The 55,494-nt window shown below is 66.2% G+C and carries 56 protein-coding genes and 1 pseudogene (2 of these 57 running past the window's edge); 32 read left to right on the top strand and 25 right to left on the bottom strand.

What is annotated here, in order from left to right:
• On the bottom strand, nt 1-867 hold the 5' portion of the coding sequence (locus ACNQVK_RS36765) for an acyl-CoA dehydrogenase family protein (protein ID WP_418034574.1). Its footprint begins 354 nt before the window's first position; only the first 867 of its 1,221 coding nucleotides appear in the window; its start codon is at nt 865-867; the stop codon falls past the left edge of the window.
• Between the two features lie 55 nt (nt 868-922).
• Between ACNQVK_RS36765 and ACNQVK_RS36760 the strand changes: the two genes are divergently transcribed.
• Nucleotides 923-1,384: a DUF1348 family protein gene (locus ACNQVK_RS36760; protein WP_418033787.1), complete on the top strand. Its 462-nt coding sequence runs from the start codon at nt 923-925 to the stop codon at nt 1,382-1,384.
• Here the strand turns inward: ACNQVK_RS36760 and ACNQVK_RS36755 are convergent.
• Complete coding sequence (locus ACNQVK_RS36755) at nt 1,330-2,574, bottom strand: MFS transporter (RefSeq protein WP_418033785.1); 1,245 nt, start codon at nt 2,572-2,574, stop codon at nt 1,330-1,332. The genes ACNQVK_RS36760 and ACNQVK_RS36755 overlap by 55 nt on opposite strands.
• 46 nt (nt 2,575-2,620) lie before the next feature.
• Nucleotides 2,621-3,502 (bottom strand): LysR family transcriptional regulator, encoded by an 882-nt coding sequence (locus ACNQVK_RS36750; protein WP_418033783.1) that lies wholly within the window; start codon nt 3,500-3,502, stop codon nt 2,621-2,623.
• Between the two features lie 43 nt (nt 3,503-3,545).
• On the opposite strand from ACNQVK_RS36750, the gene ACNQVK_RS36745 reads away from it, so the two are divergent.
• Both ACNQVK_RS36745 and ACNQVK_RS36740 read left to right on the top strand, forming a co-directional pair.
• Nucleotides 3,546-4,196, top strand: coding sequence for a response regulator transcription factor (locus ACNQVK_RS36745; RefSeq protein WP_044514449.1), 651 nt, complete (start codon nt 3,546-3,548; stop codon nt 4,194-4,196).
• 1 nt (nt 4,197) lies between these two features.
• Nucleotides 4,198-5,364 carry a sensor histidine kinase gene (locus ACNQVK_RS36740; protein ID WP_418033781.1) on the top strand — a complete coding sequence of 389 codons (1,167 nt, stop codon included), beginning with the start codon at nt 4,198-4,200 and terminating at the stop codon, nt 5,362-5,364.
• Between the two features lie 6 nt (nt 5,365-5,370).
• Here ACNQVK_RS36740 and ACNQVK_RS36735 read toward each other — a convergent pair.
• Nucleotides 5,371-6,989 (bottom strand): annotated as a pseudogene (locus ACNQVK_RS36735) (LCP family protein).
• 92 nt (nt 6,990-7,081) lie between these two features.
• Here ACNQVK_RS36735 and ACNQVK_RS36730 point away from each other — a divergent pair.
• Nucleotides 7,082-7,996: an alpha/beta fold hydrolase gene (locus tag ACNQVK_RS36730; protein WP_418033779.1), complete on the top strand. Its 915-nt coding sequence runs from the start codon at nt 7,082-7,084 to the stop codon at nt 7,994-7,996.
• On the opposite strand, the gene ACNQVK_RS36725 is transcribed toward ACNQVK_RS36730, so the two are convergent.
• From ACNQVK_RS36725 to ACNQVK_RS36715, 3 genes are all read right to left on the bottom strand, one after another.
• On the bottom strand, nt 7,971-9,110 hold the full coding sequence (locus ACNQVK_RS36725) for an acyl-CoA dehydrogenase family protein (protein WP_418033777.1): 1,140 nt from the start codon (nt 9,108-9,110) through the stop codon (nt 7,971-7,973). The genes ACNQVK_RS36730 and ACNQVK_RS36725 overlap by 26 nt on opposite strands.
• 232 nt (nt 9,111-9,342) lie before the next feature.
• Nucleotides 9,343-9,726: a RidA family protein gene (locus ACNQVK_RS36720; RefSeq protein ID WP_418033775.1), complete on the bottom strand. Its 384-nt coding sequence runs from the start codon at nt 9,724-9,726 to the stop codon at nt 9,343-9,345.
• A 14-nt stretch (nt 9,727-9,740) separates the two neighbouring features.
• Complete coding sequence (locus ACNQVK_RS36715; RefSeq protein ID WP_418033773.1) at nt 9,741-10,571, bottom strand: phytanoyl-CoA dioxygenase family protein; 831 nt, start codon at nt 10,569-10,571, stop codon at nt 9,741-9,743.
• Between the two features lie 85 nt (nt 10,572-10,656).
• On the opposite strand from ACNQVK_RS36715, the gene ACNQVK_RS36710 reads away from it, so the two are divergent.
• Nucleotides 10,657-11,244 carry a TetR/AcrR family transcriptional regulator gene (locus ACNQVK_RS36710; RefSeq protein ID WP_418033771.1) on the top strand — a complete coding sequence of 196 codons (588 nt, stop codon included), beginning with the start codon at nt 10,657-10,659 and terminating at the stop codon, nt 11,242-11,244.
• Nucleotides 11,245-11,313: 69 nt separating this feature from the next.
• Here ACNQVK_RS36710 and pntB read toward each other — a convergent pair whose 3' ends face one another.
• The 4 genes from pntB to ACNQVK_RS36690 all read right to left on the bottom strand — a co-directional run bounded on the left by pntB (nt 11,314) and on the right by ACNQVK_RS36690 (nt 16,211).
• Nucleotides 11,314-12,753: a Re/Si-specific NAD(P)(+) transhydrogenase subunit beta gene (gene pntB, locus ACNQVK_RS36705; protein WP_418033769.1), complete on the bottom strand. Its 1,440-nt coding sequence runs from the start codon at nt 12,751-12,753 to the stop codon at nt 11,314-11,316.
• Between the two features lie 35 nt (nt 12,754-12,788).
• On the bottom strand, nt 12,789-14,315 hold the full coding sequence (locus tag ACNQVK_RS36700; protein ID WP_418033767.1) for a Re/Si-specific NAD(P)(+) transhydrogenase subunit alpha: 1,527 nt from the start codon (nt 14,313-14,315) through the stop codon (nt 12,789-12,791).
• A gap of 220 nt (nt 14,316-14,535) precedes the next feature.
• A complete protein-coding gene (locus ACNQVK_RS36695) occupies nt 14,536-15,552 on the bottom strand; it encodes a magnesium transporter CorA family protein (RefSeq protein WP_418033765.1) in 1,017 nt (338 codons plus the stop codon).
• Nucleotides 15,549-16,211 carry a helix-turn-helix domain-containing protein gene (locus ACNQVK_RS36690; protein WP_418033764.1) on the bottom strand — a complete coding sequence of 221 codons (663 nt, stop codon included), beginning with the start codon at nt 16,209-16,211 and terminating at the stop codon, nt 15,549-15,551. Before ACNQVK_RS36690 ends, ACNQVK_RS36695 begins: the two co-directional genes overlap by 4 nt.
• A gap of 123 nt (nt 16,212-16,334) precedes the next feature.
• On the opposite strand from ACNQVK_RS36690, the gene ACNQVK_RS36685 reads away from it, so the two are divergent.
• Nucleotides 16,335-17,648 (top strand): cytochrome P450, encoded by a 1,314-nt coding sequence (locus tag ACNQVK_RS36685; RefSeq protein WP_418033762.1) that lies wholly within the window; start codon nt 16,335-16,337, stop codon nt 17,646-17,648.
• A 55-nt stretch (nt 17,649-17,703) separates the two neighbouring features.
• Nucleotides 17,704-18,318, top strand: a complete 615-nt coding sequence (locus tag ACNQVK_RS36680; protein WP_418033760.1) for a DUF3159 domain-containing protein — start codon at nt 17,704-17,706, stop codon at nt 18,316-18,318.
• A gap of 13 nt (nt 18,319-18,331) precedes the next feature.
• On the opposite strand, the gene ACNQVK_RS36675 is transcribed toward ACNQVK_RS36680, so the two are convergent.
• The 3 genes from ACNQVK_RS36675 to ACNQVK_RS36665 are packed head-to-tail and all read right to left on the bottom strand — an operon-like array spanning nt 18,332 to nt 21,679.
• Complete coding sequence (locus ACNQVK_RS36675) at nt 18,332-20,101, bottom strand: oleate hydratase (protein ID WP_418033758.1); 1,770 nt, start codon at nt 20,099-20,101, stop codon at nt 18,332-18,334.
• Nucleotides 20,102-20,117: 16 nt separating this feature from the next.
• Entirely contained in the window at nt 20,118-20,975 is an 858-nt protein-coding gene (locus ACNQVK_RS36670) for a 3-hydroxyacyl-CoA dehydrogenase (RefSeq protein WP_418033756.1), read from the bottom strand.
• Entirely contained in the window at nt 20,972-21,679 is a 708-nt protein-coding gene (locus ACNQVK_RS36665) for a TetR/AcrR family transcriptional regulator (RefSeq protein WP_418033754.1), read from the bottom strand. Before ACNQVK_RS36665 ends, ACNQVK_RS36670 begins: the two co-directional genes overlap by 4 nt.
• Nucleotides 21,680-21,867: 188 nt before the next feature.
• On the opposite strand from ACNQVK_RS36665, the gene ACNQVK_RS36660 reads away from it, so the two are divergent.
• Genes ACNQVK_RS36660 through ACNQVK_RS36650 form a run of 3 tightly spaced genes read left to right on the top strand, consistent with a single transcriptional unit; the run spans nt 21,868 to nt 24,543 of the window.
• A complete protein-coding gene (locus tag ACNQVK_RS36660; protein ID WP_418033752.1) occupies nt 21,868-22,737 on the top strand; it encodes an ABC transporter permease in 870 nt (289 codons plus the stop codon).
• The gene (locus ACNQVK_RS36655) at nt 22,734-23,771 is read left to right on the top strand and encodes a glycine betaine ABC transporter substrate-binding protein (protein WP_409551705.1); all 1,038 of its coding nucleotides are present in this window, start codon (nt 22,734-22,736) and stop codon (nt 23,769-23,771) included. The genes ACNQVK_RS36660 and ACNQVK_RS36655 overlap by 4 nt, the downstream gene beginning before the upstream one ends.
• The gene (locus tag ACNQVK_RS36650; RefSeq protein ID WP_418033750.1) at nt 23,755-24,543 is read left to right on the top strand and encodes an ABC transporter ATP-binding protein; all 789 of its coding nucleotides are present in this window, start codon (nt 23,755-23,757) and stop codon (nt 24,541-24,543) included. Before ACNQVK_RS36655 ends, ACNQVK_RS36650 begins: the two co-directional genes overlap by 17 nt.
• A gap of 153 nt (nt 24,544-24,696) precedes the next feature.
• Here the strand turns inward: ACNQVK_RS36650 and ACNQVK_RS36645 are convergent, their stop codons facing one another.
• The 3 genes from ACNQVK_RS36645 to ACNQVK_RS36635 are packed head-to-tail and all read right to left on the bottom strand — an operon-like array spanning nt 24,697 to nt 27,211.
• A complete protein-coding gene (locus ACNQVK_RS36645) occupies nt 24,697-25,677 on the bottom strand; it encodes a zinc-binding alcohol dehydrogenase family protein (protein WP_418033748.1) in 981 nt (326 codons plus the stop codon).
• The gene (locus ACNQVK_RS36640) at nt 25,674-26,351 is read right to left on the bottom strand and encodes a haloacid dehalogenase type II (RefSeq protein WP_418033746.1); all 678 of its coding nucleotides are present in this window, start codon (nt 26,349-26,351) and stop codon (nt 25,674-25,676) included. The genes ACNQVK_RS36645 and ACNQVK_RS36640 overlap by 4 nt, the downstream gene beginning before the upstream one ends.
• Nucleotides 26,351-27,211, bottom strand: a complete 861-nt coding sequence (locus tag ACNQVK_RS36635; protein WP_418033745.1) for an alpha/beta fold hydrolase — start codon at nt 27,209-27,211, stop codon at nt 26,351-26,353. Before ACNQVK_RS36635 ends, ACNQVK_RS36640 begins: the two co-directional genes overlap by 1 nt.
• An 85-nt stretch (nt 27,212-27,296) precedes the next feature.
• Here ACNQVK_RS36635 and ACNQVK_RS36630 point away from each other — a divergent pair, with 85 nt between their 5' ends.
• On the top strand, nt 27,297-27,824 hold the full coding sequence (locus tag ACNQVK_RS36630) for a CGNR zinc finger domain-containing protein (protein ID WP_418033743.1): 528 nt from the start codon (nt 27,297-27,299) through the stop codon (nt 27,822-27,824).
• Here the strand turns inward: ACNQVK_RS36630 and ACNQVK_RS36625 are convergent, their stop codons facing one another.
• Entirely contained in the window at nt 27,825-27,935 is a 111-nt protein-coding gene (locus ACNQVK_RS36625; protein WP_003883225.1) for a hypothetical protein, read from the bottom strand.
• A gap of 126 nt (nt 27,936-28,061) precedes the next feature.
• On the opposite strand from ACNQVK_RS36625, the gene ACNQVK_RS36620 reads away from it, so the two are divergent.
• Nucleotides 28,062-28,739, top strand: a complete 678-nt coding sequence (locus ACNQVK_RS36620; RefSeq protein ID WP_418033741.1) for a TetR/AcrR family transcriptional regulator — start codon at nt 28,062-28,064, stop codon at nt 28,737-28,739.
• 19 nt (nt 28,740-28,758) lie between these two features.
• Entirely contained in the window at nt 28,759-29,532 is a 774-nt protein-coding gene (locus ACNQVK_RS36615) for an SDR family oxidoreductase (RefSeq protein ID WP_418033739.1), read from the top strand.
• Here the strand turns inward: ACNQVK_RS36615 and ACNQVK_RS36610 are convergent.
• Nucleotides 29,525-29,905 carry a DoxX family protein gene (locus tag ACNQVK_RS36610; RefSeq protein WP_418033737.1) on the bottom strand — a complete coding sequence of 127 codons (381 nt, stop codon included), beginning with the start codon at nt 29,903-29,905 and terminating at the stop codon, nt 29,525-29,527. The genes ACNQVK_RS36615 and ACNQVK_RS36610 overlap by 8 nt on opposite strands.
• 99 nt (nt 29,906-30,004) lie before the next feature.
• Here ACNQVK_RS36610 and ACNQVK_RS36605 point away from each other — a divergent pair, with 99 nt between their 5' ends.
• Together ACNQVK_RS36605 and ACNQVK_RS36600 are read left to right on the top strand one after the other, a co-directional pair.
• Nucleotides 30,005-30,889, top strand: a complete 885-nt coding sequence (locus tag ACNQVK_RS36605) for a sigma-70 family RNA polymerase sigma factor (protein ID WP_418033735.1) — start codon at nt 30,005-30,007, stop codon at nt 30,887-30,889.
• Between the two features lie 9 nt (nt 30,890-30,898).
• Nucleotides 30,899-32,617, top strand: coding sequence for an acyl-CoA dehydrogenase (locus ACNQVK_RS36600; protein WP_418033733.1), 1,719 nt, complete (start codon nt 30,899-30,901; stop codon nt 32,615-32,617).
• Between the two features lie 7 nt (nt 32,618-32,624).
• On the opposite strand, the gene ACNQVK_RS36595 is transcribed toward ACNQVK_RS36600, so the two are convergent.
• Complete coding sequence (locus tag ACNQVK_RS36595) at nt 32,625-33,716, bottom strand: alcohol dehydrogenase catalytic domain-containing protein (RefSeq protein ID WP_418033731.1); 1,092 nt, start codon at nt 33,714-33,716, stop codon at nt 32,625-32,627.
• 36 nt (nt 33,717-33,752) lie between these two features.
• On the opposite strand from ACNQVK_RS36595, the gene ACNQVK_RS36590 reads away from it, so the two are divergent.
• Nucleotides 33,753-34,223 carry an acyl-CoA thioesterase gene (locus tag ACNQVK_RS36590; RefSeq protein ID WP_418033729.1) on the top strand — a complete coding sequence of 157 codons (471 nt, stop codon included), beginning with the start codon at nt 33,753-33,755 and terminating at the stop codon, nt 34,221-34,223.
• Entirely contained in the window at nt 34,192-34,632 is a 441-nt protein-coding gene (locus ACNQVK_RS36585) for an SRPBCC family protein (RefSeq protein WP_418033727.1), read from the top strand. Before ACNQVK_RS36590 ends, ACNQVK_RS36585 begins: the two co-directional genes overlap by 32 nt.
• Here ACNQVK_RS36585 and ACNQVK_RS36580 read toward each other — a convergent pair.
• From ACNQVK_RS36580 to ACNQVK_RS36570, 3 genes are all read right to left on the bottom strand, one after another.
• Complete coding sequence (locus ACNQVK_RS36580; RefSeq protein ID WP_044514492.1) at nt 34,629-34,931, bottom strand: hypothetical protein; 303 nt, start codon at nt 34,929-34,931, stop codon at nt 34,629-34,631. The genes ACNQVK_RS36585 and ACNQVK_RS36580 overlap by 4 nt on opposite strands.
• Nucleotides 34,932-34,935: 4 nt before the next feature.
• Nucleotides 34,936-35,085, bottom strand: a complete 150-nt coding sequence (locus tag ACNQVK_RS36575) for a hypothetical protein (protein WP_418033725.1) — start codon at nt 35,083-35,085, stop codon at nt 34,936-34,938.
• Between the two features lie 311 nt (nt 35,086-35,396).
• Nucleotides 35,397-36,089: a GntR family transcriptional regulator gene (locus ACNQVK_RS36570; RefSeq protein WP_418033723.1), complete on the bottom strand. Its 693-nt coding sequence runs from the start codon at nt 36,087-36,089 to the stop codon at nt 35,397-35,399.
• A gap of 126 nt (nt 36,090-36,215) precedes the next feature.
• Between ACNQVK_RS36570 and fadD5 the strand changes: the two genes are divergently transcribed.
• The 14 genes from fadD5 to ACNQVK_RS36500 all read left to right on the top strand — a co-directional run bounded on the left by fadD5 (nt 36,216) and on the right by ACNQVK_RS36500 (nt 51,704).
• A complete protein-coding gene (gene fadD5, locus ACNQVK_RS36565) occupies nt 36,216-37,805 on the top strand; it encodes a fatty-acid--CoA ligase FadD5 (protein WP_418033721.1) in 1,590 nt (529 codons plus the stop codon).
• Between the two features lie 286 nt (nt 37,806-38,091).
• A complete protein-coding gene (locus tag ACNQVK_RS36560; protein ID WP_164481286.1) occupies nt 38,092-38,847 on the top strand; it encodes an MlaE family ABC transporter permease in 756 nt (251 codons plus the stop codon).
• Between the two features lies 1 nt (nt 38,848).
• Entirely contained in the window at nt 38,849-39,718 is an 870-nt protein-coding gene (locus ACNQVK_RS36555) for an MlaE family ABC transporter permease (protein ID WP_418033719.1), read from the top strand.
• A 4-nt stretch (nt 39,719-39,722) separates the two neighbouring features.
• Nucleotides 39,723-40,952: an MCE family protein gene (locus tag ACNQVK_RS36550; RefSeq protein ID WP_418033717.1), complete on the top strand. Its 1,230-nt coding sequence runs from the start codon at nt 39,723-39,725 to the stop codon at nt 40,950-40,952.
• Nucleotides 40,949-41,980, top strand: coding sequence for a virulence factor Mce family protein (locus tag ACNQVK_RS36545; protein ID WP_090429141.1), 1,032 nt, complete (start codon nt 40,949-40,951; stop codon nt 41,978-41,980). Before ACNQVK_RS36550 ends, ACNQVK_RS36545 begins: the two co-directional genes overlap by 4 nt.
• On the top strand, nt 41,977-43,542 hold the full coding sequence (locus ACNQVK_RS36540) for an MCE family protein (RefSeq protein ID WP_418033715.1): 1,566 nt from the start codon (nt 41,977-41,979) through the stop codon (nt 43,540-43,542). Before ACNQVK_RS36545 ends, ACNQVK_RS36540 begins: the two co-directional genes overlap by 4 nt.
• Nucleotides 43,543-43,551: 9 nt before the next feature.
• Nucleotides 43,552-45,195 carry a virulence factor Mce family protein gene (locus tag ACNQVK_RS36535; RefSeq protein WP_418033713.1) on the top strand — a complete coding sequence of 548 codons (1,644 nt, stop codon included), beginning with the start codon at nt 43,552-43,554 and terminating at the stop codon, nt 45,193-45,195.
• A gap of 53 nt (nt 45,196-45,248) precedes the next feature.
• Nucleotides 45,249-46,403, top strand: coding sequence for a virulence factor Mce family protein (locus tag ACNQVK_RS36530; protein WP_418034572.1), 1,155 nt, complete (start codon nt 45,249-45,251; stop codon nt 46,401-46,403).
• 6 nt (nt 46,404-46,409) lie between these two features.
• The gene (locus ACNQVK_RS36525; protein ID WP_418034570.1) at nt 46,410-47,963 is read left to right on the top strand and encodes an MCE family protein; all 1,554 of its coding nucleotides are present in this window, start codon (nt 46,410-46,412) and stop codon (nt 47,961-47,963) included.
• Nucleotides 47,933-48,586 (top strand): hypothetical protein, encoded by a 654-nt coding sequence (locus tag ACNQVK_RS36520; protein ID WP_276129568.1) that lies wholly within the window; start codon nt 47,933-47,935, stop codon nt 48,584-48,586. Before ACNQVK_RS36525 ends, ACNQVK_RS36520 begins: the two co-directional genes overlap by 31 nt.
• Nucleotides 48,583-49,557, top strand: a complete 975-nt coding sequence (locus ACNQVK_RS36515; protein WP_418033711.1) for an RDD family protein — start codon at nt 48,583-48,585, stop codon at nt 49,555-49,557. Before ACNQVK_RS36520 ends, ACNQVK_RS36515 begins: the two co-directional genes overlap by 4 nt.
• Nucleotides 49,554-50,105, top strand: coding sequence for a mammalian cell entry protein (locus tag ACNQVK_RS36510; RefSeq protein ID WP_418033709.1), 552 nt, complete (start codon nt 49,554-49,556; stop codon nt 50,103-50,105). The genes ACNQVK_RS36515 and ACNQVK_RS36510 overlap by 4 nt, the downstream gene beginning before the upstream one ends.
• On the top strand, nt 50,072-50,989 hold the full coding sequence (locus ACNQVK_RS36505) for a mammalian cell entry protein (protein WP_418033708.1): 918 nt from the start codon (nt 50,072-50,074) through the stop codon (nt 50,987-50,989). Before ACNQVK_RS36510 ends, ACNQVK_RS36505 begins: the two co-directional genes overlap by 34 nt.
• 16 nt (nt 50,990-51,005) lie before the next feature.
• The gene (locus ACNQVK_RS36500; RefSeq protein ID WP_418033706.1) at nt 51,006-51,704 is read left to right on the top strand and encodes a YoaK family protein; all 699 of its coding nucleotides are present in this window, start codon (nt 51,006-51,008) and stop codon (nt 51,702-51,704) included.
• On the opposite strand, the gene ACNQVK_RS36495 is transcribed toward ACNQVK_RS36500, so the two are convergent.
• Nucleotides 51,655-52,401, bottom strand: coding sequence for a hypothetical protein (locus ACNQVK_RS36495; protein WP_418033704.1), 747 nt, complete (start codon nt 52,399-52,401; stop codon nt 51,655-51,657). The two genes, ACNQVK_RS36500 and ACNQVK_RS36495, sit on opposite strands and share 50 nt — an antisense overlap.
• A gap of 96 nt (nt 52,402-52,497) precedes the next feature.
• Here ACNQVK_RS36495 and ACNQVK_RS36490 point away from each other — a divergent pair, with 96 nt between their 5' ends.
• Nucleotides 52,498-53,766, top strand: a complete 1,269-nt coding sequence (locus ACNQVK_RS36490) for an HNH endonuclease signature motif containing protein (protein ID WP_418033702.1) — start codon at nt 52,498-52,500, stop codon at nt 53,764-53,766.
• A gap of 21 nt (nt 53,767-53,787) precedes the next feature.
• On the opposite strand, the gene ACNQVK_RS36485 is transcribed toward ACNQVK_RS36490, so the two are convergent.
• Nucleotides 53,788-55,494, bottom strand: the 3' portion of a protein-coding gene (locus ACNQVK_RS36485) for a PQQ-binding-like beta-propeller repeat protein (RefSeq protein WP_418033700.1). It continues 36 nt past the right edge of the window; only the last 1,707 of its 1,743 coding nucleotides appear in the window; its start codon lies beyond the right edge, outside the window — the gene reads right to left on this strand; it ends in the stop codon at nt 53,788-53,790.

Here is a 55,494-nt window from a genome sequence, read left to right as displayed (position 1 = left end):
CTGCTCGGCCAACGGCTTGCCGAACGCGACGCGCTTCTGCACCCGGTCGACCATCAACGCCAGGGCCCGTTCGGCCGCACCGAGCGCGCGCATGCAGTGGTGGATGCGGCCCGGGCCCAGCCGGGCCTGGGCGATCGCGAAACCGCTTCCCTCTTCGTGGAGCAGGTTTTCGGCCGGCACCCGCACGTTGTCGAACACGATCTCGCAGTGCCCGTGCTGGTCCTGCCAGCCGAATACCGGCAGCGAGCGCTGGATGTCCACCCCGGGAGTGTCGACGGGCACCAGGATCATCGACTGCTGCGCGTGGCTGGCAGCGTCCGGATTGGTGCGGCCCATCACGATCAGGATCTTGCAGCGCGGATCGGCCGCCCCGGTGATCCACCACTTGCGGCCGTTGATCACATAGTCCGCACCGTCGCGCAGCATCGTCGTCTCGATGTTGCGGGCATCCGAGGACGCCACGGCGGGCTCGGTCATCGCGAACGCGCTGCGGATCTCACCGGCAAGCAGCGGCTCCAGCCACTGCTTGCGCTGCTGCTCGTCGGCGAACAGATGCAGGGTCTCCATGTTCCCGGTGTCCGGGGCCGCGCAGTTGAGCGCCTCGGGGGCGATCTCCATGCTCCACCCCGACAGCTCGGCCAGCGGCGCGTACTCCAGGTTGCTCAGTCCGGACTCCGAGGGCAGGAACAGATTCCACAGGCCCTGCTCACGCGCCTTGACCTTGAGCTCCTCGACCACCGGCGGCACCGTGTGATCCTTCGGGCCCTTCTCCTCGCGGTAGGCGTGGTACGAGGCTTCCGCCGGCAGCACGTGCTCGGTCATGAAGTCGGTCAACCGGGAGTGGTAATCAGCCGCTTTGGCCGACATCGCGAAGTCCATGCCAGCCACGATAGCCACATGGTTAGACAGGTAGAAAGGTGGCATGACCGACAGTCGCCCGCCTTTCCCGCCCTTCACTCTGGAAACAGCGCTCCAGAAGGTTCAAGCCGCCGAAGATGCCTGGAACACCCGCGACCCGGAGCGGGTCAGCCTGGCCTATACGCCGGACTCACAGTGGCGCAATCGCGACCTGCACATCGTCGGCCGCGAACAGATCGTGGAGTTCCTGACCGCCAAGTGGGAGCGCGAGCTGGATTATGTCTTGCGGAAGGGGCTCTGGTCCTTCAGCGAGGACCGGATAGCTGTGCGGTTCCAGTACGAATGGCATGACGCGCAGGGCCAGTGGTACCGCAGTTACGGAAATGAACTATGGCAGTTCACCCCGGAGGGCTTGATGGCCCGCCGCGAGGCCAGCATCAACGACGTCCTCATCGAGGAGTCGCAGCGGCGCTACTTCGGTCCGCGCCCGGAATCGGAGTACGGCCGCGACATCGAGCTCTGGTAGCTGCCCAGAGTGCAGGCCAGCACGCCTGCCAGCACGGCCAGACCCATCACGGTCCCGGCCACGGCAGGCCAACCGGCGGAGTCGAACGCCAGCCCGCCGACCCAGCCGATCACGCTGGAGCCCGCGTAGTAGAAGAGGTTGTACAGCGAGGACGCCTGTGCCTTGCCGTCGCCGGCGGCTGCGCCGACCCAGCCCGAGGCGATCGCATGCGCGCCGAAGAATCCTGCGGTGGCGATCACCAGTCCGATCAGCACCACGATGACGTTGCCGGCCAGTGTGATCGCGACGCCGGCAACCATCGTGGCGATCGAGCCGAGCAGCACGGTCTTGCGGCCGAACCGGCTGGCCTCGGCGCCGGCCCGGGCCGAGGCCCAGGTACCCGACAGGTAGGCCAGGAACACCAGGCTGACCACGGTCTGGGGCAGGCCGAACGGTGGGGCCATCAGCCGGAACCCGAGGAAGTTGTACATCGCCACGAACCCGCCCATCAGCAGGAATCCCTGGCTGTAGAGCACCAGCTGGCGAGGCGAACGCAGGTTCTCGGCCAGCCGCCGGGCCAGGTCTCGGTTGCGGGCCGGGGTGAAGCCGCGCGCGGGTGGGGCGAGTTTGACGAAGGCGAACGCCGACAGCCCACACAACACCGCGACCACCAGTACGCCGACGCGCCATCCGGCGAACTCGGCGATCGGTCCGGTGACCAGGCGGCCTGCCAGGCCGCCGATCGTGGTGCCGGCGACGTAGGTGCCCGCCGCGCGGGCGGCATGTCCGGCGTCGATCTCCTCGGTGAGGTAGGCGATGGCCACCGCGGGCACTCCGCCCAGCATCAGCCCTTCGAGAAAGCGGCCGGACAGCAGGAGTGCCGCGCTCGGGGCCAATGGTACGACCAGCCCGAGAACCGTTGCCGCAGTGATGGAAATCGTCATGGCCTGGACTCGGCCGATCCGGTCGGCCAGGGCTGACCACGGGATCACGCCCAACGCCAGGCCGACCGTGGCGGCTGAGATCGTCAGCGCGGCATGGGCAGCGCCGGTACCCATGTCGTGGGCGATCAGCGGGAGAACGGCCTGGGGCGAGTACAGCTGCGCGAAGGTGGCGACGCCGGCGCAGAACAATGCGGCCAGCAGGCGTCGGTACTCGCTCGAGCCACGTGAATGCCCCTGCCAGTCAACGGAGGTCAGGGAGGTGGACACTCAGACGACGGTAGGGCGCCGGCAAAGATGTGTCCAATGCATGAGCCTAGTCAATATCATGCACATTGTGCATGACGAACTCGGCCAGGCGCTCCGCGGCGGGCGGCAGCGGGCGGTCCGCGTTCCAGGTCAGGCCGATCTGACGTTTGGCAGAACTCTCCGACAGCGGTATGTACGCTGCTCCCGGCTCGGCCCGTTCGGGCCGCGGCACCGGCACGACCGCGACGCCGAATCCCGCCGCCACCAGCCCTTCCATGGTCGGGATCTCCATGGCCTCGAACACCACCGGCGGTGAGATCCCGGCTTCGGCCCACAATTCGTCGGTGAGCTGGCGCAACCCGAAGTCCGGTGCCAGCGCGACGAACGGTTCGGCACCGGCGTCGGCCAGCCGGATCCGGGACCGTCGGGCGAAGCGATGCTCGCGCGGAACTGCCAGGCACAGCCGCTCCATGTACAGGCCGCGCCAACGGAAACCCTCCGGGCGCGGTGACGTGATCGCCAGGTCGGCCTCGCCGTTGGCCAGGCGTTCGACGATCTGGTGGGCCGCACCCTGGAACAGCTCGAAGCGCACCGACGGGGCCTCGGCGCGGAACCGCCGCAACAGCTCGGGCACGAACCAGCCGGCCTGCGAATGCAGGAACGCCAACCGCACCGTCCCGGTATCGGGATCGCGCAACTCGGCGATTCGCTCGGTGGCTGTATGGATTTCGCCGATGCTGCGGCGGGCGTGCTCCAACAGGATGCGACCGTAGGCGTTCAGCCGAAGCCGTCGGTGGACCCGGTCGAACAGCGGCACCCCCACCTGCTCCTCGATCCGGGCCAGCGCGCGCGACAGGGTGGGCTGGCTGATGCCGAGTTCGGCTGCGGCGTCGGTGACATGCTCGGTCTCGGCAAGCACCACGAACCACTGCAGCTCGTCCAGATGCATACCGCCGACTCTAAACGCGCTGATCACCGACCCGCGCTGTGCCATGCTGAGCCGCATGGCCGAAAAGGTGCGGGTGGTGGTGGGCGATGACCACCCGATGTTCCGCGAAGGCGTGGTGCGCGCCCTGACCTCCAGCGGCGAGATCGACGTGGTGGCCGAAGCCGACAACGGCGCCGACGCACTGGAATTGATCAGGACCCATCAGCCGCAGGTGGCCCTGCTCGACTACCGGATGCCGCAGCTCGACGGGGCACAGGTGGCCGCCGCGGTGAGCCGCGACGAGCTGCCCACCCGGGTGTTGCTCGTTTCTGCGCACGACGAGTCGGCGATCGTCTACACCGCTTTGCAGCAGGGGGCGGCCGGGTTCCTGTCGAAGGAGTCCACCCGCAGTGAGCTGGTGAACGCCGTGCTGTCGTGTGCCAAGGGTCGCGACGTGCTCGACCCGAACCTGGCGGCCGGGCTGGCCGGGGAGATCCGTCGCCGCAACGAACCCGATGTCCCGGTGCTGAGCCCGCGGGAACGCGAGGTGCTCGACCTGATTGCCAAGGGCCGTTCCATCCCGGCAATGGCCAAGGAACTGTTCCTGGCCCCGTCGACGGTGAAGACCCACGTGCAACGGCTGTACGAGAAGCTCGGTGTGAGTGACCGGGGCGCGGCAGTCGCGGAGGCGATGCGCCGCCGGCTGCTGGACTGACATGGCCAGCGGGCGCGTCGTCGAATTCTTCACCACTCAACCGGTCCGGGTCTCGGCACTGCTGCGGCTGCCGCTGATCGGCCTGATCGTGGTCCTGGTCTCGGTGTGGGATGTCGACCACTGGTTGCCGATCCTGTACGCGGTGATCCTGAGCGTGTACACCGCCGTGGCGGTGCTGTGGCTGGTGGTGGTGTTCCGCGGACCCATGCCGGCGTGGGCCGAGTGGGCCTCCACCGCGGTCGATGTGCTGGTGCTGGTCGCGCTGTGCGCGGTGTCGGGCGGTGCCACCGCGGCGCTGTTGCCGGTGTTCTTCCTGTTGCCCATATCCGTTGCCTTCCAGGATCGTCCGTGGCTGACGGCGCTGCTCGGTGGCAGCACCGCACTGGGCTACCTGGCGGTGTGGATCCTGTACTCCGAGCGTGACGACAACGTCGGTCTGCCGGACATCGTCTACATGCACGTGGGTTTCCTGGCCTGGCTGGCGGTCGCGTCGGCCGCGTTGTCCTTCGTGCTGGCGCGGCGTTCGGCGCGGGTGCGAACGCTGATGGAGGTGCGGCGCCAGCTGGTGTCGGAGTCAACGCGGGCCGACGACCTGCGCAATGCCGAACTGGCCGAACATCTTCACGACGGGCCGCTGCAGGTCCTGCTGGCGGCACGCCTGGAACTCGACGAGATCCGCGAACGTATCCCGGACCCGGGGCTGGACCGGATACATGCCGCCCTGCAGGAGACGGCGGTCGGACTGCGCTCCACGGTGACCGCGCTGCATCCGCAGGTGCTGGCGCAGCTGGGGCTGACCCCGGCCATACAGGAACTGTTGCGCCAGTATGAGACTCGGCCGGACATCACGGTGCGCGCGGACCTGGAGGACGTCGGGCACCCCGAAGGTCAGGCCCTGCTGTACCGCGCCGCGCGCGAGCTGCTGGCCAACATCAACAAACACGCGGGCGCGAGCACCGTCTCGGTCGGCCTCTTCCGGGCCGGGGACCGCGTTGTGCTGACCGTGGCCGACGACGGCAAGGGGTTCGATCCGTCGACGGTGGCCCAGTCCGTCGCCGAGGGGCACATCGGGCTGGCCTCGCTGCAGGTCCGCATCGAGGCGATGGGTGGCTCGATGGCGATCAGTTCCGAACCCGGATACGGCACCCAGGTTCGGGTCACGCTGTAGCGGCGGCTATTTCACGCAGGGAATGCCGGAGACCTTCATCTGGCTCAGGTCGGTCGGCGCCGCGGACTTGGTGCCGGACGCGGTGGCGGCCACGGTGGTCACCGGAGTGCTGGCGGTGGTTTCCTCCGTCGTCTCGCTGGCGGAGTCCCAGGTGGAATCCGATCCGTCCGAGGAACTCGTGGCGGACGAGTCGTCCGATCCGGTCAGGTAGTCGTCGCCGGGGAAGTCCGTACCCAGCGTCAGCTGTACGGTCCCGGGGGCCACCTCGGACGACGGCGTGGCGATGACCTTCAGCTCGTCGGCCAGCGACTGGGCGCCGGCCTCCGCGCCGGTCCCATAGTCGATCGTGGTGACGGCGGCCAGAGATTCGGCGTCGCCGATCTCGCCCGGGGTGAATCCGTTTGCGGAGAAGGTGGTTTCGAGCTGCGCAGCCAGTCCGGAGTAGGTGGAGGCGTTCACCACGTCGAGCACCGCGCCGTGGCCCTCGAGGACATGCGCGGGTGCGGCGGGGGCTTCGGTGGTGCCGCCGGGTTCGGCCACCAGGTCCCGCACGATGGCCCGGATGGTGGGGATGTCGACGATGTTGATGTCCTCGCCCATCGAGTTCTGGCCGAACTCTTTGATGGGCAGCGTGTAGAGGGTGGGTGGCGCACCGGTCAGCGCTGAGGCCCGGCTGGCGAAGCTGGCGAGGTCGAATCCGGAATCCAGCGCGACGTTCTGCTTGGTGACGTTGAGCAGGTCACGCAGCATGGTGGGGCTGGAGAGGGCGCCGCTCTTGCCCAGGGCCGACACCAGCGCGGCGATGAAGGCCTGTTGGCGCCGGGTGCGGTCGAGGTCGGTGAAGTTCTCGTCGTTGATGTCGCGGCGCTGACGCACGAACGCCATGGCTTGCGCGGCGTCGATCTGCTGCACGCCCCGGTGGAAATCGGCGCCGGAGTACGGATCCGATGTGTCGGCGTTGAGGCACACCGTGATCGGCGCCACAGCCTTGGCGATCTGGAAAAACGCTCCGAGAGTGACCTCGACGAAATGGTCGATCGGGATTCCGAGGAGGTTGCGCACCGTGGCGATTTGGGCCCGGCACCGGCCTCACGGGCCTGCTGCTCGTTCGTCGAGGAATCTTCGGACGAGGACTCCAGCGACTCCATCTCGCGCTGATAGGCCCAACCATAGGCCTGCTTGACCTTGCCCTTGCACGGGTCGACATCGCAGCCGGCGAGCTCGACGTAGTCGTCACGGGGGATGGAGAACGCGGTCGGCGGGCCGCCGTTGCCGGGCAGGTGCACCACGATCAGCACGTTGGCGTTGTAGCCGCCGACGGTCTCGTCGCCGGCGTGCAGCGCCTCGTAGATGTCCTGGGGCAGCGGGTTGCCGTGCTGGTCCAGCCGGCTGTCCAGCCCCATGATCAGGATGTTCTCGGTGTCCCCGGACGAGACCGGGCCGCCTTCGAGCGCGTTGGACGTGGTGATGCCGTCCAGCGCGCCGTGGTAGGACACCCACGCGGTGCCCGTCCCGGCCAGCACCGTTGCCGCCATCAGGCCGACGGCTGCGCGCCGGGCGGCGCGTACGCCCCGGCGCGGCATGCGGTGCCGGGGGGCGCTGGCGGCGTGGTTGGGTGCGTTCATGGCACCTGCCATTATGGGGCCGTTCGCTGAGGCTTCGTCCACCGGGGAAAATTGCTGGTCAACACCGACGTCCCGGCATTAGCGTGCGCAGCATGAAATTGCGCATCGCCGTGGGCGTGCTCCTGCTGGCCGTGGTGGCGTTGCTGCTGAACGAGCTGGTGGTGACCAAGGAGGAGCGCAAGGCCGAGCCCTTCGCGGGCGGGCACGTGCTGGAACTGGACGGCCCCGATCTCAACGTGCGGGAGTACGGGCCGCCGGGTGACCGCGCCGTGGTGTTGCTGCACGGGTATTCGGCGTCCATCGAGTGGTGGGAGCGGGTGGCGCCGAAACTGGCCCGCGATCAGCGGGTGATCGCGGTCGATCTGGTCGGCCATGGCGGCTCGGAGGCGCCCGGTGACGGTGCTCCGTACCGTGCGGCCGAGCAGGCCAAGGCGGTGCACAACGCACTGGTGCAACTCGGCGTGCGTCATGCGGCACTGATCGGGCATTCGATGGGCGGAGCGGTCTCCGCCGAACTGGCCCGGCAGTATCCGGATCTGGTGGAGCGTGTGGTGGTGTCCGATACCCCGGCCGCCGACGATCTGGTCACCATGCCGCTGCTCGGAAAGATGGTGTGCTGGCCGGTGATCGGCCCGGCTCTGGACCGGTTCCGGACCGTGGATGCCATCACCGAGAGCTCACTGCAGACCGGGTTCGGCGCGGACTACCCGGTGCCGGACTACGCGCACCGCTCGCTGGAGCGCCTCACCTACGCCGGGGTGTGCGACTCCACCGAGGGCCCGCATCCGGTGGTGGAAACGCTTGCCGCACTGCACAAGCCGGTACTGGTGCTATGGGGTGACCAGGATGTACTGACCCCGACGGCCCCCAACGTCGAGCGCTACACCGAGGCCGGGCTGACGCCCGTGGTGATCAAGGGCTCCGGACACTCGCCAATGGTCGAGCAGCCCGACCAGTTCCTCGCAGCGGTGACCGACTTCGTCAGGACCCCAGGCTCCGCGAGATGACCAGGCGCTGAATCTGGTTGGTGCCCTCGAAGATCTGGGTGATCTTGGCTTCGCGCATGTAGCGCTCGACGCGGAAGTCGCGGGTGTAGCCGACACCGCCGAACACCTGCACGGCGTCGGTGGTGACCTTCATGGCGGCGTCGGTGGCGATCAGCTTGGCGACGCTGGCCTGGGTGGAGTAGGGCAACCCGAGGTCGCGGCGCCGTGCGGCATCCAGATAGGTGGCCCGAGCGCTGACCACGGCGGCGGCCATGTCGGCGAGCAGGAACCCGAGGCCCTGATGGTCGGCGATCTTGCGGCCGAAGGTTGTTCGTTCGTTGGCGTACCGGACGGCTTCGTCCAGGGCGGCCTGGGCGATGCCGACCGCGACGGCGGCGATGCCGAGCCGGCCCGAGTCCAGGGCGGAGAAGGCGATCGAAAGTCCTTGTCCCTCTTGTCCGATCAGCCGGTCGGCGGGCAGGTGGGCGTTGTCGTAGAACGCCGAGGTGGTGGGCACCGCGTGCAGGCCCATCTTCTCTTCGGGCTTGCCGAAGCTCAGCCCCTCCAGATCGCCGGGGACCAGGAAGCAGGAAATGCCCTTGGAGCCTTCGCCGGTGCGGGCGAACAGGGTGTAGAAATCCGCCTTCCCGCCGTGGGTGATCCACGCCTTGGAACCGTTGAGTACGTAGGCGTCGCCGTCACGGGTGGCCTTGCAGTTCAGCGCCGCGGCGTCGGATCCGGCCTGCGGCTCGGACAGGCTGTAGGCACCAATCTGCTCGCCCGAGAGTATGCCGGGCAGCCAGCGCTGCTTCTGCTCCTCGCTGCCATAGGCGAGCAGCGGGTGCGACGACAGGCTGTGCACGCTGACCGCGACGCCGACCGCAGCCCACCGCGCGGCGATCTCCTCCAGTACCTGTAGGTAGACCTCGTACGGTTGGCCCCCGCCACCCCACTCCTCGGGCTGGGGCAGGCTCAACAGCCCTGCCGCGCCGAGCTGGGCGAAGACGCCCTCAGGGTAGGTCTCGGCTTTCTCATGCTGGTCGACGATCGGATCGAGCACTTTGTCGGCGATGTCGCGGGTGAGCTCGATGAGCTCGCGGGCCTCATCAGAAGGGAGTAGGCGGTCCACCGACATAGTTGCATCTCCTAGTTTCTGGTTTATAGGACTGTACCGATGCGCCAGATCTAGGAAGCCGGGCGGTATCTGCGAGGTCGGCATTCCGGCGCCCGGTCGGTATGCCCTGGTGTGCCGCACTGTGACGAATGTGCACCCTTTTGCGGGAAATCCGCCAATTGGCAACGGTTTCCTACACGTTCGTCACAGTGCCCCGAACCAGATAGGGTGGCGCGTCCGGGCCGCGGCCGGATCAACGCATCCGCGCGATGATCTGGATCTCGACCAGCGCGCCCGGCACCGCCAGCTCGGTGACGCCGACCGCGGTCCAGGCCGGGTACGGTGCGGCCACGAACTCGTCCTTGACCTCACCGAACACCTGCACATGCTGTTGCAGGCCGACGTGGTAGCTGGTGATGTCGGTGACGTCGGCGAACGTCAGCCCGGCCTCGGCGAGCAGCCCGCGCAGGTTCTCGAAGGCCTGGGTGAACTGCGCCCGCGGCTCCTCGGCCACGCTCATGTCGGGACGGATCCCGATCATCCCCGAACATCGCAGGTGATCGCCGTCGACGACCGCGGGTGCGAAGTGGTGGGTGTCGTACATCGGCTGCATCCATTGCGGCACAACGATTTTCATACCTGGCTCCTGGTTCAGCGCAGCTGCGCGAAGTACTCGGGATGGTAGGGCTCACCCGGCGTCAGCGATGAGTCGTTGAGTGCACTGACGTCGTGGGCGAAATCCGGCTTCGCGTTGGGCACCGGCCGGTAGAACAGCTGATCGCCGAAGAACCGGAACACCAGGGTATGGCGGTTGGGGCAGTCGGGGGTGACCGGGGCGCCGCCGTGCAGCGAACCGGAGTGGAAAACCAGCGCGTCGCCGGGTTCCAGATCCCAGGAGATGACGTCCCACGATGCCGGGTCCTTCGCGCGGTCGGTCTCGATATCGGGCAGCCGGGGCCAGTCCGAACCCGGCCACAACGGCTTCGTGGGGTCGGCCGGATCGGTGAAAGTCGTGCCGTCGTACTGGGTGCCGGCATGGGACCCCCGGACGAACTCCAGCGCGTTGTGCCGCGGCAACTTCTCGAAGCTGACCCAGATGTTGAGCAGGTGCGGCCCGTTGGCCGGCATGTAGGCGGTGTCCTGGTGCCACGGCGAGCGGCCGGCCTTGCCGCCCTTCTTGATGAACAGCTCCTCGCCGAGGAACCACACATGCTCCGAATCCCACAGGGAGGCGACGAAATCCGTGAGCTCGAGTTCTTTGATCAACCCGAGGTACTGCTCGACGTTCTCCGGGTTCCCGTACTCGTTGAAATGCTCGTCGGGGGTGCCCGGGTATACCCGTTTGGCCCCCGGGCTCGGGTGTTCGATCCCATAGTCGAAACCTTCACGCACCCGGGTGAGCTGTTCGGGGCTGAAGAGACCGCGGACGACGATGGCGCCGTCGGCGGCCAGGTCTCGCTTCATCTGGTCGGTTACCTGCATGATCGCTACCTCATAACAGTTGTGATGTACATAACGAGTGTTATGCTGCTCACGTTCGCGGCTCGTGTCAAGACCTGGAGTGAAGATGACCGTCAGCAGCACCACCGCGTCGACCCGGCGGGGCGAGGTCGTCGACGCGGCCGTCCGGGTCATCGCCAGGGACGGTCTGTCCGCCGCCTCCCTGAGATCGATCGCGCGCGAAATCGGTTACACCACAGGCGTCGTCATGCACTACTTCAAGGACAAGCAGGAGCTTCTGGTGGCCGCCGCGGAAGCGGTGTTCAGCCCCTTCGACCCTCTGCTCGCCGACGCCACACCTGACGGGTTCGAGGGTCTGCGCAGGCTCTGCATCATCCCGCTGCCCACCACCGAGGCCAAGGAAGCGCTCTGGCGCATCTACGCCCAGGCACTGGCCAGCGCCGAATCCGAACCGGCCTTCGCCGAAACCGTCCGCAGCCGGTACAGCGCCATCCGCGTGCGGGTGCAGGCCCTGCTGGCCGAGGGGCAGCACGAGGGATACCTGCGGAAGGATTTCGATCCCGCCGCGCAGTGCGACATCCTCTGCGCCATCATCGACGGCCTGGCCCTGCACGCCATCAGCGAACCGGGCAGATTCCCGCCCGGTCGACTGGAGGCGCTGGTCACCCAGGAGCTCGAGAAGCTTCGAAGCTGACCGACAAGACGCGAATGCCCCCTTCTCCCGAAGGAAAAGGGGGCATTCGCGTCTGCTCGGCAGAGGAACCTAGACGTGCGCCGCGGCCGGCAGCGCCGCGAGGATGTCGTTGACGCGGTCACGGGCGTCGCCGAACAGCATCTGGGTGTTCTCCCGGAAGAACAGCGGGTTCTGCACGCCGGCGTAACCCGAGGCCATGGACCGCTTGAACACGATGACGTGGTCGGCGTTCCAGACCGTGAGCACCGGCATGCCGGCGATCGGGCTGCTCGGATCCTCGGACGCGGCCGGGTTCACCGTGTCGTTGGCGCCGATGACGAGCACGACGGAGGTGCCGTCGAAGTCGTCGTTGATCTCGTCCATCTCGAGCACGATGTCGTAGGGCACCTTGGCCTCGGCCAGCAGCACGTTCATGTGGCCGGGCAGACGGCCGGCGACGGGGTGGATGCCGAAGCGGACGTTGACGCCGCGCTCACGCAGCTTGCGGGTCAGGTCGGCGACACCGTACTGAGCCTGGGCCACGGCCATGCCGTAGCCCGGCGTGATGATCACCGAGTCGGCCTGGCTGAGCAGTTCGGCCGCACCCTCGGCGTTGATCTCGCGGTGCTCGCCGTAGTCCTTGTCCTCGGCGGGCCCGGCCTCGATGCCGAAACCACCGGCGATCACGGAGATGAACGACCGGTTCATCGCCTTGCACATGATGTAGGACAGGTAGGCACCGGAGGAGCCGACTAGGGCGCCGGTGATGATCAGCAGATCGTTGCCGAGCAGGAAGCCGGAGGCGGCCGCGGCCCAACCCGAGTAGCTGTTGAGCATCGACACCACGACGGGCATGTCGCCGCCGCCGATCGAGGCCACCAGGTGCCAGCCGAGCAGCAGCGCGAGCACGGTCACCACGATGAGCAGCCACAGGTGCGGCTCGATGACGAACCACACGGTGAGTGCGGCGAACACGATGAGCGCACCGATGTTGAGGAAGTTCTTGCCGGGCAGCATCAGCGGCGCGGACTTGATGCGGGCCGACAGCTTGAGGTTGGCCACGATCGAGCCGGTGAAGGTGACGGCACCGATGAAGACACCGATGAACACCTCGGCCGAGTGGATGCCGAGCATCTTCTCGCCGACCAGCTTCACGGCTTCCTCGCCGCCGAGGTTGTTCTCGACGTGCAGGTAGCCGTTCCAGCCGACCAGTACCGCGGCCAGACCGACGAAGCTGTGCAGCAGCGCGATCAGTTCGGGCATGCCGGTCATCTCGACGACCTTGGCGCGCCACAGGCCGATCGCGGCGCCGACGATCATCGCGCCGATCAGCAGGGCCAGGCCCAGCGGCTCGATCTTGCGCTCGAACGCCAGGGCGATGGTGGCGATCAGGGCGACCGCCATACCAGTCATGCCGAAAGTGTTTCCGGCCCGCGACGTTTCGTGTTTGGACAGTCCGGCCAGGGCCAGGATGAACAGCAGGGCCGCGACGACGTAGGCGGCCGAGGCAACGTTTTCTAGGGTGAACATGGAATCCGTTCCAAAGTTTCTGGGGTGGGCAGCGTCTAGCTGCGGGAGAACATCGCGAGCATGCGACGCGTCACCGCGAAGCCGCCGAATACGTTGATGCTGGCCAGCAGGATGGCCACGAAGGCCAGCGACGTGATGGCGATGTCGCCGTGGCCGATCTGCAGCAGGGCGCCCACCACGATGATTCCGGAGATCGCGTTGGTCACCGACATCAGCGGGGTGTGCAGCGCGTGGTGCACATTGCCGATCACGTAGTAGCCGATCACGATCGCCAGTGCGAACACGGTCAGGTGGACCTGCAGTGCTGCCGGTGACATCGCGATCAGTGCGAAGATCGCGGCCGCGGCGGCGAAGGTCACCCCGAGCCGACGCCCGGTCGACATCGGCTTCTTCTCTTCCTTGACCACCGGGGCCGCCGCGGCGGGCTGCGCGGCCGGGGCGGCGGAGACCTGCACCGGCGGCGGGGGCCAGGTGGTCTCGCCGTCGCGCACCACGGTCACCGAGCGCTGCACCACGTCGTCCCAGTCGAGGACGACCTTGCCGTCCTTCTCCGGGGTCAGCAGCTTGAGCAGGTTGACCAGGTTGGTGCCGTACAGCTGGGAGGCCTGGGCAGGCAACCGGCCGGCCAGGTCGGTGTAGCCGATGATCGTGACACCGTTGTCGGTGACGATGGCCTGGTCCTTGACGGTGCCCTCGACGTTGCCGCCGTTGGCCGCGGCCATGTCGACGATGACGCTGCCGGCCTTCATCGAGGCGACCATCTCGGCGGTGATGATGCGCGGCGCGGGCCTGCCGGGAATCAGCGCCGTGGTGACGATGATGTCGACGTCCTTGCACTGCTCGGCGTAGAGCTGCGCCTCGCGGGCCTTGTAGTCGTCGTCCATCTCTTTGGCGTAGCCGGTGGCCGATACCTCGGCGGCCTCGTTGGCCACCGACAGGTACTCGCCGCCGAGGGAAGCGACCTGATCGGCGACCTCGGGTCGCGGGTCGGTGGCCCGCACGATCGCGCCGAGGCTGCCTGCGGCGCCGATGGCGGCCAGGCCGGCGACACCGGCACCCACCACGAGCACCTTGGCCGGGGGCACCTTGCCTGCCGCGGTCACCTGACCGGTGAAGAACCGGCCGAAGCTGTGGGCGGCCTCGACCACGGCGCGGTAGCCGGCGATGTTGGCCATCGACGACAACACGTCCAGCGACTGGGCCCGGGAGATACGCGGCACCGCGTCCATCGCCAGCACCGTGATCGGGCGGGTGGACAACTTCTCGACCAGCTCGGGCTTGAGCCCGGGGGAGATCAGGCTGACCAGGGTCGCACCTTCGCGCAGCTTGCCGATCTCGGCATCGTCGGGTGCGTTGACCTTCAGCACGACGTCGGCGTCCCACGCGTTACCGACCTCGGCACCGGCCTCTACATAGGCGGCATCGGAGAAGCTCGAGGCAATACCGGCGCCGCTTTCTACGACTACCTCATAGCCGAGCTTGATAATCTGTCCGACAGTCTGCGGCGTGGCGGCGACGCGCGTTTCACCAGTCAGGGACTCGCGCGGTATCCCGATGATCATCGATTTTCGGTCCGATCTAGTTGGTTGGGCATGGAAGAGTGTCGCATTGCATATGGAATCGGTGAGGACCCCCCATGTGGATAAGCGGTGTGCTCAGGGTGCGGCTTTGTGCCTGACCTGCGCAGATGCTTTGCGGTCAGCCGGAAAGATCACACAAATGGGGGATATCTCCAGGGCCTGGCGATGGCCTTCTTGAGCCGCAGCATGTTCGGCTCGGCCGTCACAGCCAGTCTCGGCGTTTGAACATCACGTACAACAGGATGACCAGCACAACGATCAAAATGCTGCTGGCGATGAACCCCACAGCAGTATTGATCCCGGGGTACAGCACGTTCTGGCCGTAGAAACCCGTGATGGCGGTCGGCACCGCGATGATGGCGGCCCAGCCGCTGAGTTTCTTCATCACCGTGTTGAGCCGGGCGTCCTGCAGGGACAGGTTCGTCTCGAACACCGTGGTGACCATGTCGCGCAGGGATTCGGTCCACTCCGAGGCCCGCAGCACGTGGTCGTACAGGTCGGCATAAAGCGGGTCGAGGTCGGGCGAGGTGGACGAGTCCATCCTGCGGTGCTGGATGGTGCTGACCACCTCGCGCATCGGCAGGACCACCCGGCGCAGTTCGACCAGGTCCTTGCGCAGCTGGAAGGTGCGCCGTTGCAGGCCGCGTCGTGGACCACCGTCGGCGAACAACTCGTCCTCGAGCCCTTCGATGGCGTCGTCGAGCGCCTCGACAGCCTCGAAGTGCCCGTCGACCACAACGTCGAGCAGCGCGTGGACCAGCGACCCGACGCCGTACCGCTGGCCGCCGAGGTCGTCGAAGCGGCGCGACACCTCGCTGATGTCGAACTCGGTGGCTTCACCGTTGTAGCTGGGCAGCCGGACGGTGATCAGGCCTCGCGGCAGGACGAATGCCGAGATGCGGTGTTTGATCAACAGTGACGTGTCGGGTGCCGCGTCGGCTTCCGGCTCCCGGGTGTCCACGGCGTACACGGTGAAGAACGTATGGGTGTGGTACACCGAGGTTTTCGTGCGTTCCTTGGGCGCGACGGCGTCCTCGACCGCCCACATGTTGAGCCCGAGCTCGGTGGCCAGTTCACGAAGTGCCTCGTGGTCGGGGTCGTAGATGTCGGCCCACACCAGGGTGTCGTCGTCGACCAGGCAGTCCGAGATGTCCGTGAACTTGAAGCCGCCGTCGACCGGCTGTCCGTTGCGCCAGATCCGTCCCTGCACCTGCCTCACGAGGCGGCCACCATCGGCAGCAGGTAGGTGCGCACGTAGTCGCGGGTGTCTTCCAGGCTGGTGAGTTTGATGCCGGTGTGCGGAGTGACGATGAACGACAACGTAAGTCGGGTGTGCAGCTCGGCGACGGTGCGGATGTGGCGTTCCTGTGCTGAAGTGGTTTCGGTTGTCCCGTAGAGGTCGGTGCGCAGCTGTGCGGCCGAGTACTCCGTGGCGAAATCGATGATGGCCCCGGCATCGACGGTGAGGCTGGGCAGGATCGTCTCGGGTTCGGTGCGCAGGAGTTTCTTGAGCAGGGCGTGGTCCCGCAGGAAGGTCACTGTGAAGACGGTGCCATAGACGAGTCGGTCTTCCAGGGTTTCGGCGTGGGCCCGGGCCTGCGCGCTGCCCTCGAGGTAGCGGCGCGCCTCGGACAGCACGAGGGCATCGATCAGGGCGTCCTTGGTGGGGAACCGCCGGTAGAGCGTGGCGCGGCCGACACCACTGCGGCGGGCCACGTCCTCCATCGTCGTACGCCGGATTCCGACCAGTTCCGCCTGCTGGAGCGTCGCGGACAGGATCCGGGTGCTGATCGGATCGGGCTCGCGCACGCGGGCCAGCACCGCGGGATCCGGTTCGGCGAGGCGCCGCACGAAGTCCGCTGTTCGCGTGGAAGTCACGAAATTCCTCCTTGCCCGTCCGTCCCGATCGCCGTAGCCTAGCGATCGAGACCAGCGAGACAATGAACGTATCTATGTCTCACCGTCTCACCATAGTTGTCCGGGCCGACGAGGGAGGGCGTTATGAGCATCGGATTGTGGACCCGCTGGATGGCGCTGCATGCCGTACCGAAGGCGTTCATGTCGTTTCAGGGCCGGACGGGCAATCCGATGGGTGCCCTCATCTCCAGCCACGGCAAGGGCATCGACCCGTATCCGCTGATGGAGCGGATCCGTCGACGTGGCCCCCTGGTGAAGACCCCGTTCGTCTGGGTCACCGCCGACCACGAGGTCGCTCGGGAAATCCTGCGGGACAAGCGGTTCGGGGTCACCCCGCCGACCGGGATGGGGATGCCGAAACCGGTTCAGAAGCTGCTGGACCATACCGATCCGAAAGTGGCCAACCCGGTGGAGCCGCCGGCGATGGTCATCGTCGACCCGCCGGCGCACACGCAGTACCGGCAGCTGGTGGCGCAGAGTTTCACCCCGCGCGCGATCGACAAACTCGACGCCAGGGTGGCCGAGGTGACCGCGGAACTCATCGACCGGCTCGCCGGCGCACCCCACCCTGACCTGATCGCGGACTTCGCCGCCGTCCTTCCGGTCGCCATGATCGCCGAGATTCTCGGCCTGTCCGGCGAATCCCATGCACAACTGCTTGAGTGGGGCCACGATGGGGCGCCGCTGCTCGATGTCGGGATCCCGTGGCGGACCTACCGTCGTGGCATCGACGGGATGCGTGGCCTCGACGGATTCCTCACCGACCTGTTCGACAAGGTCCGCTCCGGAGTCGCGGAGGACAACCCGTTCACCAAGATGGCCGCCGACCACACGCTGACCGACCACGAACTTGCCGCCAACGCAGCGCTTCTCATCGGCGCCGGCTTCGAAACCACCGTCAACCTCATCGGCAACGGGATCGTGCTGCTGCAGCAGCACCCCGATCAACTCGCGCTGCTGCGCGACAACCCGGACCTGTGGCCCGCCGCGGTCGAAGAGATCCTGCGCATCGAAAGCCCGGTACAGATGACCGCTCGCACCGCGCAGTGCGACCTCGAGATGGCCGGGCAGCGGCTGCCGGCCGGAACCATGGTCGCGGTGCTGCTGGGTGGCGCCAACCGGGATCCGCGGGTGTTCACCGATCCGACGCGCTTCGACATCACCCGCCCCAACGCCCGTGACCACCTGGCCTTCGCGTCGGGCATCCACGTCTGCCTGGGCGCGGCACTGGCCCGCATCGAAGGCGCCACCGCCCTGCGTGCGCTGTTCGAGGCCTACCCCGACCTGCGGCTGACCGAGACTCCCCGCTCGAGAGGGCTGGTCAATCTGCACGGATTCGTGAAGCTGCCGGCCCTGCTGGGGACCAGGCGCACGGAGTCGGCCGGTCTGTTCTGCTGATCTCGGTACTCTCGGTGGGGACCTGCCAGATCTTGAACGCGAGGCCCACACTCCCATGACGGATTCCCCACTCGACGGACTGATGGCGCGCGTCGGCGGTGTCAGCGGCATGGTCTACTCGGCGCTGCCGGTGACGGTGTACGCGACCGTCTCGGCCCTCTCGGGGCGGGTGCCCGCGATCATCTCCGCGCTGGCGACGGCGGCCGTCGTGCTCGGATGGCAGCTGCTGCGCCGCGAATCGGTCCGGCCCGCGGTGTGGGGATTCGTCGGGGTGGCGGGCTGTGGGCTGCTGGCCCTGGTGACCGGCCAGGCCAAGGACTTCTATCTCCCAGGGATCTGGATGTCCCTGGCCTCGGCCATCGTCATGACCGCCTCGATCTTCGTCAGGCGCCCGCTCGTAGGGGTGATCTGGGCCTGGGCCACCGGCCGCGACAGCACCTGGCGCCAGGTCCCCGGGGTACGGCGGGTCTTCAACATCGTCACCGCGGTCCTGGCAGCCGTGTCCTGGTCGCGCTTCCTGGTGCAGAACTACCTCTACGACACGGGTCAGGACAGCCTGCTCGCGGTGGCGCGATTGGCGATGGGCTGGCCGTTGTTCGTCGTCACCACCACGCTGGTCCTGCTCAGCGCCCGGTATGCGATCCGGGCGCTGGCACGCTCGGCGACCTGAGCGAAGCCCTTCGTCAGCCGTTGCCGGGAATCAATCCGTACTCGGCCAGCAGTTCACCGATCTCGTTGTCGGTGACCTTGCCGATCACGCGCTTGCGGATGATCTCCGGTATGGGCAGGTCGACCTCCTTGCCGTCGCGCAGATGCACCGTCCCGGCGATCAGTTTGCGGACGTCGTAGGTGGAGTTGAACACCTCGGGTACCCCGCGCTCGATACCCAGCAGCTGATAAGCCGCCTCCATCCCGGTACGCACCGAGTACTCGGTGGTGAAGATGCAGTCGCGGGTGGTCTCGGCGAACTGACCGATGAACGCGAAGTTCACCGCGCCCTCCGGGACGACGGCCGGACGATCGCCCGCTTGTCGCGGCATGAAGAACGCCGTCACGTAGGGCATCATCACCGGCACGGTCTTGGCGGCATTGGCGGCCAGTTCGGGGATGTCGGCCTCGGGCACACCAAGGTGGTACAGCCACTCCTGGGTGATCTCCTCGCCGGTGCACTCACTGAGCGTCTTCTTCACGTAATCGCCCGGGGTGTCGACGAACAACCCGTACACCCACACCACGATCTGGTCGGAGGGCTGCTGCTTGAAATGCGGCTGCCGGTTGACGGTCCAGCTCATCAGCCACTTCGAGTCGCGAGCCGTCACGATGCCACCAGTAACCACCTTGCCGGAGAACGGATCCCGCTTGCAGATCTTCTGGATGTACTCGGGGATGCGGTGATCCAGGGTGGTCACCGTCGCCGATTCCCACTTCGTCTCCGGGATGTGGGCGCCGAAGACGTCGGGGCGCCCGAACGACGGATCCTTCGCCGCGATGCGGCGCCACAGATCCCAGGCGGGCGCGGGGCCGGTGTTGAGCTTGGCGGCAGTGTGGTGGTTGCCGTCGTCGGAGTTCTCGGTCAGTGAGCCGATGGTGGTGAGCACCAGGTCGTTCGGGCCGAGGTCGACCCCGCCCTGCTCACCGTCCTTGATCCAGTGGATCCTGGTGGCCTGCTTGCGATCCGCTGTGATGTCGAAGTCGATGTCGGTGACCTCGGTGTCGAAGTGGAAGGTCACCCCCTGCGCCAGGAGCCATTTGTACATCGGCAGCACGAGCGACTCGTACTGGTTGTACTTCGTGAACTTCAGTGCCGACAGATCCGGCAGGCCCTTGATGTGGTGGATGAAGCGGTGGATGTACAGCTTCATCTCCAGCGCGCTGTGCCACTCTTCGAACGCGAACATGGTGCGCCAGTACAACCAGAAGTTGCTCTCCAGGAAGTCTTTACCGAAGACCTCGTTGATGCGCTTGTTCTCCAGCTCTTCGCGGGTCGCGAGGAAAACCTTGACGATGTCCTTCTGCGCCTTGGCGTTGAGCCCGAACTTGTTGTCGGTGTGGGCGTCCTGGCCGCGGTTCTCGGTGGCCCGGCACAGGCTGTAATTGGGGTCGTCCTTGTTGAGCCAGTAGAACTCGTCGAGCACGCTGGCGCCCTCGATCTCGAGCGAGGGAATCGTCCGGAACAGGTCCCACAGGCATTCCATGTGATCTTCCATCTCGCGGCCACCGCGGATCACGAAGCCCTTCTCGGGTTCCTTGATCCCGTCCAGCGCACCGCCGGGCAGCGCCAATCGCTCCAGGATGGTGATCTTGTCGCCCGGAAGTTGACCGTCGCGGATCATGAACACCGCCGACGACATCGACGCCAGACCGGCGCCCACGAACCATGCGGTCTTGTCTTCTACGCCCTCGGGTTTGCGGGGACGTGCAAATGCTTCGTAATTACCACTGCTGTAATACATCTCGCCCACTTTCTCCTCAGTTGTACTTGTAGAAGCCCTCGCCGGTGGCGAGGCCCAGCTTGCCTTTGTCGATGTAGTTCTCTTTGAGCCATGCGGCGAGCTTCTGATCCTCGGCATCTCCGTTGGCCATGATGTTGTACGGCGTGGTCAGGCCGATGATGTCGTAGATCTGGAACGGGCCGACGGGTGCGCCGGTCGCGATCCGCCAGGTGTCGTCGACGGCGCTGGGGTCGGCGTAGCCGCCAGCGGCCAGTTCGGCGGCCGCGTTGAGGAACGGCACCAGAAGGGAGTTGAGGACGTATCCGGCCTTCTCCTTGTGCAGTTCGATGGGCACCATGCCGATGGCCTTGGCGAACTCGACCACCTCGGCAAACACAGCCGGGTCGGTGTCGGTGGTCCCCATGATCTCGGCGGTGTTGAACTGCCACACGCGGTTTGCGAAGTGCAGCGCCAGAAACTTGTCGGGCCTCCCGGTGGAGTCCTTGAGGTCACTGGGCAGCAGCGTCGAAGAATTGGTGGCGAAGATCGTCTTGGCCGGCGCGAGTTCACCGAGCTTCTGGTAGGTCTCCCGCTTGAGATCGAGGATCTCGGGGATCGCCTCGATGACCAGGTCGGCGTCGGCCACGGCCGCGGCGAGATCGGAGGTCAGCGTGAGCCGGGCCAGTGCTTCCTGGGCCTTGCCGTCACGGGCATCGGGTACCTCGTTTGCGTAGGTTTCGGCCAGTTTCGCGAAGCGGTCCTTGGCCGCCTCCAGAACCTTGTCGTTGATGTCGTAGGCCGTGACGGTGAAGCCCTTGAACGCGGACTGGAACGCGATCTGGGAACCGAGCACTCCGGTCCCGAGCACGGTCACCGTCTTGATGGAGTTGGTCACGATGTCTCTCCTCCTCGTGGTGTTGTGGATGCCAGGAACCCCAGCACGATCTGGTTGATCTGCTGGAGCAGTTCGTGAGCACCGTCGGCGCCCCACTTCACGCCGGTCGACGGCTGGACCACCAACAGATGCAGGGCCGCGAAGACGCTTCTGGCGGCGCGATCGGCGTTGGCCTGCAACTCGCTCTCGGTGTCGGGATCCGCTGCACGGCAGTGCGTCAGGCGGGCGGCGATCGCGTCTTCGAGCCTCTTGACGTGTGCGAGGCCTTCGGCGCGGAAACGCTCGGTGGGGGAGCCGAACAGCAATTCGCGTTGGTATGCCGTCGCGTTGTCCGGCTGACGTGCGGCTTCGGTGATGACGGGCGCCACCATCGCGAACACGGCCGCGCCCGGATCGTCGATGTCGGCCGCGTTGCGCATACCGGTCTCGATCGCCTGCCGGAACTGGTCGTTGTAGACCATCAGTAGGAGTTCGGCTTTCGATGACGCATACCTGAACAAGGTGCCCGCGGCGACGTCGGCGGCGTCGGCGATCTGGGCCACGGTGACGGCCTCGAACCCGTGTGCCTCGAAGAGTGAACGCGCCGCGGCGAAGATCCGCTGTTGCTTGTCGTGCATGTTGCGGGTCCGCCGGCCTGTCGACCGTCCGGCCCGCTCTCGGGTCGCCTCGGGCATCATGTTCACCTCGCTAATGAGTGTGCTCATTAATGAGCGTACTCACTAATTCTCCTGAGCGTCAACCTCGGGTGGCAAATAAACTCACCTCGATTTCAGACCTTCACCGCGGACGCGCCCGCCGGTAGCAATACCCGGGTGAACGGAACGCTGCCAGGTTGCTGTTGTCGCTGAAGCCAATCGCCACCCCTGCCTTCAGCAACAGAAAGCTGCCCACAGTGTCTGTGTTCGTCGATATCGTTCCCAGCGAGTCCGAAGCCGAAACAGGTTCGCCCCGTCGTGTCGCGCCGTCGAACCGTTGGCGCACTCTGCTGACCAGGTCTGCCCTGCCGCTGTTGTCGGTGGTGGTGTTCTTCGCGGTGTGGCAGGTCGTCGCCTGGGCCGGGATCTGGAACCAAACGTTCGTGCCCTACCCGTCGACGGTGTGGCGCGCGTTCATCGACGTCTCCACCACGCATGACGGGGCCCGCGGCTACGCGGGGTACCTGCTGTACGAGCACCTCTACATGACGCTGCGCCGCGTTCTGGCCGGTGTTGTCATCGGCGTGGTCGTCGGCGTCGCGCTCGGTCTGCTGATGGGCTCGGTCGGATGGCTGCGCAGCGTGCTCGAACCGTGGTTGACGTTCCTGCGCGCCCTGCCGCCGCTGGCCTACTTCTTCCTGCTGGTGATCTGGCTGGGTATCGACGAGGCGCCCAAGATCACGCTGCTCGCGCTGGCCGCACTGCCGCCGGCCGCGGTGGCCACCACCGCGGCGGTCGTCGCCGCACCCGTCGGGCTGCAGGAGGCGGCCCGGGCCCTGGGGGCCAGCCGGGCGCAGGTCATCCGCGACGTCGTGGTGCCCTCGGCGCTGCCGGAGACCTTCACCGGAATCCGGCTGGCTGTGGGCATGGCGTACTCGTCGGTGGTGGCCGCCGAACTGTTCAACGGCATCCCCGGCATCGGCGGATTGGTCAAGGACGCAAGCAATTACAACAACACACCGGTCGTACTGGTGGGGATCTTCGCCATCGGGATCTCCGGCCTGGTGATCGACGGAGGTTTGCGGGCTGTCGAACGACGGGCCGTTCCATGGAGAGGGAAGATATGAGAATCAAGGCGCTGTTCGCCGCGTCGGTGGCAGTGGCCGCCGCGACGTTCGGGCTCTCGGCCTGCGCGGTCGACCACTCCGGGCAAAGCTCCGAGAAGCCCACCATCCGCCTTGGCTACCAGTCCTTTCCGAGCGGGGACCTGATCGTCAAGAACAACAAGTGGCTCGAAGAAGCGCTGCCCGACTACAACATCAAGTGGACCAAGTTCGACTCCGGGGCTGACGTGAACACCGCGTTCATCGCCAAGGAACTGGACTTCGGTGCGCTGGGATCCAGCCCGGTGGCCCGCGGTTTGTCGGCGCCGCTGAACATTCCGTACAAGGTGGCGTTCGTTCTCGACGTGGCTGGTGACAACGAGGCCCTGGTGGCCCGTGACGGCGCCGGCGTCAACTCGATCGCCGACCTGCGGGGCAAGCGGATCGCCACCCCGTTCGCGTCCACCGCGCACTACAGCCTGCTGGCCGCGCTGGCGCAGAATGGGCTGTCTCCCAGTGATGTGCAGCTGATCGACCTGCAGCCGCAGGCCATTCTCGCGGCCTGGGAGCGCGGCGACATCGCCGCGGCCTACAGCTGGCTGCCCACGCTGGACCAGCTCCGCAAGACCGGTAAGGATCTGATCACCAGCCGGCAGTTGGCCAAGGACGGCAAGCCCACGCTGGATCTTGCCGCGGTGTCCGACGAGTTCTCCACCGCGCATCCAGAGGTGGTCGACATCTGGCGCAAGCAGCAGGCCCGCGCGCTGAACGTCATCAAGGATGACCCGCAGGCCGCGGCCAAGGCGATCGCGGCCGAGGTCGGGCTCAGCCCGGAAGACGTTGCCGGGCAACTGAAGCAGGGTGTCTATCTGACGCCGGCTGAAGTGGCCTCCCCCGAGTGGCTGGGTAGTGACGGCGCACCGGGCAACATCGCCGCCAACCTGCAGAGCGCGTCGCAGTTCCTGGCCGATCAGAAGCAGATCCCCGAGGCCGCGCCGCTGCAGACCTTCAAGGACGCGATCTATACGAAGGGGTTGCCGGATGTCATCGTCAAGTAGTGACGCCTCCGGCGCGCTGAAGATCCGCAACGTCGCCCATCGCTATGGGAGCGGCTCTGAGGAGGTGACCGCGCTCGGCCCGGTCGATCTCGATGTCGAACCCGGCTCGTTCCTGGTCCTGGTGGGCGCATCGGGGTGCGGCAAGAGCACACTGCTGCGCCTGATCGCCGGCTTCGAGACCCCGTCCGAGGGCGAGGTCGAGGTCTCCGGTTCCCGCCCGACACCCGGGGTCACCTCGGGTGTGGTGTTTCAGCAGCCGCGGCTGTTTCCGTGGCGCACCGTCGGCGGCAACGTGGACCTGGCACTCAAGTACGCCAACGTGTCTCGTGAGCGACGGGCCGAGCGGCGTGAGGAACTGCTGGAGCGCGTGGGCCTGGAAGGCACCGCCAAACGCAGGATCTGGGAGATCAGTGGCGGGCAGCAGCAGCGCGTCGCGATCGCGCGAGCGCTGGCCGCCGAGACCCCGCTGTTCCTGTTGGACGAGCCGTTCGCGGCGCTGGATGCGCTCACCCGTGAACGGTTGCAGGAGGATGTCCGCCAGGTGAGTGCGGAGTCCGGTCGCACAACGGTTTTCGTCACGCACAGCGCCGACGAGGCCGCGTTCCTGGGGTCACGGATCGTCGTGCTGACGCGGCGGCCCGGGAAGATTGCCCTGGATCTGCCGGTGGAACTGCCGCGCGCCGGCGTCGACGCTCACGAACTCCGCAGTTCGCCGGAGTACCTCAAGTTGCGGACGGATGTGAGTGAGGCCGTGAAGCTCGCCGCGGCGTAGCCGCGAATTGGGCCTGCGGGCGTAGCCGCGAATTGGGCCTGCGCGGCATGATTTTGCAACGAAAGTGACGCTGTGGTCGTAAACCCTCACGGATAACGACCATGGCGTCACTTTCGGCGGAGCCGATGGATCGGACACGCCGCGTCACGATGGTCAGGCGACCACCACCATCTTCCCGCCTGCCTCGCCGGCTTCCATGACGCGGTGCGCCTCACGGATCTCGTCGAATGCGAAAACCCGCGACGGCGCCGCCTCGAGTTCCCCGCGCTCGACCTGCTGGGCAATGGCCTGCAGTGGCACGTCGGACAGCGGGAACCCGGGTGAGCCGAACACGAAGCTGCCGAAGAACGTCAGATTGACACCGCTGGCCATCTGCAGCAGCGGGTTGAAGTCGGGGATCGGATCGAGCCCACCCAACCAGCCTGCCAGGCAAGCGGTTCCGCCGCGACGCAGCATCTCCAGGGAATCCAGGATCGTGCTGTTGCCGACCAGGTCGAGCACCGCGTCGACTTCTCCGGACTCGGCGAGGTGGGCGCTCAGGTCGGGCACCTCCTTCTCCGCGCGGGTGACGCCGAGACTTTCCAGCAGCGCGAAGCGGTCAGGATTGCGTGTGGTCGCGATGACGCGCGCACCGGCGTTGACCGCAAGTTTGACGGCCGCCTGACCGAACGACGATGTGGCGCCGCGGATCACGAGCGTCTGGCCGGACTGCAGGTTGATGTTGCGGAACAGGCAGGTCCATGCGGTCGCGTATGTTTCCGGCAGTGCGGCGAGTTGGTCCCAGGGCAGGTCGGATTCGATGAGTGCGACATTGGCGGCCCGCACCCGGGTGTACTCGGCGTAGCTGCCGTTGATGGTGCGGCCCAATCCGCCCATGAGCGCGGCGACTTTCGCGCCGACGGGGAACTCGCCGCCCGGACACGAGTCGACGATGCCGACGCATTCGATACCGCTGACCGGGGCGGCCTCGGCCCACTCGCCGCGGCGCATGTGCATCTCGGCGTGGTTGATGCCGAATCCTTTGACCTGGATGACCACGTCGCCCGCCTTGGGTTCGGGCTTGGGGATGTCGGTATAGACGAGGTGATCGAGCCCGCCGAAGCCGTCCAGAACGATGGCGCGCATGGTGCTCATGATTGTTCCTCCAGAATACGGTTGAGTTGCAAGAGGTCTGATGCGATGACGGTGGGTTGGGGCACATCTGGTGCTCGCAAGACGGCATTGCCGGGGCGGGTGATGAGCGCTCCGCCGAAGCCGGCGGCCTGGGCGCCCAGGGTGTCCCACATGTGGGCGGCAACCATCATGCAGTCCGAGGGCGCTACCCCCAGGTCATCGGCGACGCCGGTGTACAGCGACGGCGCCGGCTTGAAGACGCGTTGGTCACCGACGGTGAACTGGCGCTCGAAATGGCCCGTCAGTCCCGCATTGTCAAGCGGTGTCGGTCCGTCGCTGTGCGGCGAATTCGTGAGGGTGACAAGGCGATAGCCGTTGGCGCGCAGACGCTGCAAACCCTCCGCAGCGTCGGGGTGGGCCGGCATCGTCCGCATGGCCTCGGTGAGTCCGCGTAGATCATCGTCGCCGACTTCCACTCCGTGGACCTCGGCGGTCATCCGCAGGACCCCTTGTCCGAGCGTGAAGAAATCGGTGTAGCGCCCTGCCAGTGTGATGGCCATGGAGTACGTCACCAGCTGGCCGAACCATTCGCGCAGCACGAGTGGGTCACCGAAGATCCGACCGAAATATGGCTGCAGGGAGTCGATGTCGATGAGGGTCTCGTTGACGTCGAACACCAGCACCTGGGGCCTCATCAGATGACCCGGCGCTGCAGGAACCCGTCGATCAGGCTCGCGACCTCGTCGAGATGGGTTTCCAGCAGGAAGTGCCCGCCGTCGAGCAGGTGGATCTCGGCGTCGACCGCGTCCTTACCGAAGGCCCGGGCACCGTCGGGGCCGAAGATGGGATCGCCCTTGCCCCAGACGGCGAGCACGGGAACCGCACTGGTGCGCAGGTACTCGTGCAGCGCCGGGTACAGCGGGGCGTTGGTCGCGTAGTCCCGGAACAGCTTGAGCTGTACCAGATCATTGCCGCGGGCCACCATCGCCGCGTCGTGCACCCAGGTGTCCGGGTTGACCAGGCTCTCGTCGGAAACCCCGGTCAGGTACTGCCATTTGATGCCGTCGACGCTCAATGCGGTCCGCACTCCCGCCTCGGTCTCGGGGGTCTGCTCGCGCTGGTAGGCCCACACCCCGGTCCAGAAGCTCTCGACGAAACCCTCGTCATAGCCGTTGCCGTTCTGGCTGACGATCGCGGTGATGGCCTCCGGATGCCGCAGTGCCAGCCGCCAGCCGATCGGGGCGCCGTAGTCCTGGACGTAGATCGCGTAGCGCGACACCCCGAGTTGGTTCAGCAGGCCGTCGGTCAGGTCGGCCAGCGCGTCGAAGGTGTAGTCGAACTCGTCGGTGGCCGGTGCATCGGAGTGTCCGTAGCCCAGGTGGTCGGGGGCGATGACGTGGTAGCGCTCGGCCAACCGGGGGATGAGGTCACGGAACATGTACGAGCTCGTCGGGAAGCCGTGCAGCAGCACGATCGCCGGTGCATCCGGCGCACCCGCCTCGCGGTAGAGCAGCCGCTGCCCGTCGACGGTGGCGTGGCGATGGTGAACGGTCATGACTAACTCCTCTAACTGTTTTTACTGGTTAGTGACATCTAACGCCGGACGGCATAACCTGTCAATAGTTGTTTGGAGGTTATATATGGAACTCGTGGAGGTGGGCCTGCGGGACGAGGCCCTGCTGCTGGACCTGCTCAACACCACGCCGGTGGTCGAGGGGAGGCAGTGCGACATGCTCGCGGACCGTGCGCAGGCGTGGACCTGGCTGCACGAGCACGGGGCGACCGAGGCCGAACGGGCGGAGCTGGTCGAGGCCAGGAACGTGCTGCAGGCGGTCGTGCGCGGGGCCGAGACGGCGGCCGCGTTGGAGCCGCTTCTCGATGCGGTGGCATTGCGGGCGCGCGCCACCAAGGGCGGCGTGAGGTGGGAACTCGATACCGATGACGCGCGGTGCGGTGCGGTGCGGGCCATCCTGGCCTGGGACGCGCTGCGCGTCGGGAGTCCGGGGCGACTACGCGCGTGCGGGAATCCGGACTGCCGGCTGTTCCTGATCGATCGCAGCAAGCCGAACACCGCTCGCTGGTGTTCGATGGCTACCTGCGGAAACCGCATGAAGGCGCGCCGGTATCACCAGCGCGCCAGGACTGCGAAGACTGACGAACAGTCCTGATTACACCGGGGGGTACGCCGGCGGCGGGTAGACGCCGCGCAGACCCCAGGCCAGCCACGGAAAGAAGAAGTCGCTCTCGTCGCTGAGGTCGTAGTCAGGATTCGGATCCATGCCCGGAGTCTAGACGCACGAGGCAAGGCCGGAACAGGGCCGCGAAGGGAATTGCCTACACTCTTCAACCATCTAGTTGATTGATTTCCCGGGCAAGGTCCGGGCGATGCTGATAGTGAGTGTGCTATGTCATCCGATGCAGAGGGCGGCCGGGGCCGCGGAGGCGCGGCTGCCAATGGGACGTCCCGCCGCGACGAGCTCCTGACCGTCGCGGCCAAGCTGTTCGCCGCCCGCGGCTATCACGGCACCAGGATGGACGATGTCGCCGAGGCTGTCGGCCTGAACAAGGCCACGGTCTACCACTACTACTCAAGCAAGTCGCTGATCCTCTACGACATCTACAAGGGCACCGCGGACTTCACCGTCGAGGCCCTCCACGACGACCCCACCGCCTCGGCACGGGAGACGATCTACAACTTCACCCGTCGATTGATGGTCGGTATCGCCGGGGACCTGGAGCGCGCCGCGGTGTACTTCCAGGAAGGCCCGTACATCGCGGAATGGTTCACCGAGGAGCAGGTGGCCTACATCCGGCGCGCTGAGACACAGGTCTACGAGCATGTCCGCGACGTGATCGACCGCGGCATCGCCAGTGGCGAGTTCTACGACTGCGATTCGCATGTCCTGGCCCTCGGCTACATCGGGATGACGCTGGGCTCCTACCGCTGGCTGCGACCGCACGGCAGGCGGAGCGCCCAGGAGATCGCCGTCGAGTTCAGCACGGCTCTGCTGCGCGGGCTGATCCGCGACGAGGTGACCCGCAACGAGTCCCCGCTCGGTGTCGACATCGAGGAAAAAGCCTAGAAAGAAAGATCTGGTGGGCATGACTGATCTGTTCCGACTGGACGGCAAGGTCGCCGTCGTCACCGGAGGCGGCCGTGGCATCGGCCTGATGATGGCCCGTGGCCTGCTGCAGGCGGGGGCGTCCGTGTACGTCTCGAGCCGCAAGGAGGCTGAGCTGTCCGCGGCGGTGGACGCGTTGTCCCCGCTCGGCCGGATCTCCGCGGTGCCCGCCGATCTGGGCACCGCCGAAGGGGTCGCGGCGCTCACCGCGGCGGTGACGGGCCGCGAGGATGCGATCCACGCGCTGTTCAACAACGCGGGCGCGGCCTGGGGTGCACCCTACGACGAGTTCCCGGAGTCGGGATTCGACAAGGTCTACGACGTCAACGTCAAAGGCGTGTTCCTGCTGACCCGGGCGCTCACGCCGCTGCTGAATTCCGCTGCCACGGCAGAAGATCCGGCACGCGTGATCAACACCGGAAGCATCGACGGCATCGTCGCGCCGGGGAAGGGCCGCGACAACTTCTCCTACAGCGCCAGCAAGGCCGCCGTACACATGCTGACGCGCCACCTCGCCGGGGAACTGGCCCCGCGGATCCTGGTCAACGCGATCGCACCGGGCCTTTTTGAATCCCGGATGACCAAGGAGATGCTGCGTGGCGGCGTCGATGAGGTAGGTGGCGGTCTCCCCTTGGGCCGGATCGGGCAGCCCGACGACATCGCCGGGATCTCGGTGTTCCTGGCCAGCCGGGCCAGCGCGTACATCACCGGCGCGGTCATCCCGGTCGACGGCGGTGTGAGCACCATCAGGTGACGGGCAGGGTGAACCAGCCCCACGCCAAGAAGGCGAAGATGCCGATGAAGACGATGTCGCCGGCCATGTAGAGCCACTCGCTGCGACGAAATCTGGTCGTGGCCGCACCAGCCATGAACAGGGCCAGGCCGCAGGCGGCCACCGGGGTCAGCACGGGCGCGATACCCACCGCGGCGGGCAGCAGCAGGCCGATCGCACCGACCAGCTTGATCGTCGCGATCGCCGTGAGGTGCCCGTCGCCGAAATCATCGACCCAATGCTGATTGCTGCCCAGCGACCGGTACTTCTCCCGGGACATGAACAGCAGGCTGGCCCCGCCGGCCACGTAGGCCGCTGCCGCGACGATGGTGATGATCCACAGGGTGGTGTGCATTCTTCGCTCCGTTTCGTGGTTACGTCAGGGCTTCGTAGTTACGTCGGGCACTGCCGACTCGTCACCCTTATGACGGATCCGTGCGAGGAGAGGTAACCGATGACGCCCGAGGCATCACTGGCGGAGGCATTCGAGCAACAGCGCCCGCGGCTGCTCGCGGTGGCCCACCGCGTCCTCGGCTCACGGGCGGACGCCGAGGACGCCGTGCAGGAAGCGTGGCTGCGCCTGTCTCGTCAAGACGCGGACTCGATCGAGAATGTCGTCGGCTGGCTGACAACTGTGTTGGGCCGCATCTGTATCGACATGTTGCGGTCGCGCGCCAGCCGCGCCGAGCTGACGCCCACCGCCGACCTTCCCGAACTCGTCGTCACCGAGGACGTCGACTCCCCGGAGGACGCCGCGGTGCTCGCGGACTCGGTCGGGCTGGCGATGCTCGTCGTGCTGGGATCGCTGCGCCCGGACGAACGCCTGGCGTTCGTCCTGCACGACATGTTCGCCGTGCCGTTCGCCGAGATCGGGCAGATCCTCGACAAGTCGAGCGACGCCGTCAAGATGATGGCCAGCCGCGCGCGCCGGAAGGTGCAGGACGTGCCGCCGCCCACCAGCGACCGCCGCCGGAAGCAGGAGCAGCGTGAGGTCGTCGACGCCTTCCTGGCCGCCGCCCGTGACGGCGACTTCGACGCACTGCTGCGCGTGCTCGACCCCGACGTCAGCTGGCAGCGCTATACGGCCGCCGGAGTGACCGTCGGGACCGGATCGGATTCCGTCGTGGCTGCGGTACGACGCGGCCAGGGAACCCGCGTCATAGCCCGGAGGGTGTCGGTGAACGGCGAGCCGGGGATCCTGGCGTGGGGGCCGAAGGGTCGTCCGCTCGGCGTGATGGCGTGCTCCGTGGACGGGGGCCGGCTGGTCGGGATCGTGTCGATCGTCGATCCACGACGGCTGGCCCGGATGTCGCTGCCCGAGCCGCCTGCTGACGATTAACCTGACGGAATGAAGTCGACGATCCTCTCGCGGCGCGACCTGGACTTCCTGCTCTACGAGTGGTTGGACGTCGAAAAGCTCACGACGCTGGACCGCTTCACCGAACACTCCCGCGAAACCTTCGATGGTGTGCTGGATCTGTGCGAGCAACTCGCGACCCGTTACTTCGCGCCGCACAACAAGCTCAGTGACGCCAACGAGCCGACGTTCGACGGGCAGGCAGTCACGCTGATCCCCGACGTGAAACAAGCGTGGGACGCGTTCGCGGCGGCCGATCTGATCGCCATGGGAATGGACGCCGAGATCGGTGGCGCGCAGCTGCCGGCCACCGTCGCGCAGGCCGCGTTCGCATGGATCTCCGCGGCGAACGTGTCGACCTCGGGCTATTTGATGCTGACCATCGCCAATGCCAACCTGCTGGCCCGTTTCGGCTCGGCCGAGCAGATCGAGACCTTCGTCAAACCCATGCTGGCGGGCCGGTTCTCGGGCACCATGGCGCTGTCGGAGACGCAGGCCGGATCGTCGCTGGCCGACATCACCACCCGTGCCGAACCGCAGCCCGACGGCAGCTACCGGCTGTTCGGCTCGAAGATGTGGATATCGGGCGCCGAGCATGAGCTCACCGAGAACATCGTCAACCTGGTGCTGGCCAAGATTCCCGGCGGCCCGGCCGGCACCAAGGGCATCTCACTGTTCGTCGTGCCGAAGTTCCTGGCCGACGGCACCCGCAACGGAGTGGCCATCTCCGGGCTGAATCACAAGATGGGCCAACGCGGTATCACCAACACCGTGCTCAACTTCGACGGCGCGGTCGGCTATCTGGTCGGGGAGCCGCACCGCGGCATCGTCTACATGTTCCACATGATGAACGAGGCCCGCCTCGGTGTCGGGATGGGTGCCGTCGCGCTCGGCTACACCGGGTACCTCAAGTCGCTGGAGTACGCGCGCGAGCGCCCACAGGGCCGGCCGTTGGGTGTCAAGGACCCGTCGACCCCGCAGGTGCCGATCATCGAGCACGCTGACGTGAAGCGGATGCTGTTGGCGCAGAAGGCCTATGTCGAAGGTGGGCTGGCGCTGGCGCTCTACTGCGCCAAGCTGGTGGACGACGACGACGCTGATGCTTCCAGGGTGCTCGACATCCTCACCCCGATCGCCAAGAGCTGGCCGTCGCAATGGTGCGTGGAGGCCAACAGCCTGGCGATCCAGGTTCACGGCGGTTACGGCTACACCCGCGAGTACGACGTCGAGCAGCACTACCGCGACAACCGGCTCAACCCGATCCACGAGGGCACCCACGGTATCCAGAGCCTGGACCTGTTGGGTCGCAAGGTGACCCAGAACGGCGGGGCGGGCCTGGCGGCGCTGGGGGAGCGGATCGCGGCGACCGTCTCGAAGGCCACGGGCGCGGCTCCGGAGCTGGCGGCTCAGCTCGATGCGTCCTGGCAGCGGCTGGTCGCAGTCACCGGCGCGATGTTCGCCTCCGGTGACATCGAGGCGGCGATGGCCAACAGCGCGGTGTACCTCGAGGCGTTCGGGCACATCGTGGTGGCATGGATCTGGCTGGAGCAGTACCTGGCCGCCGAAGGACGCACGGGCGACTTCTATGACGGCAAGCGTCAGGCCGCCCGGTACTTCTTCCGCTACGAACTGCCCAAGACCGCACCGCAATTGGACCTGCTGGAGAGTCTGGACCGCACCACGCTGGAGATGCGCGACAACTGGTTCTAGCCCGGTTTCAACTCAATTCGATGATCTGGCGCACGGCCCGCCCGTCGGCCAGCTCGTCCATGCCGGAGTTGATCTGATCGAGGGTGATGGTCGAGGACACCAGCTGCTCGACGGGTAGCCGTCCGGCCCGCCAGAGTTCGACGAACCGCGGAATGTCGCGGGCCGGTACCGCCGAGCCCAGGTAGCTGCCGATCAGCGACCGGCCCTCGGCCACGAAACCCAACGGTGACACCGAGATTCGGGCGTCCGGACGGGGCAGGCCGACGGTGATCGTGCGACCGCCCGGCCCGGTCAGTGCGATCGAGGTTTCCAACGCGGCGGGGTGGCCCGCGGCTTCAATCACCACGTCGGCCTTGAGATCGGCGGCCTGCTCAGGGGTGTAGGTCTCGTGCACGCCGAGCTCGCGCGCCCGGGCCAGCTTGTCCGGCAGCTGGTCCACGCCGATGACGCGGACGCCGTCGTGGGCGAGTGCGGTCAGGGCCGCCGCCATGCCGACACCGCCCAGGCCGACCACTGCCACGGTCTGGCCGGCCCTCGGCATGCCGACGTTCAGCACGGCGCCGCCGCCGGTGAGCACCGCACAGCCCAACAGTGAGGCCACCGTGGCGGGGACATCATCGGGGACAGGCACCACCGACCGGCGGTCGACGACGGCATAGGTGGCGAAACCGGATACCCCGAGGTGGTGGAACACCGGTTGGCCGTCGCGGGTCAGCCGGATGTCGCCGTTCATCAACGTGCCCGCGCCGTTGGCGGCCGATCCGGGACCGCAGGGCGTCAGGCCGTCGGTGGCACACGCGGGGCAATCCCCGCAGCGCGGCAGGAATGTCATCACCACTCGTTGGCCCACCGGCAGATCGGTGTCACCCGCTTCGACGATCCCGGCGGCCTCATGCCCCAACAGCATCGGGACCGGGCGTACCCGGTTGCCGTCGACGACGGACAGATCGGAGTGGCACAGGCCCGCGGCCTCGATGCGCACCAGCAGCTCGCCCGGGCCGGGTTCGGCGAGGTCGAGGTCGCTCACCCGGATCGGCTGCGACGTGGCGTACGGGCGGGAGAGGCCGATGTGCTCAAGGACGGCTCCGCGGATCTTCATGACCACCAGCCTGTCACCTGCTGTCAGACTTCAGCCATGAGCAGCCGTGACGAACCCGTGCCGACCAGCCTGGACTTTCCGCTGCACTGGCCGGTGCTGACCCGATGGACCGACAACGACATGTTCGGCCACCTCAACAACGCGGTGTACTACGAACTGTTCGACACCGCGATCAACGCCTGGATCAACACGAACTGCGACGTCGATCCGGTCACCGCGCCCTGGCTCGGTGTGGTCGCCGAGTCCGGGTGCCGCTACTTCGCGGAGTTGAAGTTCCCCGACCCGTTGGTGGTCGGTCTGGCGGTGGCGCGGTTGGGCAAAAGCAGCGTCACCTACCGGCTCGGATTGTTCGAGCCGGGCGGGCCGGTGGCGGCGGTCGGCCACTGGGTGCATGTCTATGTGGACCGGACCACGCGCCGGCCGGTACCGATTCCCGACGTGATCCGCGATCTGCTGCAGTCGATATCATCGCCGGATGCCACTCGTGAGCAAGACCGTCGAGGTTGATGCCCCTGCCGACAAGATCATGGCGATCGTCGGTGATTTCGAGGCCTATCCGCAGTGGAACCCCGAGATCAAGGGCTGCTGGATTCTGGCCCGCTACGACGACGGCCGGCCCAGCCAGTTGCGGCTCGACGTCGAGATCCAGGGTCAGTCCGGCACCTTCATCAACGCCGTCTACTACCCCGCGGAGAACCAGATCTTCACCGTGTTGCAGCAGGGCGACCATTTCACCAAGCAGGAACAGAGGTTCTCGGTCGTGCCCCTCGGGCCCGACAGCACGCTGCTTCAGGTTGACCTCGAGGTCGAGGTCAAGCTGCCGATCCCGGCCATGATGGTCAAGAAGCTCATCGGCGACACCCTCGAGCACCTGGCCAACGCCCTCATCACCAGGGTGCAGCAGCTGTCCGCTTAGGCCGCGCGGTCGGCTGCTGCCGCCCGCAGTTCGAGTACGCGATTGCGGATGCGGTACTCGGTGGACCGAGGCATCTCGGCCGGCCGGTATCGGCCGTGCCTGATCCGGTAGACCCGGCCGTGGTTCATCTCCCACCGCAGGGCGTCGGAGATCGCCTTCGAGGGGCGCCCAGCGGTGGTGAACCCCTGGTCCTCGAGCGCGTCGACCAGATCGGCCACCGATTGTGCGCCGTGCTGCAGCAGCTGCATGGTGAGCACGTAGCGGAGGTTGGTGCCGCGCAGCAGGAGTTTGTCCGCCATGGCGTCACGGTGCCAGCAGGGTATGACAGTCCCCCCGTTCGCCGAATTCGGACGGATACCCGATGTGCCCGGCAGCGAGCGACAATCCAGCGACAATCGCCACTTCGGCATCGTGTGCCTCGTCAAACCCGTTGTCGCTGAACATTTTTGCCACTATCGCACCTCTGGCATCGCGTGCCTCAGTTGTTCAATGCCCGACTGACAGCGACTCTGTCGCTGGTAGGTGGGCAACTCGAAAAGCGTTACGCATGAGGTTGGCTTTGCCTGGAGTGACGCGAGAATGGATGGCATCTGTGACCGGAGATGCCAACGGTGTGCCTGAGGCGATTGTCGCTCGATTGTCGCTGACAGCCGGGCAGGTCGGACATCGATTTCGCGCCACGGCACACCGGTAAAGCCGCGCCGACACGCCGACGCGGGCGCCGGCGCCGGATGCCGGATACCCCGGAGCTGAGCACTCAGCCGTCAGTCCCACATCCCGATGTCGTCGAGCCGCGCGATGAGCCGTTGGGCGGCATCGGTGAACTGGTTTGCGTTGAGCTCCACTGCTGCCGTCGCATCCCGCCGGCGCAGCGCGTCGATCAGCAACCGGTGGTTCTCCACGGCCTCGGTGCCCCACTTCGGATCGGTCGAATAGATGAGGGCGGGCAGGTAGCGCGCGACGTGCAGTAGGAACCAGGCCAGCTTGATGCGGCCACTGGCATGGTTGAACGCCCGGTGGAAGGTGAACTCGGCGGACGAGATCGCCACGGGATTGTGATCCTTGACCGCGGCCGCGAGCTCGGCATTGAGCTGTTCGAGCTCGTCGATCTCGGCCGGGGTGATGCGGGTTGTGGCGGTGGCGGCGAGCTCGCGCGCGATGGTGGCCTGCAACCAGAAGATGTCTTCGACGTCCGCGCGGGTGAGTGGCACCACGACGTGTCCTCTGTTGGGCTCCAGCTGCACCATGCCCTCGCCGCGCAGTGTGCGCAGTGCCTCCCGCACGGGGGTGATGCTCACCCCGAGCGCCGCGGCGGTCTCGTCGAGACGGATGAACGTGCCGGGCCGCAGGACACCGGTCATGATCTCGGCCCGGAGCTGGGCGGCCACCTCGTCGGAAAGTTGCTCGCGCCGTCCCCCGCGACGACGTTGCACGGCCACTCTGGCAGGTGCATTCACGGGAATCCGGTCGCCTTTCTGGTGGGCTTGTCGCCGAGGCGCCGAGGCCATAGTGTGACCGGGGCAACCCCATGTTTGATCAAATATAAAATTCGTGCAACTCGATACCGATGGAGTGCAGATCCGTTGACTGCCGAGCCGTTCCCCACTGAGCAGCCATACCTGGCCCGTCGTCAGAACTGGGCCAATCAACTGACCCGGCATGCCCTTATGCAGCCAGACAAGACCGCCCTGCGGTTCCTGGGGCACACCACCACGTGGCGCGAGCTCGACCACCGGGTGACCAAGCTGGCCGGCGCCCTGAGCCGGCGTGGAGTCGGCTTCGGAGACCGGGTGCTGATCCTGATGCTGAACCGGCCCGAGTTCATCGAGGCGATGCTGGCAGCCAACAAGCTCGGCGCCATCGCGGTGCCGGTGAACTTCCGGATGACCCCGCCCGAGGTGGCCTTCCTGGTCAGCGACTGCGCGGCCCGCGCCATCGTCACCGAGCCCGTACTCGCCGGAGTCGCCACGGCGGTACGCGATCTCGATGCCACGCTGTCGACGGTCATCGTGGCCGACGCACCCACAGAGGACGGCGTCCTCGGCTACGAGGACCTGATCGCCGAAGACGGCGACCCCGCGCAACCGGTCGACATCCCCAGCGATGCCCCCGCGCTGATCATGTACACCTCGGGCACGACCGGCCGGCCCAAGGGTGCGGTGCTGACCCATGCCAACCTCGCCGGGCAGGGCATGACCAACCTGTTCACCACCGGCGTCGACATCAACAACGACGTCGGCTTCATCGGCGTCCCGCTGTTCCACATCGCCGGCGTCGCGGGAAACGTGAACACGGGTCTGACGCTGGGCCTGCCCACCGTGATCTATCCGCTCGGCGCGTTCGATCCGGGTGCACTGCTCGACGTGCTGGCGGCCGAGAAGGTGACGGCGATCTTCCTGGTGCCAGCGCAGTGGCAGGCGGTTTGCGCTGAGCAGAAAGCGAATCCGCGCGATCTTTGCCTGCGGGCCCTGTCGTGGGGTGCCGCGCCGGCCTCGGACACCTTGCTACGTGCAATGGCCGAGACTTTCCCCGGCAGCCAGATCCTTGCTGCGTTCGGACAGACCGAGATGTCCCCGGTTACCTGCATGTTGTTGGCGGACGATGCAATTCGCAAGCTCGGCTCGGTCGGTCAGGTCATCCCGACGGTCTCGGCCCGCATCGTGGACGAGAACATGAACGACGTCCCCGTCGGTGATGTCGGCGAGATCGTCTACCGTGCCCCAACTTTGATGGCCGGCTACTGGAACAACCCCAAGGCCACCGCCGAGGCGTTCGCCGGCGGCTGGTTCCACTCGGGTGATCTGGTCCGTCAGGACGAGGAGGGCTACATCTGGGTCGTCGACCGCAAGAAGGACATGATCATCTCCGGTGGCGAGAACATCTACTGCGCCGAGGTCGAGAACGTCCTCGCCGGGCACCCCGCCATCACCGAGGTCGCCGTGATCGGCCGGCATGACGAGAAATGGGGCGAGGTTCCGGTTGCGGTGGTGGCTCTCACCAGAGGCGACGTACTGAATCTCGGGGATCTCGACGGGTTCCTCACCGAACGCCTGGCGCGCTACAAGCACCCGAAGGCACTCGAGATCGTCGATGCCCTGCCCCGCAACCCGTCGGGCAAGGTGCTCAAGACCGAACTCAGGGAGCGGTTCGGGTCGCCCATCAACGCCCAATAGGGTTGACGGTTCCGAAAGTAACTCCGCGTCAACGGTTTCTGCAGGTCGCGGCGAAAGTTTGCTGTCTTTGCACGCCCTTGTTAACGGTTGATGGCACAATCCACCCGATGCAGTGCACGGCCCGGTTTCTATCGGGTACAGTCCGGTGGTCTCAATTACTACTCGTGAGTAGGGAGAGACGGATCACACAAGTTGACAGGCGACGAGGAGGGGGCGTGCGACACGTCCAGGGGGCGCAGCGGTGACGGCGCCTGCCGACGGGCTCGTCGGCTACGTACGTGGTCAAATGGAGAAGCCGCTGGCTATGGTCGGTGGCTTCTTCAAGATGACTGTGCTCACTGGAAAGGCCTTTCTCACACGGCCTTTCCAGTGGAAAGAGTTCGTGCTGCAGAGCTGGTTCTTGATCCGGGTGGCATTCCTGCCCACGCTCGCGGTATCGATCCCGTTGACGGTGCTCATCATCTTCACGCTCAACATCCTGTTGGCGGAGTTCGGCGCGGCTGACGTCTCGGGCGCCGGTGCGGCGCTGGGTGCGGTCACGCAGCTCGGTCCTCTGGTGACGGTGCTCGTGGTTGCCGGCGCCGGTTCGACCGCGATTTGCGCGGACCTGGGTGCCCGCACCGTGCGTGAGGAGATCGACGCGCTCGAGGTGCTGGGCATCGACCCGATCGAGCGCCTCGTTGTTCCCCGCGTGGTCGCCTCCACATTTGTGGCCTTCATGCTCAACGGCGCGGTGATCACCATCGGTCTGGTCGGCGGCTTCTTCTTCGGCGTGTATGTCCAGAACGTCTCCGCCGGTGCCTATGTGTCCACGCTGACCCTGCTGACCGGATTCCCCGAGGTGATGATCTCGGTCATCAAGGCCACGCTGTTCGGCCTGATCGCCGGACTCGTCGGCTGCTACCGCGGCCTGACGGTGGCCGGTGGCTCAAAGGGCGTCGGCACCGCGGTGAACGAGACCCTGGTGTTGTGCGTGGTGGCATTGTTCGCAGTCAACGTCGTGCTCACCACCATTGGTGTGCGGTTCGGAACAGGGCACTGACATGAGTACCGCAACAGTTCTTCGGTCCCGGTTCCCCCGGGCGTTCTCGCGCACTTCAGACATCGCGGGCACGCCGGCCCGGTTCCTCGACAGCATGGGCCACGTCGCGTGGTTCGTCGTCCAGGCCATCGGCTCCATCCCGCACGCGTTCCGGCACTACCGCCGTGAGGCTCTGCGGCTGGTCGCCGAGATCGGCATGGGTACCGGCGCGATGGCCGTCATCGGCGGCACCGTCGCCATCATCGGTTTCGTCACGCTGTCGGCAGGCTCCCTGATCGCCATCCAGGGCTTCGCGTCCCTGGGCAATATCGGCGTCGAGGCCTTCACCGGCTTCTTCGCCGCCCTGGCAAACATCCGCGTCGTTGCCCCGGTCGTCACCGGTCAGGCCCTGGCCTCCACGGTCGGTGCCGGCGCCACCGCCGAACTCGGCGCAATGCGCATCAGCGAGGAGATCGACGCGCTGGAAGTCATGGGGATCAGGTCGATTTCGTATCTGGTCTCCACGCGCCTCATCGCCGGGTCGATCGTCATCATCCCGTTGTACGCCGGCGCGGTCCTGCTGTCCTTCCTGTCCGCACAGTTCGTCACGACGGTCTTCTACTCGCAGTCGGTGGGTACGTATGAGCACTACTTCCATACGTTCCTGCGTGTCGACGACGTGATGTGGTCCTTCCTCCAGGTCATCGTCATGTCGATCGTGGTCATGTTGAACCACTGCTACTTCGGCTATTACGCAAGTGGCGGTGCTGTCGGTGTGGGTGAGGCAGTAGGGAGGTCGATGCGAACCTCGTTGATCGCAATCGTGTTGGTGGTCCTGTTGGCATCGTTGGCGCTCTACGGCACCGACCCCAACTTCAACCTCACGGTGTAGCGGCATGACGACGCCCTCAGCCCCGCACGCGCCCCTCAACAAGCCCAAGATCCCGCCGTACAAGCTGGCCGGATTGGTGCTCGCGCTCGTCACCATCGTGATCCTCGCGTTGACGTGGATGCAGTTCCGCGGATCCTTCGAGAAGAAGACGCAGCTGACCGTGTTGTCCGGACGGGCCGGTCTGTCGATGGATCCGGGTTCGAAGGTCACCTTCAACGGTGTGCCGATCGGGCGCCTGGCCTCCGTGGATGTCGTGACCGTGGACGACAATCCCGAGGCCAAGCTGACCCTGGATGTCAAGCCTCAGTACCTGAAGCTGATCCCGGAGAACGTGACCGCCGAGTTGCGGGCCACGACGGTGTTCGGCAACAAGTACATCTCGTTCCTGTCGCCGGCCAACCCGTCGGCGGCGCGGTTGTCGCCGTCCACGCCGATCCGGGCGCAGGGTGTGACGACGGAGTTCAACACGTTGTTCGAGACGATCACCGCGATCTCCGAGCAGATCGACCCGATCAAGTTGAACCAGACGTTGACGGCCACCGCCCAAGCCCTCGACGGTCTGGGTGACAAGTTCGGCCAGTCGATCGTCAATGGCAACGACATCTTGGGCGATCTGAACCCGCGGATGCCTCAGATCCGCCGCGACATCGCGGGTCTGGCCGATCTGGGTGAGGTGTACGCCAATGCCGGCCCGGATCTGTTCGATGGTCTGACCAATGCGGTCACCACCGCGCGCACGCTCAACGATCAGCGCGGCAATCTGGATCAGGCTCTGGTGGCCGCGGTCGGTTTCGGCAACACCGGGGGCGACATCTTCGAGCGCGGCGGGCCGTATCTGGTCCGCGGCGCCCAGGACCTGCTGCCGACCTCGGCTCTGCTCGACAAGTACAGCCCGGCACTGTTCTGCACGATCCGCAACTACCACGACGCCGGCCCGAAACTCGCCGGCGCACTTGGTGGTAACGGTTACTCGCTGCAGACCCAGTCGTTGGTGATGGGCGTGGGCAACCCGTACGTCTATCCCGACAACCTGCCGCGGGTCAACGCCAAGGGCGGGCCCGAGGGCCGGCCCGGCTGCTGGCAGCCGATCACGAAGGACCTTTGGCCCATGCCGTACCTGGTGATGGATACCGGTGCATCGATCGCCCCGTACAACCACCTCGAGCTGGGTCAACCGCTCGTGGCCGAATACGTGTGGGGCCGCCAAGTGGGGGAGAACACGATCAACCCATGAGCATCAAGGGCACGATTATCAAGCTCGGCATCTTCTCACTGGTGCTGCTCACCTTCACTGCGATCATCTTCGTGGTCTTCGGTCAGATCCGGTTCAACCGGACCGCCGAGTACTCGGCGATCTTCAAGAACGTCAGCGGTCTGCGCACCGGGCAGTTCGTCCGTGCCTCCGGTGTCGAAGTCGGCAAGGTCTCGGGCGTCAAGCTGATCAACGGCGGCCAGCAGGCCGAGGTCACGTTCAACGTCGAGAAGTCGCTGCCGTTGTTCGACCAGACCACGGCCGCGATCCGCTACCAGGACCTGATCGGTAACCGCTACCTCGAGCTCAAGCGTGGCGAGAGCAACACGAAGATCCAGCCGGGCAGCACCATTCCGCTGGAACGCACCGAGCCCGCGCTCGACCTCGACGCACTCGTCGGCGGCTTCCGTCCGCTGTTCCAGTCGTTGAGCCCCGAGAAGGTCAACACCATCTCCAAGTCGATCATCACGATCTTCCAGGGCCAGGGCGGCACCATCAACGACATCCTGGATCAGACGGCGCAGCTCACCCAGAGCATCGCCGATCGCGACCAGGCCATCGGTGAGGTGATCAAGAACCTGAACATCGTCCTGGACACCACGGTCGCGCATCAGCAGCAGTTCGACGACACCCTCAAGAACTTCGAGACGCTGATCACCGGGCTGAAGAACCGGGCCGATCCGATCGGATCCTCGGTGGCCAACATCAGCAACGCGGCCGGCTCTCTGGCAGATCTGCTGTCCGACAACCGTCCGTTGCTCAAGGACACCATCGGCTACCTCGAGGTCATCCAGCAGCCGCTGATCGACCAGAAGCAGCAGCTCAACGACATCCTGGTGCAGTTCCCTCAGGCGTTGAAGATCATCGGACGTGCCGGTGGCATCTACGGTGACTTCTTCAACTTCTATGCCTGCGACCTCTCGCTGAAGCTCAACGGGTTGCAGCCGGGTGGCCCTGTCCGAACCGTCAAACTCAGTTCACAGCCGTCGGGTAGGTGCACGCCGAGATGAGGACACTGCAAGGTTCCGACCGCTTCCGCAAAGGCCTCATGGGCGTTGCGGTGGTGGCGCTGGTCATCGGCGTCGGCTCGACGCTGACGAGCGTGCCGATGCTGTTCGCGGTCCCCACGTACTACGGCCAGTTCTCCGATACCGGTGGCCTGAACCCGGGTGACAAGGTGCGCATCGCCGGTATGGATGTCGGCACGGTCAAGAGCATGGACATCAACGGCGACAAGGTCGAGATCGGCTTCACCCTGGGTGGGAAGACGATCGGCACCGAGAGCCGTGCGGCGATCCGTACCGATACGATCCTGGGTCGCAAGAACATCGAGATCCAGCCGCGTGGCAGCCAGACGCTCTCCCCGCGCGGGATGCTGCCGCTGGGTCAGACGACCACGCCGTACCAGATCTATGACGCGTTCCTCGATGTCACGCGCAACGCGTCCGGCTGGGACACGAACTCGGTCAAGGAATCGCTGAACGTGTTGTCGGAGACGGTCGATCAGACCTCGCCGCACCTGAGCGCCGCGCTGGACGGCGTCGCCAAGTTCTCCGAGACCATCGGCAAGCGCGACGAGGACGTCAAGAAGCTGCTGGCCAACGCCAACAAGATCGCCACGGTGCTCGGTGACCGCAGCACGCAGGTCAACCAGCTGCTGGTGAATGCCCAGACCCTGCTGGCCGCGGTCAACGAGCGTGGCCAGGCCGTCAGCATGTTGCTGGAGCGGGTGTCGTCGGTGTCGCATCAGGTCGAAGGCCTGATCAACGACAACCCGAACCTGAACCACGTGCTCGAGCAGCTGCGTACCGTCAGCGACCTGCTCGTCGAGCGCAAGCAGGACCTGGCCGACACGCTCACCGTGGCCGGCAAGTTCATCACCTCACTGGCCGAGGCGCTGGCTTCCGGCCCGTACTTCAAGGTGATGCTGGTCAACCTGATCCCGCCGCAGATCCTGCAGCCCTTCGTCGATTCCGCGTTCAAGAAGCGCGGCATCGACCCCGAGGAGTTCTGGCGTAACGCCGGTCTGCCGTCGTCCCGCTTCCCCGATCCCAACGGCAAGCGCTTCGAGAACGGCGCCCCGCCGCCGGCCCCGACGCCGCTCGAAGGCACCCCGGAGCATCCGGGACCTGCCGTCCCGCCCGGATCTCCGTGTTCGTACACGCCCACCGCCGCCGGGATCCCGTCGCCGGGCAACCCGATGCCGTGTGCCGCGGCCACTCAGGGCCCGTTCGGCGGCCCGGAGTACGGTCCTCCGGATCTGGCGACCTCGGCGCCGAATCCTGACGGCATCGCGCATTCGCCAGGTGTGCCCAGCGCGGCCATCCCCGGCGACATGCCGCCGGACCAGCCGGGTGCCCCGGTCGAATTGGCACCCGGTCCGCCCGGTGCCCGCACCGTTCCGATCGCACCGTTGCCGGTGGCGCCGGGGCCCATCCCGGGTTACGCACCGCACCCGGGGCCGCTGAATGCTCCCCCGGCACCGCCGGGACCAGGGCCGGATGCCGGGCCGGTGGGTACCCCGCCGCTCCCGGGTAATCCGCCGTTCCTTCCGCCCGGGTCGCAGGGATAGGCCGCAGCTATGTCAACTGTTTTCAACGTTCGAAACATCAAGTTGCCCACGGCTTCCCGGGCGACTGTCATCGTCAGTGCGCTGGCGGTGGTAGCTGCCCTGGTGCTGGGTTACTTCGGCATCAGCCTGTACAAGAAGATGACCAACACCACGGTCACCGCGTACTTCCCCGAGGTGCTCGCGCTGTACCCCGGTGACAAGGTCCTCATCATGGGCGTCAAGGTCGGTGCGATCGACAGCATCGAGACCGACGGCGACAAGATGAAGGTCGTCTTCCACGTCAACAACAAGTACAAGGTGCCCGAGAACGTCACGGCGTCTGTGTTGAACCCGAGCCTGGTGGCCTCGCGCGTCATCCAGCTGTCCCCGCCCTACACAGGTGGGCCGCGGCTGCAGAACAACGCGGTGATCCCGATCGAGAACACCCAGATCCCGGTCGAGTACGACGAGTTGCGCAACCAGATCACCCGCCTGCTCGACGATCTGGGCCCGACCGCCGAACAGCCCAAGGGTCCGTTCGGCGACATCATCGAGTCCTTCGCCGACGGTTTCCAGGGCAAGGGCGATCAGCTCAACCGCACCCTCAACGGGCTGTCGGAGGCGCTGACCACCCTCAACCAGGGCCGCGGTGACTTCTTCCAGGTGGTCAAGAGCCTGGCACTGTTCGTCAATGCGCTGCACAAGAGCGATCAGCAGTTCGTGGCGCTCAACAACGATCTGGCGCAGTTCACCAACTCGTTCACCAACACCGACCAGGAGCTGGCGACGGCCCTGCAGGATCTCAACCGGGTGCTCAAGACCACCCGTGAGTTCCTGGACAAGAACGGCGGCGTGCTCGCTCACGACGTCAACAACTTGTCGGAGGCGACGACGGCGATCCTGCAGCCCGAGCCGCGCAACGGTCTGGAGACGGGTCTGCACGCCTACCCGAACCTGGCCGCCAACGTGCTCAACATCGTCTCGCCCAACCAGGGTGGCATCGTGGGTCTGCCGGTTCTGCCGGGTCTGACCAACTTCTCCAACCCGCTGCAGTTCGTCTGCAGTTCGATTCAGGCGGGTAGCCGGTTGGGCTACCAGGATTCGGCCGAGCTGTGCGCGCAGTACCTGGCGCCGATCCTGGACGCGATCAAGTTCAACTTCCTGCCGTTCGGCCAGAACCTGGCCAACACCGCGATGACGCTGCCCAAGCAGATCTCCTACTCGGATCCGCGCCTGCAGCCGCCAGGGGGATACAAGGACACCACCGTGCCGGGTATCTGGTCGCGTGACACCTTGTTCTCGCACGGCAACCACGAGCCGGGCTGGACCGTGGCGCCGGGCATGCAGGGTGTGCAGGTGCAGCCCGCCACCCAGCAGATGCTGACGCCGGAGTCGTTGTCCGAGTTGATGGGTGGCCCGGACATCGTGGCGCCGCCGGCCCCGCCGGCGTTCGGGGCTCCTCCGGGAGGCAACCTGCCCGGACCGCCGAACTCGTACGACGAGCGCAATCCGTTGCCGCCGCCGTGGTACCCGCAGCCCGGTCCGCCGCCGGCGCCCGCGCCGGGTGTGATCCCGGGTGATCCGATGTCGGGTCCCGCACCGGCAGCAGCTCCTGCACCGGGTCCGGCTCCCGCCGGACCGGCGTTGCCCGCCGAGGCTGGAGGCCAGGGCTGATGACGACAAAGACAGGGTTGATGAGCCGCTTGCGCGAAGATCAGGCAGGCCGGATGAAGGCACGTAACTGGGGCCGCGTCGGTCGACGCGTCGCGGTGTTGTCGGCGTCCGCGCTGATCCTCACCTCGTGTGGGCAGTGGCGCGGTGTGGCCAACGTGCCACTGCCGGGTGGGCCGGGCACGGAGTCCGGCCGCACCACGCTGTACGTGCAGATGCCGGAGACGTTGGCGCTCAACGCCAACAGCCGGGTGCGGGTGCGCGACGTGTTCGTCGGCCGGGTCCGCAAGATCGAACTGATCAACTGGGTCCCCACGTTGACCGTCGATCTTGAGCCGGGCATCGAGCTGCCGAAGAACACCCTGGCCAAGATCGGCCAGACCAGCTTGCTGGGTTCGCAGCACGTCGAGCTCAACCCGCCGGACAAGGACCCGTCCAAGGAGATGCTGCGCAGCGGGGACACCATTCCGCTGGCACAGTCGTCGGCCTATCCGACGATCGAGCGGACGCTGGCCGGGATCTCCGGCATCCTGACCGGCGGTGGTATCCCGAACATCGAGACCATCCAGACCGAGGTGTTCAACATCCTCAACGGTCGCGCCGATCAGATCCGCGACTTCCTGGGCCGGCTCGATACCTTCACCGACGAGCTCAACCAGCAGCGCAACGACATCACCCGGGCGATCGATTCGACCAACCGGCTGTTGAACATCGTTGCGGCGCGCAATGACACGTTGGACCGGGTGCTCACCGAGTTCCCGCCGCTGATCCAGCATTTCGCCGACACGCGCGACCTGTTCGCCGACGCGGTGACCTCGCTGGGCCGGTTGTCCAAGGCTGCCGACGACACGTTGTCGAACAGCAACGCCAATCTGCACACGAACCTGCAGAACCTGCAGCGTCCGCTCAAGCAGCTGGCGCGCTCGGCCCCGTACCTGGTGGAAGCCCTCAAGCTGATCCTCACGGTGCCGTTCAACATCGAGAACATCCCGAAGGCGGTGCGCGGCGACTACATCAACGTGTCGCTGACGATCGACCTGACGTTGAGCTCGGTGGACAACGCGTTCCTGTCCGGCACCGGTGTCTCGGGCATGCTCCGGGCATTGGAGCAGGCATGGGGCCGCGATCCGGCGACGATGATCCCGGACGTCCGGTTCACGCCGAACCCGCACGATGCACCTGGTGGCCCGCTTGTGGAAAGGGGGGAGTGAGACATGTTGCTGACCCGCTTCATCAAGATGCAGCTCATCTTGTTCGCGACGCTGACGGCGATAGCTCTGGTCGTGCTGGCGCTCATCTACCTGCGGCTGCCCACCTGGGCCGGGGTCGGGATGTACAACCTGAACGCCAACCTCCCGAATTCGGGCGGCTTGTACGCCACGGCCAACGTCACCTATCGCGGAACCACGATCGGCAAGGTCACCTCCGTCGAGCCCACCGAACAGGGCGCGCACGTGCGGATGAACATCTACGACCAGTACCGCATCCCGCTCGACGCCAGTGCCAACGTGCACTCGGTGTCGGCGGTCGGTGAGCAGTTCATCGACCTGGTGTCCGAGGGCGGCAGTACCGGGAAGTACTTCCGCGACGGCGACACCATCGAGAAGGGCACCGTCCCCGCCGAGGTGGGTCCGTCGCTGGACGCCGCACAGAAGGGCCTGGCGGCGCTGCCGAAGGAGAAGATCGCGGTCCTGCTCGACGAGACGGCCACGGCCGTCGGCGGGCTCGGGCCGTCACTGCAGCGTCTGGTCGATTCGACCCAGGCGATCGCCAGTGACTTCAAGGACAACATCGGTCCGGTCAACGACATCGTCGAGAACTCCGGGCCGATCATCGACAGCCAGGTGAATTCGGGCGACGCCATCTCGCGGTGGGCCAAGAACCTGAACACGCTGGCGGCGCAGAGTGCGCAGAACGACGCGGCACTGCGGAGCGGCATTCAGCAGGCGGCACCGACAGCCGATCAGCTGAACTCGGTGTTCGGTGATGTCCAGGAGTCGTTGCCGCAGACGTTGGCGAACCTGGAAATCGTCATCGACATGCTCAAGCGCTACAACAAGAACGTCGAGCAGGTGTTGGTGGCGTTGCCGCAGGGTGGCGCTGTTGCCCAGACCGCGACGATCTTCGCGCCCAAGGGCCTGCTGCACTTCGGCCTCGGTATCAACATGCCGCCGCCGTGCCTGACCGGGTTCCTGCCCGCGTCGGAGTGGCGTTCGCCCGCGGACACGTCGACGGCACCGCTGCCGTCGGGCCTGTACTGCAAGATCCCCAAGGACGCGCCCAACGCGGTCCGCGGTGCGCGTAACTATCCGTGTGCCGACGTGCCCGGTAAGCGGGCCGCCTCCCCGGCGGAGTGCCGCAGCGAAGAGCCCTACCAGCCGCTGGGCACCAACCCGTGGTACGGCGATCCGAACCAGATCCGTAACTGCCCGGCTCCGGCCGCGCGCTGCGATCAGCCCGTCGATCCGGGCCGGGTCATTCCCGCGCCTTCGGTGAATAATGGGATGAACCCGTTGCCGGCAAGTCAGCTTCCACCCCCGGAATCAACGGCGATGCGCAGCGACCCGCTGACCGCGCCTCGGGGTGGCAATGTGAGTTGTAGTGGACAGCAGCCGAACCCCTGCATCTACACTCCGGCAGCAGGTTCGACCGCTACCTATAGCCCATCCAGCGGCGAGGTGGTCGGTCCCGGCGGTGTGAAGTACTCCGTCACCAACTCGAATAAACCAGGAGATGACGGATGGAAGGAGATGCTGGCGCCAGCCAGCTGAACCTCGCCGACCAGCAGGATCCCCATACCCCTGAATCGCAAGCGGAGGCCGTCACCGAGATCTCTGATCCGATCTCAGCCACGGACGCTGAGGAGGCTCCTCAGGAGTCCGAGTCACGGCCTTCACGGCTGGGGCGTGGCTGGGTCGCGGCGATCCTCGCCGGTCTGCTGGTCCTTGCGGCGGCCGTCGGCGTCGGCGGTTACCTGGCTTTGCGTGCGCATCAAGACAGCGAACGCATCGCCAGTGACGAGGCCGAGGCCCTGGCCGCGGCAAAGGACTGTGTGACCGCGACCCAGGCGCCCGATACCCAGGCGATGATCGCGGCCCAGACCAAGATCATCGAATGTTCGACCGGTGACTTCGGGGCGCAGGCCGGCCTGTACAGCGGCATGCTGCTGGACGCCTACCAGGCTGCCAACGTGCAGGTGAAGGTCTCGGACATGCGGGCCGCGGTGGAGAAGCACAACGACGACGGGTCGATGGACCTCTTGGTCGCGGTGCGCGTGCTGGTCACCAACACCGAGAAGTCCGACGAAGAGCAGGGCTATCGGCTGCGGGTGAAGATGGCCCGCGCCGAGGATGGCAACTACAAGGTCGCGCGGCTCGACCAGGTCACGTCGTGACCGCTGTTCTGGACAACGCCGACACGGTCTCTGCTGGGGGAACCGGGACGGATCAGACCCGGCTGGCTTCGTGGCCGGCTCGGGCCGGCGCCTTCGCCATCGATGTGCTGGCGCCTACCGGGTTGATCGCGACACTGGCACTGCTGGCGTGGGCGGCCCCGTTGTACGACTGGTTCTGGTGGGTGTGCACAGTGGCCGCCGCCGTGGTGGCCGCCGCGATGCTGGTCAACCGGATCGGTTTGCCCGCGTACACCGGTTGGTCGCTGGGCCGGTCGGTGTTCGGTATCCGGGTGGAGTCGGCGGCCGGCGATGCCGGACTGCTGCGGCTGCTGCTGCGTGAGCTGGCGCATCTGCTGGACACCGCGGCGGTGTTCCTGGGCTGGCTGTGGCCGTTGTGGGATTCGCGCAACCGGACCTTCGCCGATCTGCTGACCCGCACCGAGGTGCATCGCGTCGATCGGCCTGAATCCGATGTCCGGCGTCGCGCCGGCGCGGTCCTGCTGGCGCTCGCGGTGCTCAGCGGTATCGCGGGCGGGCTGGGATATCTGGCGGTGTACCGCCAGGATCGCGCGGTGGACCAGGCTCGCGCGGAGATCGCCGAGCAGGGCCCGCGGATCGTCGAGGAGCTGCTGAGCTACGGCGTGGATTCCGTCGACGCGGATTTCACCAAGGCGCAGTCGTTGACCACGGAAAACTACCGGCAGCAGCTGGTCGCCCAGCAGGATGCGGTGCGCAAGGCCGGGCCGACCACCAATGACTACTGGGCGGTGAGCAGCGCGGTGCTGCCCGGGGTGACCAAGGACGCGGCCTCGATGCTGGTGGCATTGCAGGGTCAGCGCGGCACCAATCCACAGGAACTGAAGTTCATCACCGCGACGGTGCGGGTGGAGTTCCAGAAGTCGGACGACCACTGGCTCGTCGACAACCTCACGGTGCTCAAGCGGCCGGTCCTGAACGGGGGCGGACAGTGAGCCCGCGGCGCCGGATCGAGCCCGATGAGCGCGACTACTTCGCGGTCGAGCCCAAGGAGCCGATCCGTTGGGGCCTGCCGATCGTCGGAATGCTCTCGGCCCTGCTGATCGCGGCTGCGATCGCGGGCAGCACGCTGATTCTGGTCCGGCACGAGTCGGATCGTCGTGCGGAGATCAAGAGCGCCGGCGCGCTGGACTACGTACGTGAGTTCATGACGGTGTACACGACGCTGGACCCGTTCCACGCCAACGACTATGCCGACCGCATCGCCTCACAGGCGACCGGCGATTTCCGAAAGATGTTCTCCGAGAAGCAGAACGAGATCGTCGTTCAGGTGGCCCGGGCCGAGCCGACCGAGGGGTCGGTACTCGATGCCGGCATCCAGCGATGGAACGACAACGGGAGTGCCGACGTTCTGGTCGCGACGAAGATCAGCACTCGAACCCCTGACGGCAAGTCCGTGGTCGAAAGCGGCAGCCGTTGGATTGCGACGACGATTTGGGAAGGACAGCAGTGGAAGATCAGCCAGCTGATTCAGGTGATCTGACCACCGGCGAGCCTGACAAGCCGCGCCGCAGATTGCGTTTCGGGCGGCGTCGCCGTGCCGAGGAAGTGGTCGAGGAGCAGGTCGAGGCGTCGGCCGGCGAGGGTGACCCGGAATCTGACTCGGAATCCGGCTCCGAATCTGACGATGCCCCCGAGCGTCGGACCCCGTCGGGTAAGGCCCGCCGCAAGGCGGCCGTCGAGCCCGAAGCGGCCGTCGAATCTGAGGCAGATGTCGAGCCCGAGCCGGACGCCGAACCGGAACCGACGGTAGAAGCCGAAGCTGTCGCCGATGCCGACGTTGATGCCGACGTTGATGCTGAAGCGACGGACGCTGAGCCGGCCGAGGACGAGGTCCTCGTTCCACACCGCGAGGCCGGCAAGCGGCTGACGTACCTCGCAGTGGGTGCTGCGGCGGTGTTCGTGGTGGCCGGGGCGTTCGGCGGCGCGATGCTGCAGCCGTACCTGGCCGACCGGGCATTGGTGGCGACCAAACTTCAAGTGGCGCGGACCTCGGCCGATGCCATCACCACGTTGTGGACCTACAACCCGGACAACATCGAGTCTCTGCCGGATCGGGCCGCGAAGTATCTGTCCAGCGACTTCGCCAACCAGTACCGGCAGCTGATCGACTCCATCGTGCCGACCAACAAGCAGGCGCAGGTCACCAACAACACCGAGGTGATGGGTACCGCGGTGGAGACGATCAGTCGCGATGAGGCGACTGCCATCGTCTACACCAACACGGTGTCGACGAGCCCGGTCACCAAGAACGTCCCGTCGCTGCGGTACATGTCCTATCGACTGATGTTGCAGCGCGTCGACGGGGATTGGTTGATCACCCAGATGCCGGCATTGACCCAATTGGACCTGTCTCCGCAGCTGTAGCGGCGAGGATGTAGGCATGGCAATCGCCTCACCGGTGACGCAACGGTCGACCGTTGTGGCGCTGCTGTTGTTGACGTCCGCCACCGGCATCGTCGATGCGGTCAGTGTGCTGGTGCTGGGCCACGTGTTCGTCGCCAACATGACGGGCAACGTGATCTTCCTCGGGTTCTGGTTTGTACCGCACTCCGGCGTGGACGTGACCGGTGCGCTGGTGGCGTTCATCGGGTTCGTGCTGGGCACCGTGGTGGGTGGACGGCTGAGACGCCATCTCGACAGTCACGTCCGGAACTGGCTGACCACCGCATTGGGTGTGGAAGTTGTTCTGCTGAGCGTACTTTCGATCCTGTGCGGAACGGGCGTGCTGGCCTACGACGACAACCGCAAGTTGATTCTCATCCTTCTGGCGATGACTTTCGGGATTCAGAACGCGACCGCGCGTCAGTTCGGTATCCAGGAGTTGAGCACCACGGTGCTGACGCAGACGATCGTCGGGATCGGGTTCGACAGCAGGCTGGCCGGCGGCACCGGGGACCGCGAGAAGTTGCGTTACGGGGTGGTGCTGACGATGTGTGGCGGTGCGATTCTGGGGGCGACACTGTCGCGGTTCACGGTCGCACCGGTGATTGCGTTGGCGGCTGTGGTGGTGGCGATCAGTGCGCTGATCTTCAAGTTCGGGCCGGCTCCGGAGCCGGCGCCTGCGGAGAGTGCTCGCTGATCCACGCCGCACCCTCATCGGCGGCGTGTAGCAGGGCGGTCAGTTCACCGAAGTAGTCGGCCACAGCACCGACGCCCGGCAGCATCCCCAGATAGCGGTAAATCTTTTGCGGGTGTGGCCTTTTCGTGAACTCGTCGCTCACCGCACGCAGTGTGCCGGCGAATTCCCAGAGCTTCTCGGGCAGCGAGTGCGCGGTTGCGTCGGCGTCATCGGCCGAAGCATCGACGGCCGCATCGGGCAGGTGACGGTCGCACAGGACAGCGCCGAGCAGCTGCACTTGCTCGTCGTAGTCGGTGACGCCGTCCTCGCGGGCCACGGCGCACAACACGATCGCTTGGTTGGTGAAACCCAAGAAGTCCTGCACACCAAGGCGGTCGGCGATCACTCCGAACGCACCCGGGAATGCGACGAGGATGGTGGTCACCGCGCCGGCGCGATGCACCCACCACTTCACGTGGCCGTCTTGATCCATCTCGGTCCAGGCCTTGGTGCCGGGCAGTTCGGCGAAATTGAGCAAAGCGGCCGCGAGGTCGAGGGACTTGCCCACAGCACCCTCTGCGGGCTCCTCTCGATGGGTACGTCGCCTCAGCCCGAGCGGGTCGAATCGGGTGAACACGTCGAGCGCCGGGTTGATCACGGCTACCGCATGGTCGAGCGCACCCGCGATGTCAGCGTCCGAGAGGCGAGTGAAAGGCAACAGGCTTATCCCCACCACAGCTATCTTGCCGGATGCGGTTGCCTGCGGGAATACGCGGGCCAGAAACTTGTCGGACCCCTTTGCGATGATGGGATTATGCCCTCGGCTGCAGCCTCTTTCGATGTTGTGGAGAGCCCTGCGCACCGTCTGGAGGGGCTGTTCGCCGAGGTGTCGGAGCTGACCGGTCAGCGCAACGCGATCGACGGTCGCATCGTGGAGATCGTCGCCGAGATGGACCGTGACGAATTGTGCGGTGCCACCGGTGCCCGCTCGATGAAGGCACTGGTGGCCTGGAAGACCGGTGTGACGCCGCGCAACGCAGAAGTCGTGGTGGCGGTGGCGCGGCGGCTCGAGGAGTTCCCCCGCTGCGCGCAGGGAATGCGGGAGGGCCGGCTGTCGCTGGATCAGGTCGGGGTGATCGCCGAGAAAGCTGCCGAAGGATCCGATGAGCACTACGCGGAGCTGGCGGCGGTGGCCACCGTTCATCAGCTGCGCACCGCAGTCAAGCTCGAACCACGCCCCGAGCCAGATGCACGGCCCGAAACAGACCGCTCGATCACCAAAACCATCGAAGACGGGTACACGACCTACCGGATCCGGTTGCCGCGGATCGAGGCAGCCAAGTTCGACGCCGCCCGCCAAGCCCATCACGACGGGCTGGTCGCGGACTGGAAACACGATCACGACACCGAGTCCGACGGTGGCGACGCGGAACAGGCACCACCGTTTCCGAACGGTGTGGATGCGTTCATGAGCCTTGTCGAGGCGGGGTGGGATGTTGAGGTGGCGCGTCGCCCGCATGGGCAGCACACCACGGTGGTGGTGCATGTCGACCTCGACGCCGACGGCCAGAAGCCGGTTGCCGCATTGCATCTGGGGCCGGTGCTGACCGAGGACGAACGACGTGAGCTGCTGTGTGATGGCACCTGGGAAGCCTGGTTTGAACGGCACGGTCAGGTGATCGGCGCCGGGCGCAGCACCCGCGCGATCAGTCGTCGGCTGCGCCGGGCCCTGGAGCATCGCGACCGCTGCTGTGCGGTGCCCGGCTGCGGGGCCACCCGTGGTCTGCATGCCCACCACATCAAACATTGGGAAGACGGCGGGCCCACCGAACTCGACAACCTGGTGCTGGTCTGCCCTTACCACCATCGCCTGCACCACCGGCGTCTCATCACGATCACCGGGCCCGCTGATCGCCTGGTGGTCACCGATAGTGCCGGCAGACCATTGCACGGTGGGTCGCTGGCCCGCATACCCACCACACCTCCACCCGATGTCCCACCGTGTCCCGGACCGACCGGGGAACGCGCCGAATGGTGGTGGTACCCACCCTTCCAACCCCAACCACCACCGAAAGCCGCCTAGCCCCGGGGGTTACGTTGTGGATCAGGCGTAGCCGTCCACCCATGTGCCGGTGTCATCCGTACGGACGACGAGTGTGACGCCCGGTGCCGCCATCAGTGCGGCCGCCCTCGAGGAAGTGGGGATGCTCCCAGTCGGCGCGCAGGTGCTTCGGTCGAAGCTCACGAGCGCGTTGTCGGTGCCGAATACGACCTGCTTGTCAAGAATCACCGCCATGCCGTCCGCGGACGTGCGTCCTGTGGCACTTGCCGGACGATTGTTGAACGAGCATCGATCACGTCCGTCCGCGTTACGTAGGGTGACTCGGTCATTGTCGTCGGTCAAGAACTCGTTGGAGCTGTCGGTGGTGAGAATCGGATACGCCCGGCCGCCGAGATCCGAGTAGGACTGCCTTGCCGCGTTTACGAACACGGAACGGCGTTCGCCGCTGTCAGGGCCGACGCTGATGACGACGGCGTCAGCACCGGCGTTCGAGGTGTACATGGCGACCCGGTGAGACTTGAAATCGTCTGCAGTATAGGGAAGTCCAGTTAGAACCGTTGCCTCCCAAGCGGTACTCCCGTTGTCGGGATCAGCAATGGCGAACTGGACATCCATCCCGTCACGGCCAGGGCATCGCTGAGCACTCTTGAGGAACAGTGCGTAGCCGCCGCCCCACGACCGGCAACGGGAACCGGGCACGGGAACAGTCCAGAGCGGCGTCCCGGTTCGGGTGTCGTAACGGGTCCATGTCAAGGCATCGGGATCTTCGTTGACCAAGTACGCCTGACCCGGTGGCAGGCGATGGTCAATCGCGTCGCGGTAAGTCTCAACCAAAGTCCTGTTTGAGGACCACCACAGTTGACGACCTGTGGTGGCATCCAGTCCCACCAATACCGAAGGATACGAGCCGATCCCGACGACAACGGTCTTCCCACTGTCGAACACACGCAGGGACGTCGCGAGTGACTCGCCAGGGCCGGAACGTGAATAGTGCCACCGTTCAGCCGAATCGGGCCCGTAGGCGGTGACCCGCCCGCTTCCGTAGGTGATGAAGCCGCCAGTGATGGGCTCGACATACCATCCGTTGTGCTCGATCCGGTCCGAGTGAGTCCAGTCGGATACCTTGAGAGTGAACCGTTTTGTGCCCAGGGTCGCCTGAAGGGGGAGATCGGTGGATAGCGGCGCTGCGACCGATGCGTCGACGAATCGGCGGTCATCACCGGCGCGGGTCGCCAGCGTGGTTACGGAAGCCGACACCACGAGCCCGACAAGAACACCGACCGCGGCCGGGACGCGCCAGCCGCGATGGGAAACGCGGGGGATGGCGAAGCTGCCGATGATCAGTACGACCACGCCGAACATTGCCAGGCGCCAGGCCGACAGTGTGATGGGCAGTTGGATGGTGCGCGGATAGAACATCATCCAGCCGACGAACTGGCCAAGCCTGTCGGCGTAGAACACCATGAACAGCAGAACCATGAGCCCGACAGTGGCCAGCAAGACCCATGAACCCGGATGGGCGCGGCCCACGAACCAGGCAATGACGGTGGTTGCCAGCAGCAGGCCGACAAGCCAGCACAGGGCTACCGCAATGCTTCGAGGTGTCTGCGCCCCCAGGGAAGCTGCTTCAGGCGGCCGGAAATCTTCCCATGCGCCGAGTGCTGGTGACGGCTGACCGGCCAGCCAACTCGTCAGGGCGAGGCACACGGCAGATATGAGCACGGTAAGCGCCAACCCCAGGCTTGCTGC

Source organism: Mycobacterium sp. 134 (assembly GCF_048282715.1).
Lineage (GTDB): Bacteria > Actinomycetota > Actinomycetes > Mycobacteriales > Mycobacteriaceae > Mycobacterium > Mycobacterium septicum.
This window is presented reverse-complemented; position numbering and strand designations above follow the sequence as displayed.

Bases quoted from the DNA above. Each gene is read 5' to 3' on its own strand.
- ACNQVK_RS36720 (WP_418033775.1), bottom strand. From the start codon at position 9,726: ATGAAAATCGTTGTGCCGCAATGGATGCAGCCGATGTACGACACCCAC.
- ACNQVK_RS36530 (WP_418034572.1), top strand. From the start codon at position 45,249: ATGAAGGCACGTAACTGGGGCCGCGTCGGTCGACGCGTCGCGGTGTTG.
- ACNQVK_RS36610 (WP_418033737.1), bottom strand. From the start codon at position 29,905: ATGCACACCACCCTGTGGATCATCACCATCGTCGCGGCAGCGGCCTAC.
- ACNQVK_RS36700 (WP_418033767.1), bottom strand. From the start codon at position 14,315: ATGATCATCGGGATACCGCGCGAGTCCCTGACTGGTGAAACGCGCGTC.
- ACNQVK_RS36545 (WP_090429141.1), top strand. From the start codon at position 40,949: ATGAGCATCAAGGGCACGATTATCAAGCTCGGCATCTTCTCACTGGTG.
- ACNQVK_RS36685 (WP_418033762.1), top strand. From the start codon at position 16,335: ATGAGCATCGGATTGTGGACCCGCTGGATGGCGCTGCATGCCGTACCG.
- ACNQVK_RS36580 (WP_044514492.1), bottom strand. From the start codon at position 34,931: ATGGCGGACAAACTCCTGCTGCGCGGCACCAACCTCCGCTACGTGCTC.
- ACNQVK_RS36675 (WP_418033758.1), bottom strand. From the start codon at position 20,101: ATGTATTACAGCAGTGGTAATTACGAAGCATTTGCACGTCCCCGCAAA.
- ACNQVK_RS36615 (WP_418033739.1), top strand. From the start codon at position 28,759: ATGACTGATCTGTTCCGACTGGACGGCAAGGTCGCCGTCGTCACCGGA.
- ACNQVK_RS36560 (WP_164481286.1), top strand. From the start codon at position 38,092: ATGGAGAAGCCGCTGGCTATGGTCGGTGGCTTCTTCAAGATGACTGTG.
- ACNQVK_RS36665 (WP_418033754.1), bottom strand. From the start codon at position 21,679: ATGAGCACACTCATTAGCGAGGTGAACATGATGCCCGAGGCGACCCGA.
- ACNQVK_RS36740 (WP_418033781.1), top strand. From the start codon at position 4,198: ATGGCCAGCGGGCGCGTCGTCGAATTCTTCACCACTCAACCGGTCCGG.
- ACNQVK_RS36625 (WP_003883225.1), bottom strand. From the start codon at position 27,935: ATGGATCCGAATCCTGACTACGACCTCAGCGACGAGAGCGACTTCTTC.
- ACNQVK_RS36605 (WP_418033735.1), top strand. From the start codon at position 30,005: ATGACGCCCGAGGCATCACTGGCGGAGGCATTCGAGCAACAGCGCCCG.
- ACNQVK_RS36750 (WP_418033783.1), bottom strand. From the start codon at position 3,502: ATGCATCTGGACGAGCTGCAGTGGTTCGTGGTGCTTGCCGAGACCGAG.
- ACNQVK_RS36595 (WP_418033731.1), bottom strand. From the start codon at position 33,716: ATGAAGATCCGCGGAGCCGTCCTTGAGCACATCGGCCTCTCCCGCCCG.
- ACNQVK_RS36645 (WP_418033748.1), bottom strand. From the start codon at position 25,677: ATGAGCACCATGCGCGCCATCGTTCTGGACGGCTTCGGCGGGCTCGAT.
- ACNQVK_RS36710 (WP_418033771.1), top strand. From the start codon at position 10,657: ATGACCGTCAGCAGCACCACCGCGTCGACCCGGCGGGGCGAGGTCGTC.
- ACNQVK_RS36535 (WP_418033713.1), top strand. From the start codon at position 43,552: ATGTCAACTGTTTTCAACGTTCGAAACATCAAGTTGCCCACGGCTTCC.
- ACNQVK_RS36550 (WP_418033717.1), top strand. From the start codon at position 39,723: ATGACGACGCCCTCAGCCCCGCACGCGCCCCTCAACAAGCCCAAGATC.
- ACNQVK_RS36640 (WP_418033746.1), bottom strand. From the start codon at position 26,351: ATGAGGCCCCAGGTGCTGGTGTTCGACGTCAACGAGACCCTCATCGAC.
- ACNQVK_RS36650 (WP_418033750.1), top strand. From the start codon at position 23,755: ATGTCATCGTCAAGTAGTGACGCCTCCGGCGCGCTGAAGATCCGCAAC.
- ACNQVK_RS36635 (WP_418033745.1), bottom strand. From the start codon at position 27,211: ATGACCGTTCACCATCGCCACGCCACCGTCGACGGGCAGCGGCTGCTC.
- ACNQVK_RS36760 (WP_418033787.1), top strand. From the start codon at position 923: ATGACCGACAGTCGCCCGCCTTTCCCGCCCTTCACTCTGGAAACAGCG.
- pntB (WP_418033769.1), bottom strand. From the start codon at position 12,753: ATGTTCACCCTAGAAAACGTTGCCTCGGCCGCCTACGTCGTCGCGGCC.
- ACNQVK_RS36600 (WP_418033733.1), top strand. From the start codon at position 30,899: ATGAAGTCGACGATCCTCTCGCGGCGCGACCTGGACTTCCTGCTCTAC.
- ACNQVK_RS36715 (WP_418033773.1), bottom strand. From the start codon at position 10,571: ATGCAGGTAACCGACCAGATGAAGCGAGACCTGGCCGCCGACGGCGCC.
- ACNQVK_RS36730 (WP_418033779.1), top strand. From the start codon at position 7,082: ATGAAATTGCGCATCGCCGTGGGCGTGCTCCTGCTGGCCGTGGTGGCG.
- ACNQVK_RS36590 (WP_418033729.1), top strand. From the start codon at position 33,753: ATGAGCAGCCGTGACGAACCCGTGCCGACCAGCCTGGACTTTCCGCTG.
- ACNQVK_RS36555 (WP_418033719.1), top strand. From the start codon at position 38,849: ATGAGTACCGCAACAGTTCTTCGGTCCCGGTTCCCCCGGGCGTTCTCG.
- ACNQVK_RS36520 (WP_276129568.1), top strand. From the start codon at position 47,933: ATGGAAGGAGATGCTGGCGCCAGCCAGCTGAACCTCGCCGACCAGCAG.
- ACNQVK_RS36725 (WP_418033777.1), bottom strand. From the start codon at position 9,110: ATGTCGGTGGACCGCCTACTCCCTTCTGATGAGGCCCGCGAGCTCATC.
- ACNQVK_RS36630 (WP_418033743.1), top strand. From the start codon at position 27,297: ATGGAACTCGTGGAGGTGGGCCTGCGGGACGAGGCCCTGCTGCTGGAC.
- ACNQVK_RS36680 (WP_418033760.1), top strand. From the start codon at position 17,704: ATGACGGATTCCCCACTCGACGGACTGATGGCGCGCGTCGGCGGTGTC.
- ACNQVK_RS36620 (WP_418033741.1), top strand. From the start codon at position 28,062: ATGTCATCCGATGCAGAGGGCGGCCGGGGCCGCGGAGGCGCGGCTGCC.
- ACNQVK_RS36540 (WP_418033715.1), top strand. From the start codon at position 41,977: ATGAGGACACTGCAAGGTTCCGACCGCTTCCGCAAAGGCCTCATGGGC.
- ACNQVK_RS36500 (WP_418033706.1), top strand. From the start codon at position 51,006: ATGGCAATCGCCTCACCGGTGACGCAACGGTCGACCGTTGTGGCGCTG.
- ACNQVK_RS36745 (WP_044514449.1), top strand. From the start codon at position 3,546: ATGCTGAGCCGCATGGCCGAAAAGGTGCGGGTGGTGGTGGGCGATGAC.
- ACNQVK_RS36490 (WP_418033702.1), top strand. From the start codon at position 52,498: ATGCCCTCGGCTGCAGCCTCTTTCGATGTTGTGGAGAGCCCTGCGCAC.
- ACNQVK_RS36655 (WP_409551705.1), top strand. From the start codon at position 22,734: ATGAGAATCAAGGCGCTGTTCGCCGCGTCGGTGGCAGTGGCCGCCGCG.
- ACNQVK_RS36585 (WP_418033727.1), top strand. From the start codon at position 34,192: ATGCCACTCGTGAGCAAGACCGTCGAGGTTGATGCCCCTGCCGACAAG.